The 57,671-nt window shown below is 61.9% G+C and carries 51 protein-coding genes and 1 tRNA gene (2 of these 52 cut by a window edge); 29 read left to right on the forward strand and 23 right to left on the reverse strand.

Annotated elements, in window-relative coordinates; genetic code table 11:
* Positions 1-839: the 3' portion of a S8 family peptidase gene (locus AC1Q67_RS12975; RefSeq protein WP_492235827.1), read on the forward strand. Its footprint begins 1,405 nt before the window's first position; 839 of the gene's 2,244 nt are visible here — the last part of the coding sequence; its start codon lies off the left edge, out of view; it ends in the stop codon at positions 837-839.
* A 1,184-nt stretch (positions 840-2,023) separates the two neighbouring features.
* Here the strand turns inward: AC1Q67_RS12975 and AC1Q67_RS12980 are convergent.
* The gene (locus AC1Q67_RS12980; RefSeq protein ID WP_492235828.1) at positions 2,024-2,674 is read right to left on the reverse strand and encodes a TetR/AcrR family transcriptional regulator; all 651 of its coding nucleotides are present in this window, start codon (positions 2,672-2,674) and stop codon (positions 2,024-2,026) included.
* A gap of 276 nt (positions 2,675-2,950) precedes the next feature.
* On the opposite strand from AC1Q67_RS12980, the gene AC1Q67_RS12985 reads away from it, so the two are divergent.
* The 6 genes from AC1Q67_RS12985 (at position 2,951) to AC1Q67_RS13010 (ending at position 7,490) form a co-directional block, all read left to right on the forward strand.
* Positions 2,951-3,841, forward strand: coding sequence for an NAD(P)/FAD-dependent oxidoreductase (locus AC1Q67_RS12985; protein WP_492236450.1), 891 nt, complete (start codon positions 2,951-2,953; stop codon positions 3,839-3,841).
* A gap of 22 nt (positions 3,842-3,863) precedes the next feature.
* Positions 3,864-4,337, forward strand: a complete 474-nt coding sequence (locus AC1Q67_RS12990; RefSeq protein WP_492235829.1) for a methyltransferase family protein — start codon at positions 3,864-3,866, stop codon at positions 4,335-4,337.
* A gap of 244 nt (positions 4,338-4,581) precedes the next feature.
* On the forward strand, positions 4,582-5,784 hold the full coding sequence (locus AC1Q67_RS12995; RefSeq protein WP_492235830.1) for a multidrug effflux MFS transporter: 1,203 nt from the start codon (positions 4,582-4,584) through the stop codon (positions 5,782-5,784).
* A gap of 139 nt (positions 5,785-5,923) precedes the next feature.
* On the forward strand, positions 5,924-6,157 hold the full coding sequence (locus AC1Q67_RS13000; RefSeq protein ID WP_492235831.1) for a hypothetical protein: 234 nt from the start codon (positions 5,924-5,926) through the stop codon (positions 6,155-6,157).
* A gap of 5 nt (positions 6,158-6,162) precedes the next feature.
* Positions 6,163-6,459 carry a DUF302 domain-containing protein gene (locus AC1Q67_RS13005; RefSeq protein WP_492235832.1) on the forward strand — a complete coding sequence of 99 codons (297 nt, stop codon included), beginning with the start codon at positions 6,163-6,165 and terminating at the stop codon, positions 6,457-6,459.
* Positions 6,460-6,626: 167 nt separating this feature from the next.
* Positions 6,627-7,490, forward strand: coding sequence for a class I SAM-dependent methyltransferase (locus AC1Q67_RS13010; RefSeq protein WP_492236451.1), 864 nt, complete (start codon positions 6,627-6,629; stop codon positions 7,488-7,490).
* A gap of 647 nt (positions 7,491-8,137) precedes the next feature.
* Here the strand turns inward: AC1Q67_RS13010 and AC1Q67_RS13015 are convergent.
* Positions 8,138-8,212: transfer RNA gene (locus AC1Q67_RS13015), tRNA-Gln, on the reverse strand.
* Positions 8,213-8,708: 496 nt separating this feature from the next.
* Between AC1Q67_RS13015 and AC1Q67_RS13020 the strand changes: the two genes are divergently transcribed.
* Both AC1Q67_RS13020 and AC1Q67_RS13025 read left to right on the forward strand, forming a co-directional pair.
* A complete protein-coding gene (locus AC1Q67_RS13020; RefSeq protein ID WP_024576135.1) occupies positions 8,709-10,493 on the forward strand; it encodes an acyl-CoA dehydrogenase family protein in 1,785 nt (594 codons plus the stop codon).
* Between the two features lie 136 nt (positions 10,494-10,629).
* Complete coding sequence (locus AC1Q67_RS13025) at positions 10,630-10,926, forward strand: YciI family protein (RefSeq protein WP_492235833.1); 297 nt, start codon at positions 10,630-10,632, stop codon at positions 10,924-10,926.
* Positions 10,927-10,941: 15 nt separating this feature from the next.
* Here AC1Q67_RS13025 and AC1Q67_RS13030 read toward each other — a convergent pair whose 3' ends face one another.
* On the reverse strand, positions 10,942-11,886 hold the full coding sequence (locus AC1Q67_RS13030; RefSeq protein WP_024576133.1) for a ring-cleaving dioxygenase: 945 nt from the start codon (positions 11,884-11,886) through the stop codon (positions 10,942-10,944).
* Positions 11,887-12,035: 149 nt separating this feature from the next.
* On the opposite strand from AC1Q67_RS13030, the gene AC1Q67_RS13035 reads away from it, so the two are divergent.
* From AC1Q67_RS13035 to AC1Q67_RS13060, 6 genes are all read left to right on the forward strand, one after another.
* Positions 12,036-12,800 carry a crotonase/enoyl-CoA hydratase family protein gene (locus AC1Q67_RS13035; protein WP_492235834.1) on the forward strand — a complete coding sequence of 255 codons (765 nt, stop codon included), beginning with the start codon at positions 12,036-12,038 and terminating at the stop codon, positions 12,798-12,800.
* 127 nt (positions 12,801-12,927) lie between these two features.
* Positions 12,928-13,857, forward strand: a complete 930-nt coding sequence (locus tag AC1Q67_RS13040; protein WP_492235835.1) for a histone deacetylase family protein — start codon at positions 12,928-12,930, stop codon at positions 13,855-13,857.
* Positions 13,858-14,037: 180 nt separating this feature from the next.
* Complete coding sequence (locus AC1Q67_RS13045; RefSeq protein WP_024576130.1) at positions 14,038-14,289, forward strand: exodeoxyribonuclease VII small subunit; 252 nt, start codon at positions 14,038-14,040, stop codon at positions 14,287-14,289.
* Positions 14,290-14,545: 256 nt separating this feature from the next.
* On the forward strand, positions 14,546-16,480 hold the full coding sequence (gene dxs / locus AC1Q67_RS13050; protein ID WP_492235836.1) for a 1-deoxy-D-xylulose-5-phosphate synthase: 1,935 nt from the start codon (positions 14,546-14,548) through the stop codon (positions 16,478-16,480).
* 64 nt (positions 16,481-16,544) lie between these two features.
* On the forward strand, positions 16,545-17,276 hold the full coding sequence (locus tag AC1Q67_RS13055; RefSeq protein WP_492235837.1) for a TlyA family RNA methyltransferase: 732 nt from the start codon (positions 16,545-16,547) through the stop codon (positions 17,274-17,276).
* A gap of 162 nt (positions 17,277-17,438) precedes the next feature.
* Positions 17,439-18,677: a class I SAM-dependent RNA methyltransferase gene (locus AC1Q67_RS13060; RefSeq protein WP_492235838.1), complete on the forward strand. Its 1,239-nt coding sequence runs from the start codon at positions 17,439-17,441 to the stop codon at positions 18,675-18,677.
* 150 nt (positions 18,678-18,827) lie between these two features.
* Here AC1Q67_RS13060 and AC1Q67_RS13065 read toward each other — a convergent pair whose 3' ends face one another.
* Positions 18,828-19,661 carry a DUF1194 domain-containing protein gene (locus AC1Q67_RS13065; RefSeq protein ID WP_492235839.1) on the reverse strand — a complete coding sequence of 278 codons (834 nt, stop codon included), beginning with the start codon at positions 19,659-19,661 and terminating at the stop codon, positions 18,828-18,830.
* Positions 19,662-19,997: 336 nt separating this feature from the next.
* Here AC1Q67_RS13065 and AC1Q67_RS13070 point away from each other — a divergent pair, with 336 nt between their 5' ends.
* From AC1Q67_RS13070 to AC1Q67_RS13080, 3 genes are all read left to right on the forward strand, one after another.
* Positions 19,998-21,680, forward strand: coding sequence for a methyl-accepting chemotaxis protein (locus tag AC1Q67_RS13070; RefSeq protein WP_492235840.1), 1,683 nt, complete (start codon positions 19,998-20,000; stop codon positions 21,678-21,680).
* 302 nt (positions 21,681-21,982) lie between these two features.
* Positions 21,983-23,674, forward strand: coding sequence for a methyl-accepting chemotaxis protein (locus tag AC1Q67_RS13075; protein WP_024576124.1), 1,692 nt, complete (start codon positions 21,983-21,985; stop codon positions 23,672-23,674).
* A 266-nt stretch (positions 23,675-23,940) separates the two neighbouring features.
* Positions 23,941-25,623 carry a methyl-accepting chemotaxis protein gene (locus AC1Q67_RS13080; protein ID WP_492235841.1) on the forward strand — a complete coding sequence of 561 codons (1,683 nt, stop codon included), beginning with the start codon at positions 23,941-23,943 and terminating at the stop codon, positions 25,621-25,623.
* A 61-nt stretch (positions 25,624-25,684) separates the two neighbouring features.
* On the opposite strand, the gene AC1Q67_RS13085 is transcribed toward AC1Q67_RS13080, so the two are convergent.
* From AC1Q67_RS13085 to AC1Q67_RS13095, 3 genes are all read right to left on the reverse strand, one after another.
* Positions 25,685-26,221 (reverse strand): hypothetical protein, encoded by a 537-nt coding sequence (locus tag AC1Q67_RS13085; RefSeq protein WP_492235842.1) that lies wholly within the window; start codon positions 26,219-26,221, stop codon positions 25,685-25,687.
* 79 nt (positions 26,222-26,300) lie between these two features.
* Entirely contained in the window at positions 26,301-27,536 is a 1,236-nt protein-coding gene (locus tag AC1Q67_RS13090; protein ID WP_492236452.1) for an adenylate/guanylate cyclase domain-containing protein, read from the reverse strand.
* Between the two features lie 51 nt (positions 27,537-27,587).
* A complete protein-coding gene (locus tag AC1Q67_RS13095; protein ID WP_492235843.1) occupies positions 27,588-28,754 on the reverse strand; it encodes a GNAT family N-acetyltransferase in 1,167 nt (388 codons plus the stop codon).
* A 248-nt stretch (positions 28,755-29,002) separates the two neighbouring features.
* Between AC1Q67_RS13095 and AC1Q67_RS13100 the strand changes: the two genes are divergently transcribed.
* Positions 29,003-29,755: a hypothetical protein gene (locus AC1Q67_RS13100; RefSeq protein WP_492235844.1), complete on the forward strand. Its 753-nt coding sequence runs from the start codon at positions 29,003-29,005 to the stop codon at positions 29,753-29,755.
* A 10-nt stretch (positions 29,756-29,765) separates the two neighbouring features.
* On the opposite strand, the gene AC1Q67_RS13105 is transcribed toward AC1Q67_RS13100, so the two are convergent.
* Positions 29,766-30,962 (reverse strand): FAD-dependent monooxygenase, encoded by a 1,197-nt coding sequence (locus AC1Q67_RS13105; RefSeq protein ID WP_492235845.1) that lies wholly within the window; start codon positions 30,960-30,962, stop codon positions 29,766-29,768.
* Positions 30,963-31,056: 94 nt separating this feature from the next.
* On the opposite strand from AC1Q67_RS13105, the gene AC1Q67_RS13110 reads away from it, so the two are divergent.
* Positions 31,057-31,557 carry a MarR family winged helix-turn-helix transcriptional regulator gene (locus AC1Q67_RS13110; RefSeq protein ID WP_492235846.1) on the forward strand — a complete coding sequence of 167 codons (501 nt, stop codon included), beginning with the start codon at positions 31,057-31,059 and terminating at the stop codon, positions 31,555-31,557.
* Between the two features lie 11 nt (positions 31,558-31,568).
* On the opposite strand, the gene aroC is transcribed toward AC1Q67_RS13110, so the two are convergent.
* Both aroC and AC1Q67_RS13120 read right to left on the reverse strand, forming a co-directional pair.
* Positions 31,569-32,651 carry a chorismate synthase gene (gene aroC, locus AC1Q67_RS13115; RefSeq protein WP_492235847.1) on the reverse strand — a complete coding sequence of 361 codons (1,083 nt, stop codon included), beginning with the start codon at positions 32,649-32,651 and terminating at the stop codon, positions 31,569-31,571.
* A 116-nt stretch (positions 32,652-32,767) separates the two neighbouring features.
* Complete coding sequence (locus tag AC1Q67_RS13120) at positions 32,768-33,367, reverse strand: histidine phosphatase family protein (RefSeq protein ID WP_492235848.1); 600 nt, start codon at positions 33,365-33,367, stop codon at positions 32,768-32,770.
* Between the two features lie 305 nt (positions 33,368-33,672).
* Between AC1Q67_RS13120 and AC1Q67_RS13125 the strand changes: the two genes are divergently transcribed.
* The gene (locus AC1Q67_RS13125; protein ID WP_024576114.1) at positions 33,673-34,164 is read left to right on the forward strand and encodes a sigma-70 family RNA polymerase sigma factor; all 492 of its coding nucleotides are present in this window, start codon (positions 33,673-33,675) and stop codon (positions 34,162-34,164) included.
* 214 nt (positions 34,165-34,378) lie between these two features.
* The gene (locus AC1Q67_RS13130) at positions 34,379-35,152 is read left to right on the forward strand and encodes an anti-sigma factor family protein (protein ID WP_492236453.1); all 774 of its coding nucleotides are present in this window, start codon (positions 34,379-34,381) and stop codon (positions 35,150-35,152) included.
* A gap of 138 nt (positions 35,153-35,290) precedes the next feature.
* Here AC1Q67_RS13130 and AC1Q67_RS13135 read toward each other — a convergent pair whose 3' ends face one another.
* The 5 genes from AC1Q67_RS13135 to AC1Q67_RS13155 form a co-directional block, all read right to left on the reverse strand.
* Positions 35,291-36,562, reverse strand: a complete 1,272-nt coding sequence (locus AC1Q67_RS13135) for a hemolysin family protein (protein ID WP_492235849.1) — start codon at positions 36,560-36,562, stop codon at positions 35,291-35,293.
* 108 nt (positions 36,563-36,670) lie between these two features.
* Positions 36,671-37,555 (reverse strand): DMT family transporter, encoded by an 885-nt coding sequence (locus AC1Q67_RS13140; RefSeq protein WP_492235850.1) that lies wholly within the window; start codon positions 37,553-37,555, stop codon positions 36,671-36,673.
* 36 nt (positions 37,556-37,591) lie between these two features.
* The gene (locus AC1Q67_RS13145; RefSeq protein WP_492235851.1) at positions 37,592-37,876 is read right to left on the reverse strand and encodes a hypothetical protein; all 285 of its coding nucleotides are present in this window, start codon (positions 37,874-37,876) and stop codon (positions 37,592-37,594) included.
* 823 nt (positions 37,877-38,699) lie between these two features.
* Positions 38,700-39,710 (reverse strand): DnaJ C-terminal domain-containing protein, encoded by a 1,011-nt coding sequence (locus AC1Q67_RS13150; protein ID WP_492235852.1) that lies wholly within the window; start codon positions 39,708-39,710, stop codon positions 38,700-38,702.
* Between the two features lie 150 nt (positions 39,711-39,860).
* Positions 39,861-40,376, reverse strand: a complete 516-nt coding sequence (locus tag AC1Q67_RS13155) for an RT0821/Lpp0805 family surface protein (RefSeq protein ID WP_492235853.1) — start codon at positions 40,374-40,376, stop codon at positions 39,861-39,863.
* 15 nt (positions 40,377-40,391) lie between these two features.
* Here AC1Q67_RS13155 and pdxH point away from each other — a divergent pair, with 15 nt between their 5' ends.
* Together pdxH and AC1Q67_RS13165 are read left to right on the forward strand one after the other, a co-directional pair.
* Positions 40,392-41,033 (forward strand): pyridoxamine 5'-phosphate oxidase, encoded by a 642-nt coding sequence (pdxH, locus tag AC1Q67_RS13160; protein WP_024576107.1) that lies wholly within the window; start codon positions 40,392-40,394, stop codon positions 41,031-41,033.
* A 43-nt stretch (positions 41,034-41,076) separates the two neighbouring features.
* A complete protein-coding gene (locus tag AC1Q67_RS13165; protein WP_492235854.1) occupies positions 41,077-41,841 on the forward strand; it encodes an SDR family NAD(P)-dependent oxidoreductase in 765 nt (254 codons plus the stop codon).
* A gap of 58 nt (positions 41,842-41,899) precedes the next feature.
* Here AC1Q67_RS13165 and AC1Q67_RS13170 read toward each other — a convergent pair whose 3' ends face one another.
* Entirely contained in the window at positions 41,900-42,325 is a 426-nt protein-coding gene (locus AC1Q67_RS13170) for an organic hydroperoxide resistance protein (RefSeq protein ID WP_492235855.1), read from the reverse strand.
* A 211-nt stretch (positions 42,326-42,536) separates the two neighbouring features.
* Between AC1Q67_RS13170 and AC1Q67_RS13175 the strand changes: the two genes are divergently transcribed.
* Positions 42,537-42,995, forward strand: a complete 459-nt coding sequence (locus AC1Q67_RS13175) for a MarR family winged helix-turn-helix transcriptional regulator (RefSeq protein ID WP_492235856.1) — start codon at positions 42,537-42,539, stop codon at positions 42,993-42,995.
* A 2-nt stretch (positions 42,996-42,997) separates the two neighbouring features.
* Here the strand turns inward: AC1Q67_RS13175 and ku are convergent, their stop codons facing one another.
* Complete coding sequence (gene ku / locus AC1Q67_RS13180) at positions 42,998-43,870, reverse strand: non-homologous end joining protein Ku (RefSeq protein WP_492235857.1); 873 nt, start codon at positions 43,868-43,870, stop codon at positions 42,998-43,000.
* Between the two features lie 133 nt (positions 43,871-44,003).
* Between ku and ligD the strand changes: the two genes are divergently transcribed.
* A complete protein-coding gene (gene ligD, locus AC1Q67_RS13185) occupies positions 44,004-46,661 on the forward strand; it encodes a DNA ligase D (RefSeq protein WP_492235858.1) in 2,658 nt (885 codons plus the stop codon).
* On the opposite strand, the gene AC1Q67_RS13190 is transcribed toward ligD, so the two are convergent.
* On the reverse strand, positions 46,662-47,636 hold the full coding sequence (locus AC1Q67_RS13190; RefSeq protein ID WP_492235859.1) for a magnesium transporter CorA family protein: 975 nt from the start codon (positions 47,634-47,636) through the stop codon (positions 46,662-46,664).
* Between the two features lie 524 nt (positions 47,637-48,160).
* On the opposite strand from AC1Q67_RS13190, the gene AC1Q67_RS13195 reads away from it, so the two are divergent.
* Positions 48,161-48,853, forward strand: coding sequence for a L,D-transpeptidase (locus AC1Q67_RS13195; protein ID WP_024576100.1), 693 nt, complete (start codon positions 48,161-48,163; stop codon positions 48,851-48,853).
* A gap of 49 nt (positions 48,854-48,902) precedes the next feature.
* Here AC1Q67_RS13195 and AC1Q67_RS13200 read toward each other — a convergent pair whose 3' ends face one another.
* Entirely contained in the window at positions 48,903-49,904 is a 1,002-nt protein-coding gene (locus AC1Q67_RS13200; RefSeq protein WP_492235860.1) for an extensin family protein, read from the reverse strand.
* A 62-nt stretch (positions 49,905-49,966) separates the two neighbouring features.
* Here AC1Q67_RS13200 and AC1Q67_RS13205 point away from each other — a divergent pair, with 62 nt between their 5' ends.
* Both AC1Q67_RS13205 and AC1Q67_RS13210 read left to right on the forward strand, forming a co-directional pair.
* Entirely contained in the window at positions 49,967-51,595 is a 1,629-nt protein-coding gene (locus AC1Q67_RS13205; RefSeq protein ID WP_024576098.1) for a fatty-acid--CoA ligase, read from the forward strand.
* 146 nt (positions 51,596-51,741) lie between these two features.
* Positions 51,742-52,590 carry a DUF1499 domain-containing protein gene (locus AC1Q67_RS13210; protein WP_024576097.1) on the forward strand — a complete coding sequence of 283 codons (849 nt, stop codon included), beginning with the start codon at positions 51,742-51,744 and terminating at the stop codon, positions 52,588-52,590.
* Here AC1Q67_RS13210 and AC1Q67_RS13215 read toward each other — a convergent pair.
* From AC1Q67_RS13215 to AC1Q67_RS13230, 4 genes are all read right to left on the reverse strand, one after another.
* Positions 52,563-53,492 carry an MBL fold metallo-hydrolase gene (locus AC1Q67_RS13215; RefSeq protein ID WP_492235861.1) on the reverse strand — a complete coding sequence of 310 codons (930 nt, stop codon included), beginning with the start codon at positions 53,490-53,492 and terminating at the stop codon, positions 52,563-52,565. The two genes, AC1Q67_RS13210 and AC1Q67_RS13215, sit on opposite strands and share 28 nt — an antisense overlap.
* A gap of 27 nt (positions 53,493-53,519) precedes the next feature.
* The gene (locus tag AC1Q67_RS13220; RefSeq protein WP_492235862.1) at positions 53,520-54,734 is read right to left on the reverse strand and encodes an acyl-CoA dehydrogenase; all 1,215 of its coding nucleotides are present in this window, start codon (positions 54,732-54,734) and stop codon (positions 53,520-53,522) included.
* Positions 54,735-54,833: 99 nt separating this feature from the next.
* The gene (gene ribB / locus AC1Q67_RS13225; RefSeq protein WP_492235863.1) at positions 54,834-55,910 is read right to left on the reverse strand and encodes a 3,4-dihydroxy-2-butanone-4-phosphate synthase; all 1,077 of its coding nucleotides are present in this window, start codon (positions 55,908-55,910) and stop codon (positions 54,834-54,836) included.
* A gap of 229 nt (positions 55,911-56,139) precedes the next feature.
* On the reverse strand, positions 56,140-57,671 hold the 3' portion of the coding sequence (locus AC1Q67_RS13230) for a cation:proton antiporter (RefSeq protein WP_492235864.1). Its footprint extends 196 nt past the window's final position; 1,532 of the gene's 1,728 nt are visible here — the last part of the coding sequence; the start codon falls outside the window, past its right edge — the gene reads right to left on this strand; it ends in the stop codon at positions 56,140-56,142.

Consider the following 57,671-nt stretch of genomic DNA (forward strand, 5'->3'; position numbering starts at 1 on the left):
ACGGCCCAGGCCCAGACGGCATGCTAAAACCAGACGTTTCATGGTTTTCTGAATTGCGCATGATAGGTGGCATTTCTGCTGTTGGAAGCAGCTACCCCACAGCTCTGGTGTCTTCCTTGGCTGCGCACACTTTCGCAAATCTCAAGACCCCAACTCCTGACCTTGTGAAAGCCTTATTGATCAACGCGGCCGAGCGACCCGAGCACCATCCGACGTTGGGTTGGGGAAGCCCCTACAATGGTGCTCTGCCTTGGTCGTGCCAGAACGGTACTGTGACACTGGCTTGGACCGCTTTTCTCCAACCGGGCTCACCTTATTATTGGTCCGATATTCCGATCCCACCCGAATTGATTGAGGCTGGTCGCCTACGTGGAAAAGCGAAGCTCACCGCGGTCCTCAAGCCGCTTCTTTCACCATTGGGCGGAGCCAACTACTTTGCCACTCGCCTTGAGACCTCTCTGACCTACCAAAATCAGACAGGCAAATGGACCTCACTCCTAGGCACCATGTTGGAATCGACGCTCCCTGAGACAGACGCGCGAAATGACCTCAAAAAGTGGCAACCCATTCGGCGTCATGCGGCCGATTTCTCGCGTGGAGCCGGCCACAGGTTCACAGGTAATCATTTTCGTCTGTATGCGCGGGTCTACAGTCGCGATCTCTATCAGTTCAGTCTTTCCAACAATGACCAGCTTGGGCCTCAAGAAGTCGCCTTTGTTCTCACCCTAGAGGGCATGGACGAGGACAGTGCGATCTATCAATCGATGGCTAATCTGCTCGGCAATTTCGTCGAAAGTGCTGTGCTTAACCAAGAGATCGAAATCGATAACAACCGTTAGATTTTCGTTCCAAGGCTTTGCGTGCTGTATCCTGTCATTCGCAATTTCCGCAAAATCGGAAATGCTAAAATTCGCCTCGACTGATTCCCCGCCACTCAGTGGTTTTTTATTCTCGGGTCTCTGGGACGAGTCTCCAGAAAACGGGAATTTTTCAATGATTGGTCAGAGAATGTCGGCCAATTTCGGAAGGTGACGGCTCGACTTCGGTCTCTTCAGAGACTCCACGTGTTGAAAAAGCCCGCTATTGGCGGGCCTTTCTTACACCAAAGAAAGAAATTCTCCGATATCCGGACTGGCTGGCTGTCGTGGGAGGATTCGAACTGCCACATTCCCAACTGCAAAAACCCATTTGATTTCTCAAGAGAATTTCGAATTTTTTCGCGCATTTCAGGACCAGAGACTTTTGCACCCAACGGATGCTGAATCGGGAGTATGCACCTCGGTGACGACAGCTAGGAAACGGGGCAGACATACCCGCCCCCATCTATTCTTAGGCGGCCGCCCGGCTGTTTGGTGCTCCGAGTTTTCTCGACAAAAATTTTTGGATCTTGTCCGCCATCACCTTGTTAGCGGTGCCTGGAAATATTTTGTCTCGGCCGTGCTCAACGGCGGTCGGCAGCACTCGATGCAAATGGCAGTAACGATACCAGCAAACCCACTGTCCGCTGCCTGCTCAGTGCGGCCATAGCGGTGGACCTACCACCAGAAACTACCGTCCCGGCTTTACGCATTGCGCTGCGCGCCCTGTTCGAGCCCGCACAGCCTAGCGCCATAGTTATTCGCTTTGCAGAAGGCGACCATCAGCCTCGCGGTCCTTCTCCCCACTTGATCTAGCGAAAGCGCCCGCGCGCAAACTTACAGTTATTCATCCCGTCATCCGCGTCCGTGCGGTAAGGCGGCCTTCGTCGGCTTCAATCGTTTCGCTCTTCTCGGTTTCGGAGATTTTTGCCCAGGCAACATCGGAAATTCTTCCGACGGTAAACATTCAAGCTCAAAAGAAGAAGCGCATTTCCAGAAATGCGCGGTGCTCCAATGACGCCTGGCACCCAGCACACGATGTCGCGATTGGGCGGACTGATTGGCATTGGGCACTTGGTCAGATCCGCGCATCTAAGGAATGGATCATGACGATTCGCAATGAAATCGACACATTACGCACTTTCACAAAGCGCCTGGTGCGTAGGCTATCCGCCCGCGTGGTCATTGCCACCGTGCGCGGCGATGAACATGGCTACGGCCGACTGGCAGTAGGATTCGATTTCGTTGTCGTCCTCTGCTCTCTTCTCATCGAAGCGTGCGATCATCAGGAGATCGGATCCTTTGAAAAGCGCGGAAAACAAGCGGGCGGACCGGAGAGGATCTGGTACGTTCAGAAGCGACCTCGCGTGCAACCGACGCAACAGGGCTTCGATTTCGGCGATGACATGGGCGGGGCCGCCTTCGTAATGGAGCTTGCTTAACGAGTTTTGACTTGTCTTGTCGGCCATGACCATGGCTTCGACACTGCGGACGTCCGATCTCAACAGCGTGCGAAGCAGTGATGATCCCACCGCTATGAGCTGGTCTTCGGCCGAACCGTCGACGCCTTCCACAAGGGTCTGTGGTGCAAACAGTTGATGGCAGCCGGCCGCGATGGCCGCGCCAAACAGCGCTTCCTTGCTCTCGAAGTGCCGATAGATGCTGAGCTTGGATATCTTGGCCCGCTGGGCGACCTTGTCCAAGGTCGTCGCTTGAAAACCCAATTCCACAAAGAGTTCGCGCGCGGCGTCGACGATCGTTTGGCCAAGCGCTTCGTTTACGGGTCGGCCACGCCGGGCCTGGCTATTTTCGGTCACGAGAATTCCAGTACTTGACAGTATTATAATTCTTGCATTACGATACCATGAAGTATCTGAAATGTGCAAGCAAATGGGCAGGCAACCTGTCCTCCAAATCAAATTCCCCTTGGCCGCCCGCGATGTCGAATGCGCAGCATTGTCCGGCCGGCCAAAACAGTGATGGGCGACATGCAACGACGAGCCCTGCTGAAGTTGGCCGCGCTTTCCACCATCGGCCTCGCCCGCGCCCAGGCCAACCCGTCTCCCTCGATCCGCAACACGGAGCCCATCACCATGAATGACGTTATCATCGTTGGCGGCAGCTTTGCCGGACTCGCCGGCGCCCTGCAGCTCGGCCGTGCCCGCCGCAAGGTCACCGTTCTCGATACCGGCCTGCCGCGCAACCGCTTCGCTGAACACTCGCATGGTCTGCTCGGCCACGATCACAAGCCACCGTTGGACATTCTGGCCGAGGCGCGGCAGCAACTGGCGCGTTATCCCACGATCAGGCTGGTCAATGCCCGGGCCGACAGCATCTCTGGCAACATCGACAAATTCTCCGTCCTCACTGGCGATGGCGAAAGCTTTGGGGCGCGCCGCTTGATCCTGAGCTATGGCATCGTCGACCAGATGCCTGACGTTCCGGGTTTTGCCGAAGGCTGGGGCGGGTCTATCGTGCCTTGCCCCTATTGCGACGGCTTTGAAGTCGCCGGCCAGCATTGGGGCCTCATCTGGTCCGGCCCCCAGTCGCAAAACCAGGTCAGGCTGTTCCACGATTGGACCGACAGGTTAACGCTCTTCGCCGATGGTCACGACATTCCGCCCGATATCCGGGCCGATATGGCTCGCCGCAACGTACCCGTCGTCGATGGCCGGATCACTAAGATCGCCCATCATGGCCATAACGCCACCGTCAATCTCGAAACCGGCCCCAATGTCGCGGTCGATATCTTGTTCGCGCATCCGCGCAACAAGCCGTCCGCAAGCCTGCATGAAGCACTGGGCCTCGCCACGGTCAATACGCCCAACGGCATCGCCCTCAAGGTCGATGAGCGCCGCGAAACCAGCGTGCCCGGCATCTACGCCGCCGGCGATCTCGCCAACCCCGGAATGCCCTCGGTCACCACGGCATCATGGCAGGGCGCGATGGCGGGTATTTTCGCCCAGCAATCGATGCTGGTTTGAGAGCACAGATTGGAGGATGAGCATGGCCGTCGAACCAGACAGCGCGGGTGTGCGCTTCCCTCCGCCCTTCCTCTATCTGGGAGCGCTGCTGTTGGGGCAGGCGGCGGAGCGGTTCGTCACCCTACGCTCTTTCGGCATCGACTGGCGGTTGCTGGCCGCGACAGGGGCGCTGCTGTTCGTTGCCGGCGCGGCGATGATGCTTGCGGCGGCGGGGCTGTTCCGCCGGCTTGGCACCAACGCTCCACCGTCGCGGCCAACGACCCTCATCGCAACGACCGGTCCCTATCGGTGGACCCGCAATCCCATGTATCTCGCCATGGCGCTTATCTATGCCGGCCTTGCGATCGGCTTCGACGGGCCGATCGCCTTCGCCTTGCTCCCGTTGGTGCTGATCGCGATCCAGACGCAGGTGATCGCCCGCGAGGAGCGCTATCTCGAAGCGAAGTTCGGCGACGACTACCGCCGCTACAAGGCCGAGGTTCGCCGATGGCTCTGACTATTGCGCCTTGCCGTCTGCGTGGCCGTCCGTCAGCCAGCTTTCCCAACAGATCGCCGTCGTTAGCCAGAGCAGCTTTCAGTATCTGGAAAATATCCACCGTCCTGCAGACAGTGCACTCAATCGCTACGCCACCCTCTTCACGGACCGAACGATAGTCACAACGACAGTTAAGTGCACTGTCACCGTAATCCTGTGACTCGTCGCCTTAATCTACCTATCAACCTAACAAGCGAAGGATCCCATGGCTGACCTGATCAACACCGCGCCGCGGGACATTCCCACCTCCAGCGCCCTGCCCATCGCCGTCCTTTCCGTCCTAACCGCGATGGGAACGCTGGCGACCAACATCTTGCTGCCGTCTCTGCCTCACATTGCGATCTCATTGAATGTCACGAGTGCGGCGGTCACGTCCGCCATCACCGTCTTTCTTGCGGTGTTCGGATTGGGCCAGCTCCTGGTCGGACCGCTTTCGGATCGCTACGGAAGACGTTGGCCGGTCCTGATCGGATTTGCCGTGTTCTTCGCGGGCAGCGTCTGGTGCGGTCTGGCAACCGACCTGCCTAATCTCCTTGTCGGCCGCGTTGTTCAGGCAACAGGTGCTTGCGCGACGGCAGTGCTGTCTCGCGCCATCGCCCGCGACATGTTTAGCGGCGCAGCGCTGGCACGCGCGATGGCGCTCATCATGATCGCGATGTCCGCTGCTGCCGGGTTCTCGCCACTGCTTGGCGGCGTACTCGACCAGAGTCTGGGCTGGCGCGCCGAATTCGCGCTGGTCGCGGCCTTTGCCGCCGTCAGCGCGGTTGCCTACGGCATCGTTCTCGGCGAAACCCACAATTCGATCCGCACGCCGCTCAACCCAGTTGCCATCGGCAGGACCTATGCCGGCTTGATTGGCGACCGTCGCTTCGCTATCCCCGCGACCACCTCGAGCCTCATCATAGGTTGCATGTTCTCAATGTTTTCCGCTGCACCGCGCCTATTCATCGAAGCGCTGCACTTCACGCCGATCCAGCTAGGCCTCTTTTTCGTCGGCACCGTCTTCATCGTATCCGCCGGGGGTATGCTTGCAACAAGATTGGCACGACGCTACGGGCTCGATGGCCCAATCCGAGCCGGTTTGTGCGCGACCGCCGCCAGCAACCTTGCGATCCTGCTCATCTCGATAATCAGCCCGACTTTCCTGCCTTTTCTGGGCGCGATGTGCGTTTTGCTTCTCGGCGTGGGTGTTGTCATTCCAATGGCCACTGCGCGGGCGCTTTCTCCATTCGGGGAGAAGGCCGGCGCCGCTTCGGCGCTGCTGGGTTTCTTGCAGATGATGATCGCCGCGATCGGCGTATGGCTTGCTGCCACAGTATCACATGAAGCAATGTTGGCGCTGGGCGTCGTGATGAGCGCGTTTTCCCTGCTGGCTCTTGGCCTGTACGCACGGGGCCCAGGATCCTGATTGGCGCACGACTCCGCGCGCGTTTCTTTTCAGTCGCTCGTCAGCTTTGCGAAGTCCGGCTCACGCCGTCGGGCAAACGCGGCAAGGATTCGCCAGTCGGATCACATGCGCCGATCGGACCGGCAAGGAGAATGCAGCAATGGCAGCAACAACGGAATCCGTCGACGCGCGCAAGGAAGATCGGCTCACGACACAACTGTTCATGGTGGAGCATATCCGCATCGTATCCAGGCGCTCGTTCGGCGATGTGAGAGCAGCGCTCGAATCGCGGGTGCAGGCCCTGGCTCTCGACCGCGTGGTTCCGCTCATGAAAAAAAGGGACATGGCCGGGCACGGGCCGAATGGGAAAGGCAGGCATGGCCTGCGGGCCTGACGATCATGTATACGCTTGAACATGGGGTGGGACTCTCCGTGGAACTAGGCAGTCCTCGGCCGGCGGTCACCTATGGGATCGGCAATTTCCTGGTGGCCAGATCCATAACGAAGCACAACTTGGCTGCGGGCCTCTACGCGCCAATACGCGTGGTCTTGTATGGCGCGGACGACGGTACCGCCATCATCGAATACGACCGCCCCTCTTCGACATTCGCATTGTTCGGAGACGCCCGCATCGACATCGTGGCCAAGCAACTCGACACGACATTCCAAAATATTTTGACGGAGATTGGCAACTGATGGGTCCCTCTACGCCGCTCACGATGAATTCGACGGAGCGTGACGCAAGGGCGACGAACGACGCGGCGCAAGAGGCGGCCAATACCGATGAAATATTACCTGCGCAAATTCCGGTTGCCTCGACCAAAGGATACCTAGTCAAGAACAAATCAGAACAAGGATATGGCATGGCAGAGCGAAATGCGGATCAGGTCGCCAACTGGAATGGCCAAAGCGGGAAGCGCTGGCTGGCCCACCAGGCCCGGCTCGACGCTAGGATGGCAGTCTTCGGCCAGGCGGCGATCAAAGCCGCCGCGCCCGCGACGGGCGAACGCGTGCTGGACGTCGGCTGCGGCGCGGGCGCGTCGAGTCTGGCTCTGGCCGCCTGCGTCGGCGCGGAGGGCCAGGTGCTGGGCTTGGACATATCCGAACCGCTGATCGACCGAGCGCGCGCGCTTGCGCCAAACGAAGCGCCGGTCCTGTTCCGGGTGGCCGATGCCAGCAGCGCCGAGCTGCCCGAAAGCGCGTTTGACCTCCTGTTCTCGCGTTTCGGGGTGATGTTCTTCGACGATCCGACCGGGGCGTTCGCCCATATGCGCCGCGCGCTCAAGCCGAGCGGGCGGGTCGCTTTCGTCTGCTGGCGTAGCGCGGCCGAGAACGATTGGGTGCGGCTTCCAATGGCTGCGATCAAAGGCATCATCCCACCGATGGGGCCGCCCGATCCCGAAGCGCCCGGTCCATTCTCGTTCGGCGACCGGGGGCGGATCGCGCACATCCTGACTGCGGCCGGTTTCACCAATATCGCAATCACGCCCTTCGACGCTTCCCTCCCGTTTGGCGAGGGCGCGACGCGGGACGCGGCGATCGACGACGCAGTCAAGATGACGTTGGATGTTGGTCCGCTGTCGCGCGTGCTCGCTGATCAGCCAGACGACATCCGCGCTCGCGCCTCGGTCGCTGTTCGCGCCGCCTTCGCGGGCCGCCCTGGCGATCAATCGGTGATGATCGACAGCGCGACGTGGATTGTCACCGCGCGCAACTCGGCAAGCTGATAACGATTAACAAGAGGGACGCCCCCGCTCTGTCGTGCGGATAGGCTTCAACATGAGTCTATGCATCTGCCTGCTGGGCTTTGTTAGGAATCACCGCCATCAATACCCGTGAGCTTGTCTTCAAGCTCTCCCTCATCTGGTGCACTTTCAATGCCGGGCTCACACTGAACCGTCCCCTGTGGTCCGATTTTAGCTCGCCGTCGACCTCATCAACGGTTGCGAGATCACGGGCGGAAGAGGGGTACGCGCGAGAGCATGTCCAGCTTGAATTTTATTCCAATAGCCGCCCTCCGTAGTCGGGATGCTCGCCTTGCGGCTTCGGGATGGCGACGTCCGAATTGTAATTCTCGTACCCAGATGTCTTAGCCGTCAGAAGCGCGGCAGCCTCTCGCCCATTCAATCTGACCTACAGCGCTGCTGTTTACAGTCACGGTTGCTGTTCGGTCGGCCACGCAGTGGGGATCGAACCGGTCTCCAAATATGTCTTTCGAAAACGGGAATGTTTCAAAGTATGCGCAGAGATTTCTGCCGACTTGCCCGGAGAAAAAGCAAGTTGACCACACAGAGACAAAACACGGCGTCAGAAAGCCCGCCATTTGCGGGCTTTTCGCGAAATTCTCTCAAGTCTCTGAAATTACTCGACTTTTTGGCTGGGGCGGGAGGATTCGAACCTCCGCATGGGGGAATCAAAATCCCCTGCCTTACCACTTGGCGACGCCCCAATAGCGTTGAACGGTTCGCGGCAAGATCAGGTCTTGCCGTCTCGCGCCGCTCGTTGTCGGAAGGTGGCTGGCCGGTTTCCTGCCGGAAGTCCTGAGCCGCACCGATTCACCGTGGCTGCGGAGGTCTTAGAGCATTTTCCGCCAAAGTGGAAACCCGCTTTTGGGCCGGAAAATGCTGCCAGAAATGGAAAAATCGGGCCGATTCAGGTGTCCGGACCTGCATTCGCTACACGCCGCAGATTTGGAAGCGGGGGTGGCTCAGGGTTGGCACTCTGCATCGGCCGGAAACCGGCCCCGTGGCATACCTGAGATACGCCTGCACCGCAGTTGAGGACCGGCCTTTTTCGTGGGAAGACAAAGGGCGCAAGGCGGCCCCGCACAAGAAACCGCAAGCGAGGAAAGACACCGCCGAACAACGATTTATGAGAGCAAAACTTGCGTGCCTGTCCCGCGCCGGGAAGAGGCACCGAGGCCAGCCGAACAGCGAGAGCATGCCATGACTTACCGTGCGCCGATCAACGACATCCTGCTTTCCCTCAACCACGGTGCCGGCCTTTTGGCCGCCGTGGAGGCGGGACATTATAATGGCTACGATCCGGAGTTCTCCGCTGCGGTGATCGAGGAGGCGGGCAAGTTCGCCACCGACGTGCTCGAGCCGCTCAATCAGACCGGTGATCGCGAGGGCATCAAGCTCACCGACAAGGGCGTCGTTACGGCGACGGGATGGCCCGATGCCTACAAGCGCTGGTGCGAAGGCGGATGGAATGCGGTATCGGGTTCGGAGGAATTCGGCGGACAGGGTCTGCCGCTGGCGGTGCATTCCGCCGTCAACGAAATCTGGAGCGCATCGAATCTTGCTTTCGGTCTTTGCCCGCTGCTGACGCTCAGCGCGATCGACGCGCTTGATGCGCACGGCAGCAAGGAACTGAAAGACATTTATCTCGGCAAACTTATCTCCGGCGAATGGCCCGGCACCATGCAACTCACCGAGCCGCAGGCGGGCACCGACGTCGGCGCACTGCGCACGCGTGCTGAAAAGCAGCCCGACGGGACCTATCGCCTGTTCGGCTCGAAAATCTTCATCACCTACGGCGACCACGACATGAGCGACAACATCGTTCATTTCATTCTGGCGCGCCTGCCCGGCTCGCCTGCCGGATCGAAGGGCATCACGCTGTTCCTGGCGCCGAAATATCTGGTCAATGCCGACGGCTCGCTCGGCGCGCGCAACGACATCTACGCCAGCGGCGTCGAACACAAGCTCGGCATTCATGCTTCGCCGACCTGCACCATGACCATGGGCGACAAGGGCGGAGCGATCGCGTACCTCGTCGGCAAGGAAAACGGCGGCATGGCCGCAATGTTCACCATGATGAATCAGGCGCGCCTTGGCGTCGGCCTGCAGGGCGTCGGCATCGCGGACCGCGCCTATCAGCGCGCGCTGGCCTATGCGCAGGAGCGCAAGCAGGGCAAGGCGCTCGGCAGCCAGAACACCGGCTCCGATCCGATCATCATGTATCCCGACGTCAAGCGTAACCTGATGCTGATGCGCGGCATGACGGCGGCGGCGCGCACCATCTGTTACGCGACTGCGGTCGCCATCGACGTATCGCATCGCGCCACAGATCCGGCGGCAAAGGCGAAGGCCGCAGCACGCGGCGCATTGCTGACGCCGATGGCAAAGGCCTTCTCCACCGACATCGGCAACGAAGTGGCGGCCATCGGCGTGCAGGTACACGGCGGCATGGGCTTCATGGAAGAAACCGGCGCGGCGCAGTACGTCCGTGATGCGCGCATCCTCACCATCTATGAAGGCACCAACGGCGTGCAGGCCAACGACCTGTTGATGCGCAAGCTGCAGATGTCCGGCGGCGAAGCCGTTTGGGAATTGCTGGGTGAACTGAAAGCCATCGTATCGAAGGTGGAAGCCTCGAACGATCCGGCCTTCGGCACCACCGGCGCCAAGCTGCGCGATGCGGTTGACTCGGTTGAGCGCAGCAGCAAGTGGCTGCTCGAGAAGATTGCGACCTCGCCTGCGGAAGCATTGGCCGGCGCGACGCCGTATCTGCGGCTGTTCTCGACCACCCTAGGCGGCTGTTCGCTCGCGAACGAAGCGCTGGCCGCGCGCACCGACGAGACGCATCAGAACGACGTACAACGATACGTCGCATTGGCGCGCTTCTTCGCGGAGAACGTCACGGTGCAGTCTGGCGCTCTCGAACGCACGATCATGGACGCTGCCACGGCGACCACCGGCGCGGACGCCGTGCTGGTCGCGTAAACACCGCAGCCGGCACTATTCAAAGCCGGAGCAAGGCTATTCAGCTTTGCTATGGAACCGCGCGGCCAGAGCACTAAGGTCTCGCCGCGCGGCCTTTCCTTGTGGGAGCGATCGCGCACTCAGCAAGGGCCAGGGCATGAAGTTCGTCAATTACATCACCTACGTGCCGGATGCGGAGAAGGTTGAATCCGTGCGACCGGCGCATCGGGAGTACGCGCACAGGCTTCGCGCGGATGGCAAGATCGTGATCGCCGGACCGTTCGAGGACGGCGCGGGAGCATTGATCGTTTATGAGGCGGAAGACCGCAACGCGGCCGAGGCGCTTGCGGCGAACGATCCTTATGCCAAGGGCGGCGTCTGGATCAAATACGAGATCCATCCGTGGACAATTCTGGGCGGAAACCGTTCGCTTCTGCCGCCGCAAGTGTCCTGACCAAACCCAAGCGCATTAGAGCGGCTTCAATCCCGCTTCGATTTCCCTGCGGCGCGATTCCAGAAACGGCGGCAGCGCCAGTTTCTCCCCGAGTGTTTCCATCGGCTCGTCGGTGGCAAAGCCCGGCCCGTCGGTCGCGATCTCGAACAGGATGCCGTTCGGCTCACGGAAATAAAGACTGCGGAAATAGAAGCGATCGATCTCGCCGCTGGAATGAACGCCGAACTCCGCAAGCCGCGCCGTCCAGGCATGATACTGCTCTTCATCTGGGGTGCGGAATGCGACGTGATGCACACCGCCGGCGCCCTGACGTGCGGCGGGCAAATCCTTCTGTTCAAGCACATGCAGTTCCGCCGCCGGGCCGCCCTCTCCCATCCTGTAAACATTGATGCGATGCTCGCCGTCGGGCGAGGCGTAGTCGCGCACCCGCGTCATGTTCATCACATCCACAAGCACGCGCTCGGTCCGCGTTAGATCCGGCACGTTCAGCACGATCGGGCCGAGGCCACGGATCTGGTGTTCGGCCGGCACCGGACTCTTCTCCCACGGATGCGCTTCGCCCCGGCCGCCGTCGTCGACCAGCACCAACCGCTGGCCTTCGGGGTCCTCGAACGGCAGCGTCAGGCGGCCATCGACCTCGGTCACCTTGCCGACATGGGCGCCGAGCTTGATCAGCCGGTCCTGCCAGAAGGCCAGCGCCTTCTCGCCATTGACCCGCAGACCGGTGCGCGACACGCTGCGGGTGCCGCGATGTTCCCGCGCCGCAGGCCAGTCGAAGAAGGTCAGGTCGGTGCCCGGGTTGGCCTTCCCGTCCGCATAAAACAGATGGTAGGCGCTGACATCGTCCTGGTTGACGGTCTTTTTGACCAGCCGCATGCCCAGCACACCAGTATAAAACGCCAGGTTTCCCTTGGCATTCGCGGAAATCGCTGTCAGGTGATGGATGCCGGTGAGTTGCATGGCAGTGTCCCTTTATACCGGAGGGGCGGAAATCGAATGGCCATTATTCCGTTTCTGGCCAATGATGTAGGATGAACCAACCGACAGCGCCAGCCGCCTCCATGCTGCAGCGCCATCCGCCATTTCAGGGAACGCCCAGGAAAACATCCATGACCGACCACGTAATTGTCACCGATGAAGACAGCGCGCGCATCATCACCATGCGCCGCCCGGACAAGAAGAACGCACTGACGCAAGGCATGTACATTGCGATGGCTGATGCGATCAAATCCGCGCAGAACGATCCGGACATTCGCAGCATCGTGATTTCCGGCGGCTCGGGCGTGTTCACAGCCGGCAATGACCTCGAGGATTTCGCCAAGGCCAACACCGCGAACGACGACAGTTCGCGGCCGATGGCTGCGACCCAGTTTCTCAAGGCGCTCGCCTATAACGAGAAGCCGCTGATCGGCGCGGTCGACGGCATTGCGGTCGGTGTCGGCACCACCATGCTGTTTCACTGCGACTACGTTCTCGCCTCAACCACCGCAACGTTCTCGACGCCGTTCATTCACCTCGGGCTCGTTCCCGAGGCGGCCTCCAGCCTGCTCGCGCCGCGCGTGATGGGGCATCAGCGCGCATTCTCGATGCTGGTAATGGGCCGGACCGTGACGGCGGAGGAAGCCCGCGAAGCGGGTTTCGTCAATGTCATCGTTGCGCCCGGACACACCGAAGTCGAGGCGCGCAAGATCGCGCGCGAAATCGGCTCCCTGCCTAAGGACGCCGTGGCGCTTACCCGCAAGTTGCTGAAGCCGGCGCGGGAAGATGTGCTGCGCAGGATGGACGAGGAATCGCATCATTTCGGCGAGCGCCTGAAATCGGACGAGGCACGGAACGCTTTCAGCGCATTTTTCTCCCGCAAGAAAAAGGCCTGAGCGCTGTTTCCGGCCTTCACCTAATCTCGAAGTCAAGCGCAGATGCCCGGGACAAACCCGGGCATCACGCGTTATTATGGGTCACTTGCGAGGAATTGCTTCGGCGCCAGAAGAAAGACAACAGTCCATGCCGACACTTTATTACCACACCGCCGCCGGCCTGAATCATCAGACCGCTCCCGGCCATCCCGAACGGCCGGATCGTCTGCGCGCGATTGAGCAGGGACTGTCGGCAGAGCCCTTCACATCGCTGGTGCGTGTCGAGGCGCCGGAAGCCGATCTCGACGTGATCGCGCTGTGCCACAGCAACGAGTACATCGACGAGTTGCGCCACATCGCGCCGAAGGACGGCATCGTCTATCTCGACGGCGACACGTCGATGTCGCCGGGCACATGGGAGGCGGCGTTACGCGCCACCGGCGGTGCGGTCGCGGCCGTCGATGCGGTGATGAAGAACAAACGGACCAACGCCTTTGTCGGAACCCGTCCGCCCGGACATCACGCCGAGACCTCGCGGCCGATGGGCTTCTGCTTCTTCGACAGCGCTGCCATCGCCGCGCGCTACGCGCAGCGCAAGTACGGCATCGAGCGCGCCTGCCTGGTCGATTTCGACGTGCATCACGGCAACGGCAGCCAGGAAATTTTCTGGTCAGATCCGAGTGTGATGTATGCCTCGACTCACCAGATGCCCTTGTTTCCCGGCACCGGCAGCACACAGGAGCGCGGGGATCAGGACACCGTGGTCAACGCGCCGCTGCGCGCCGGCAATGGCAGCCGCGAATTCCGCGAAGCTTTTGATCTCGCGATCCTGCCGCGGCTGGAGGCGTTCGCACCCGAGCTGATCGTGATTTCGGCGGGCTTCGATGCGCACTGGCGGGATCCGCTCGGCAGTCTCGAACTGCGCGAGGAGGATTTCGCCTGGGTCACGCGCAAGCTGATGGAGATCGCCGACAAGTCGGCCGAAGGGCGGATCGTCTCCGTGCTCGAAGGGGGCTACGATCTGCAGGGCTTGCGCGATTCGGTGGCCGTGCACGTCGCCGCGCTGATGAACAACTAGCGCGACCCGTCGTCCTCAGGTGCGCGTTCTTGCGCGCTCCGCACCTCAGGATGACGCCAAGCGAAGCACTTCCCTCACCGCTGCAAATCGCGCTACATTGCCGCCATATTGCGCCCGCAAATCGTTCCTAGATTCCGCGGCGCTGTCATCGATCCACGAATCGCAACTCGGAAAACGACCATGGCCGACACTCCCCATGCGGACGTCAAGAAGCTCAGCTTCGAACGCGCGATCGAGGAACTGGAGTCCATCGTCAAGCGTCTCGAGGACGGCAAGGTCCCGCTCGAGGAATCGGTCGCGATCTATGAGCGCGGCGAGAGCCTGAAGCGCCGCTGCGAAGAGCTGCTGCGCCAGGCAGAGGCGCGCGTCGACAAGATCACCACCGATGCGTCGGGACAGGCTGCCGGCACCGAACCGCTCGACGTTCAGTAAATCCGCGCAACAAACGTCGCCGTTTCGCACAAGCTTATTCTGGCTCTCCCCGGCGAAGGCGGGAACCAGCGGAGGCTCGAGTTTCGAGCCTTAACAGCTATTCCCGGCGCCAAATGCCCCGAAAGTGAGGCCTTTCACGCCTGCCTAACGGATTGGCATCGTTTTGGAATTGGTATAAGCCACGGGACCGTTTCGGACCTTTCTGAGCAGCTTTCCATGCCGGGCCGGGCGCCCCCAAATTATTGCGGATATTCAAGTGTCAAATTCGAGCAAGACTCCCCTCCTCGACGCCGCACCGACGCCGGACCTGCTGCGCAAGCTCAAGCCCGAGCAGTTGCGCCAGTTCGCCGATGAGCTGCGGCTGGAGACCATCGACACCGTATCGGTGACAGGCGGCCATTTCGGCGCAGGCCTCGGCGTGGTCGAACTGACCACCGCGCTTCACTACGTCTTCAATACACCGGATGACCGCATCATCTGGGACGTCGGCCATCAGGCCTACCCGCACAAGATTCTCACCGGCCGCCGCGACCGCATCCGCACGCTGCGCATGGGCAACGGCCTGTCAGGGTTCACGAAGCGCGCCGAGAGCGAATACGATCCGTTCGGCGCGGCGCACTCCTCGACCTCGATTTCCGCAGGCCTCGGCATGGCGGTGGCGCGCGATCTTACCGGCGGCAAGAACAATGTCATCGCGGTGATCGGCGACGGCTCGATGTCCGCCGGCATGGCCTATGAAGCGATGAACAATGCCGGCGCGATGCACTCGCGCCTGATCGTAATTCTCAACGACAACGACATGTCGATCGCTCCGCCGGTCGGCGCGATGTCGGCCTATCTCGCGCGGCTGCTGTCCGGAAAGACCTATGCGTCGGCGCGCGAAGCGCTGAAAAATCTCGCGCACAAACTTCCGAAATTCTTCGAGGACCGCGCGCTGCGCGCCGAGGAATATGCGCGCGGCATGGTCACCGGCGGCACGCTGTTCGAAGAACTCGGCTTCTTCTATGTCGGGCCGATCGACGGCCACAACCTCGACCACCTGCTGCCGGTGCTGACCAACGTGCGCGATGCGCCGACCGGACCTATCCTGGTTCATGTTGTCACGCAGAAGGGCAAGGGCTACGCGCCCGCCGAAGCGTCCGACGACAAGTATCACGCCGTCGCCAAGTTCGACGTCGCCACCGGAGCGCAGGCCAAGGCAAAATCCAACGCGCCGTCCTATACGTCGGTGTTCGGCCAAAGCCTGGTCAAGGAAGCGCGCAAGGACGACAAGATCGTCGCCATCACGGCGGCGATGCCGGGCGGTACCGGCGTCGATATCTTCGGCAAGGCGTTCCCCGACCGCACCTTCGATGTCGGCATTGCCGAACAGCATGCCGTGACCTTCGCCGCAGGCCTCGCGACAGAAGGTTTCAAGCCGTTCTGCGCGATCTACTCGACCTTCCTGCAGCGCGGCTACGATCAGGTCGTGCACGACGTGGCGATCCAGCGTCTTCCGGTACGCTTCGCCATCGACCGCGCCGGTCTTGTCGGCCAGGACGGCCCGACCCACGCCGGTTCGTTCGACAACGTCTATCTCGGCTGCCTCCCCGGCTTCGTCATCATGGCGGCTGCGGATGAAGCCGATCTCGTTCACATGGTGGCAACGCAGGTCGCGATCGACGATGCGCCGAGCGCGCTGCGTTATCCGCGCGGCGAAGGCCGCGGGGTCGAGATGCCGGAAGCCGGCGTGCCGCTCCCGATCGGTAAAGGCCGCATCATGCGCCAGGCCGATAAAAATGGATCGAAGGTCGCGCTGCTGTCGTTCGGCGCACGGCTTGGCGAATGTCTCAAGGCCGCCGACGAACTCGATACGCTGGGCCTGTCCACCACCGTCGCCGACGCGCGCTTCATGAAGCCGCTCGATCTCGACATGATCCTGAGGCTCGCGCGCGAGCACGAGGCGCTGATCACCATCGAGGAAGGCTCCATCGGCGGCTTCGGCACCCATGTGCTGCAGGCCTTGGCCGATCACGGCGCTCTCGATCGCGGCCTTCGCGTGCGAACGCTGGTGCTGCCGGACACTTTCATCGATCACGATTCCCCAGCCAAGATGTACGAACAGGCTGGCCTCGATGCCAAGGGCATCGTTGCGAAAGTGTTCGAGGCACTCGGCAAGGACATGAAGGCCGAAACGGTGAAGCTGGCCTGATCGCCGCCGCCGCGCTTCGCGCGCCGACCTCTCCCCCACGGGGAGAGGTGAAAGGATGTGGCACATGACCTCACGCAAGCGCGCAGACCTTCTGCTTGTTGAGCGCGGCCTGTTCGAGAGCCGCGCCCGGGCGCAGGCCGCCATTGAAGCCGGTGGTGTGACCGCAAACGGCAAGCCGGTGCTGAAGCCGTCGGAGACGATTCCGGCGGATGCCGACATCTCGGCCGAGCCCGCGCATCCCTGGGTATCGCGCGGCGGCGTCAAACTCAGCGGCGCGCTGGAGCAATATCCCATCGACATCGAGGATCATGTTTGTATCGATGTCGGCGCGTCGACCGGCGGCTTTACGGAAGTGCTGCTGGCAAATGGCGCCAGCCTCGTCTACGCCATCGATGTCGGACGCGGACAGTTGCATCCGAGCCTGCACGGCAATCCGAAAATCGTCTCGATGGAAGAAACCGACATCCGTTCGCTCGCGGGCAAGCGGCTCGAAATCCGTCCCGATATCGTGGTGATCGATGTCAGCTTCATTTCGTTGAAGCTGGTGCTGCCCGCGGTGCTGCCGATTGCCGCCGCTCCGACGCACCTCCTGGCGCTGATCAAGCCGCAGTTCGAGGCTGAGCGGAAGCATTCCAAGAAGGGCATCATTCGCGACGAGGCCGTGCACAAGGCGGTGTGCGACGACATAGCCGCCTTCGCGGAGTCCCTGGGCTGCACCGATATCAAGGTGTTCCCTTCGTCCATCGCCGGCGGCGACGGCAACACCGAATTCTTCATCGGTGCGCGGCGCGGCTAGTGTCCCGTATCCGACGTTCGCTTCACTCGCAGCGTCTTCTGAGCGAACGTCGGATACGAAAGGACACTAGCAAATCATGATTCTAGTGATCCTTTGGTTCTGACATTCGTAAAGTGCCCGCGAAAGATATAATACGAATGTCAGAACCGGATCACTAGTACGATGACCGAGCGCCTCATCATCGATCATGTCGGCCATTTCGGCGATGGCGTTGCTGTGTCCGGCGGCGAGACGCTCTACGTGCCGTATGCACTGGGCGGCGAGACCGTCGACGTGTTGCCCTCGTCCGGCCACCCGGACCGCCGCGCGCTTGCCCATGTCGTCACGCCAAGCCCGCAGCGCATCGATCCATTCTGCCCGCATTTCGGGACCTGCGGCGGCTGCGCCATCCAGCACTGGCAGGACGATGCTTACCGGAACTGGAAGCGGCAGCTCGTGATCGACACGCTCGCTCACGCGGGTATCGATTGTGAGGTTGATGAACTGATCGATGCCCATGGCACCGGCCGCCGCCGCATGACGCTGCATGCGCGGCAGAGCCAGCAGGACATTCTGCGTGTCGGCTTCGCCGCCGCCGGCCGTCATGAGATCATCGCCATCGATCACTGTCCGATCCTCGATCCGGCCATGCACGGCGCCATCGAAGCAGCCAACGAAATCGCCGAACTGCTGAGGCCGGTGAGCAAGCCGCTCGATATCCAGATCACCGCAGCCGATAACGGCCTCGACGTCGATGTGCGCGGCTCCGGTCCGCTCGGCACGGCGCTGCTGATGTCCCTGTCGAAGCTGGCCGAAAAACACAATCTCGCGCGGCTGACGCGTCATGGTGAACTGGTCATCATGCGCAAGCCACCGGTGGTGCGGGTCGGCAAGGCGCAGGTGACGCTGCCGGCGGGATCATTCATGCAGCCGACGGCATTGGGTGAAGAGACGCTGGCGGAACTGGCGTTCGCGCGGGCCAAAGGTGCCAAGCATATCGCCGATCTGTTTTGCGGGTTTGGTCCGTTCGCGTTTCGCCTCGCGGAAAAATTCAAGGTGTCGGCCTTCGACAGCGACGCGGCTGCGGTGACGGCGCTGCAGAATGCAGTGAAGCTCACGCAGGGTCTGAAGCCCATCAAAGCCGAGACCCGCGACCTGTTCCGGCGTCCGCTGATGCCGCAGGAACTGCGCGACTACGATTGCGTGGTGTTCGATCCGCCGCGCCAGGGCGCGCAGGCACAATCTCAGCAACTCGCCGCAAGCAAGATCGCGCTGGCGGTCGCGGTGTCATGCAATCCGGCGACTTTCGCGCGCGACGCCCGCATTCTGATCGACGCTGGATTCAAGATCGACCGCGTGACGCCCGTCGATCAGTTCCGCCATACGCCGCATGTGGAGCTTGTCGCGCGGTTTAGAAGGTAAAGAGCAGAAGCCCCTCACCCGCTCGCTTTGCTCGCGACCTCTCCCCGTAAAAACGGGGAGAGGTAGAAAAATTTGTTAGCTCCCTCTCCCCGCGCGCGGGGAGAGGGTTGGGGTGTGGGGCTGATTGCCTGTGCGAAACACAGAAAGGACTCACCGACCCCACCGCTCCTGCCAGATCTTCTCGCCGATGGTGCATGACACCCGCGGCTCGCGCGTGGCCGCCGGCACGACCCGCATTTCCGGCACACGGTGTGCGACTTCGAGGATCAGCTTGGTGCGGATCGCTTCCTTGAATTTCTCTTTGGTCTTGATCGGCACCACGAACGATCCGGCGCCGCCGATCACGCAGTCCTCGTAGTACCAGTCGAGATTCTCGATATCCATGGTCGCGTAGTTGGTCTCCTTCGACATGATCGGAAGGCCGTTGATGGTAATGCCTTTGGCCAGCGCGGCATCGCGCGCGATCGTGACGAGTTCGCCGTTATTGTTCGGCCCGTCGCCGGAGATGTCGATCACGCGGCGCAGGCCCTGATACTCGTTGGCCTCGAACAGCGGCATCGCGAAATTGATCGCGCCCGAGATCGAGGTGCGCGAGGCGCGGCGCAGCGGCGCTTTCAGGATTTCCTCGGCCAGCGCGCCCGCCGATTCAGGGCCATCGATCACCCGCCACGGCACGATGATCTTCTGGTCGGTTGAGGCGGCCCATTCGAAATACGTCACCGCGACCTTGCCGGTCGGGCCGGTCTTGAGCGCCTGCAAGAACTCCTTGGAGGTGACGGCGAGCGCATAGCCTTCGCGCTGCAGCGCCAGTTCGTCCATGTCCATGGAATAGGAGACATCGACCGCGAGGACCAGTTCGACGTCGACCTTGGCCTCAGCGGCGGCCGGCGCAGGCGCGGTGGCCGGTGCAGCCAGCCCGGGAATATCGCCGCCGGCGACCACGCCCGCGACAAGCACCGCTCCGATCGAGACACACCAGCGCATTGGCGGACCTCCCGTCGTTCACGTCAGGATGGTGACACGGCGCGCCGAGCCCGGGAAGCAGGAACCGGAGCCGCACCCTTTCCTGTACACAGCAACCAGATTCGGGCCCTTTTTCGGGCCGGTTGCCTGCACGGCAGGCATTTACCAACATTTCACGGAATTTCTTTACGATTTGGATCGCGGCTGACCCTTCATTGATGACGGTCTCCGACTGGAAATTGCCAACACCACCCACGCCCATTCAGGCGTCGAAATCATTTCGGCGGCCAAGCCACTGCGTTTGGTTTCGCCCCGCGTTTCTTGAAAGGGGTCAGAAAGACCTCAAAGGACTGTTTCATGCTCTCCAGGCTCTCCATTCGCACCAAACTCGTCGCTCTCGTCGCCCTCCTGCTGATTGCCCTCTCCGCCATGGGCGCCTTCGCCGTGGTGGAAATGCGCGCCATCAATGCCGCGGCGCAGGACATCAAGACAAGCTGGCTGCCCAGCGTCCGCCTGATCGGTGAATTGCGCACCCAGTCGGCGCGCTACCGGGCGGTGCTGCGCGACTATCTGACGGAGCCGGACGACAAGTTCATGGCCGACATCCAGCGCAATCTCGATGCCCGGGCCAGGGATTACGACACCGCGAACAAGGCCTATGAGCCGCTGATCTCCTCCCCTGAAGAAGCCGCTCTCTATAAGGAGTTGGCGGCAACCTGGAAAATCTTCCGCGAGGCCGCCGACGAAGTCATCGTCCATGCCCGCAAGCGCGAGGTCGCGCAGGCGCGCGCCGTCAACGCTCAGCGTGCGACGCCGGCGGGACGAAGCATGGATGCGGTGCTGGCCAAGCTTGTCGAGTTGAACGACAAGGGCGCCGCCGCCGCCGGACAGCATGCCGAAAACACCTATGAACTCGCATTCCGCATCGTTCTGGCCGCGCTGGCTGCCATGGTTCTGGCCGGGCTCTGCGCCGCGGTCCTGATCGTGCGCGATGTCGCCCGCGGCATCGGTTCGGTCCTGACTCCGATGCGGGCGCTGGCCACCGGCGATCTCGCCGCCAACGTCCCCCATCAGGGCGAAAACACCGAGGTCGGCCAGATCGCCGACGCCGTGCAGGTGTTCAAGGACGCCATGATCGCCAAGAAGACCGCCGACGAAGTTGCCGCAGCCGAAGCCAGCGCCAAGATGCGCCGCGCCGAAACGCTGGACCGGGCCACCAGCAGCTTCGAGGGCATGATCGGCGAACTGATCGGCTCGCTGTCATCGGCCTCCACCGAAATGGAAGCCACCGCCAGCACCCTGACCAACGCCGCCGATGTCACCCGGCAGCTGTCGAACTCCGCCGCGAACACCTCACGCGAGGTCTCCGAAAGCATCCAGTCGACCGCCAGCGCCACCGAGGAAATCACCTCCTCGGTCAACGAAATCGGACGTCAGGTGCTGGAATCGAGCCGGGTCGCCCAGCTCGCTGTCCAGCAGGCCGAGAAGACCGATTCCTGCATCAGCGAACTATCGCAGGCCGCCGCCCGCATCGGCGACGTGGTCAAGCTGATCACTGCCATCGCCGAACAGACCAACCTGCTCGCGCTCAATGCCACCATCGAGGCCGCCCGCGCCGGCGAAGCCGGCCGCGGCTTTGCCGTGGTCGCTTCCGAGGTCAAGGCGCTCGCCTCTCAGACCGCCAAGGCCACCGACGAGATCACCACCCAGATTTCCGGCATGCAGGCGGCCACCGGCGCCTCCGTCACGACCATCAAGGAGATCAGCAGCACCATCAACCTGATCTCCGAAATCTCATCGACAATCGCCGCCGCGGTTGAAGAACAGGGCGCCGCCACTCAGGAAATCGCCCGCAATGTTCAGCAGGCGGCCGAACTGAGCGCGCGCGTCGCGGCCAATATCACCGATGTCGACCGTGGCAACAGTGAAACCGGCGCCGCATCAGCCCAGGTCTTCACGGCGGCGCAGTCGCTTTCAAAGGAAAGCACGCACCTTCAGACCGAGGTGCATAACTTCCTTGCGACGATCCGCGCCGCCTGACGAGATTCGCCCAGCGAACATTTTAAAACCGGCGGCGCCAAAGCTCCGCCGGTTTTTTCTTGTCTGCAACTGCGCGAAGCGACACATGCATCCAATGCAGCAGGTATCGGCATAAACGCCGTACATGAAATGCACTTTTCTGAGTCGGCCGCTGAATACCTTTACGAACATTTCACTTCACATAGTGAAATTGGAAACCACGAATCCGAAACGCTGGAAGGCGGATCGGGCTTCCCGATTTCTCATCGTCCTCGTCGCTACCCAGCCCATCAGCCACCGGTCAGAAAGACTCAAGGTCCGCCATGCTCTCCAGGCTTTCCATTCGCTCCAAGATCACTGCCGTTCTCGTCATCCTGCTGGTCGCGATGGCCGGCATGGGCCTCTTCGCCATCCGCCAGATGCAGGCCATCAACGCCAATGCCGTCGACATCCAGACCAACTGGATGCCCAGCGTGCGGGTCCTGGGCGATCTGCGCGCCGGTGTGATCACCTATCGCAACGTGATCCGCGAACACATGCTGTCGGAATTGATCGAGGAAAAGCTGGCGCAGGAAAAAACGCTGGAAACGGTTGTCGAAGCCAACATGAAGGCCCGGCAGGCTTATGAAAAGATGATTACGTCGCCGGAAGAACGCGCGCTGTACAACGAATGGGTCGAGACGTGGGAGAGCTACAAGAAGGGCACCCAGGAAGTCATGGCACTGTCGCGCAAGGCCGCGGGCTCCTATCCGCGCGAGGCGCATGATCTGAACACGATGACCGTCAACCTCATCGGCATCAAATCCGACAACATCCTGAAGAAAGACATCGACCTCAATAACAAGGGCGCCGATCTTGCCGGACAGGAGGCAACAAACAGCTACAACACTGCATTCATGCTAGTGGCGATCATGCTCGGCGCGGCTGTCCTGATCGGCTGTGTTGTCGGCTTCTATCTGGTGCGCGACGTGTCGCGCGGCATCACGTCGATCGTGACCCCGATGAAGGCACTCGGCGAAGGCGACCTCACCGCCGTCGTGCCGCATCAGGGCGAGAAGACCGAAATCGGCACCATGGCCGACACCCTCCAGGTGTTCAAGGAAGCCCTGATCGCCAAGAAGGCGGCGGACGAAGCTGCCGCTGCCGATGCCGACGCCAAGATCGCCCGCGGCCAGCGCGTCGATGCCATCACCCGCGACTTCGAAAAGCTGATCGGCGAGCTGGTCGGCTCGCTGTCCTCCTCCTCCACCGAACTGGAAGCCGCCGCCAACACCCTGACCTCCACCGCGGAAGTCACCGGCAAGACCTCGGGCGAAGCCGCCGCGGCCTCGCAGGAAGTCTCCAGCAACGTGCAGTCGGTCGCGGTCGCGACCGAAGAGATCACTTCATCTGTCGGCGAGATCGGCCGTCAGGTGCAGGAATCCAGCCGCGTCGCCAATGAGGCCGTGCGTCAGGCCCAGAAGACCGACACCAGCATCACCGAACTGTCGCAGGCCGCTGCCCGCATCGGCGACGTGGTGAAGCTGATCACGGCCGTCGCCGAACAGACCAATCTGCTCGCGCTCAACGCCACCATCGAGGCCGCCCGCGCCGGCGACGCTGGCCGCGGCTTCGCAGTGGTTGCCTCCGAAGTAAAGGCTCTGGCCGCGCAAACCGCCAAGGCCACCGACGAGATCAGCGCGCAGGTCGCGGGCATGCAGACCGCGACCCAGGAATCGGTCGCGACCATCAAGGAAATCGGCAAGACCATCACGCTGATTTCGGAAATCTCCTCGACCATCGCCGCGGCGGTGGAGGAACAGGGTGCGGCGACGCAGGAAATCGCCCGCAATGTGCAGCAGGCCGCCGCACTCAGCGGCGAAGTCGCCACCAGCATCACTGATGTCAGCCGCGGCGCCGGAGAAACCGGGGCTGCCTCGGGTCAGGTCCTCTCCGCCGCGCAGATGCTGTCAACCGACAGCAACCGCCTCAAGATCGAAGTCGAGAAATTCCTCACCAACGTCCGCGCGGCATAAGCGCGGATCAACATCACCATCGGCAAAAAGGGCGGCTGAGCATCAGCCGCCCTTTTTGTTTCAGCGCGTGCCGCGTCAGAGCGACGCGGCGGATGTCCCATTTACTAACATTTCACTGGAATCCCTGATGATTCCGCCCGCGAACGCGGCGTCAGAACGGCGCTGCGTTCGACTGGAAATTGCCACCCGCCCTCTCGCCCGATCCTCGTCCTGATCTGGCTCCTTCGGCATCCGGTTAGAAAAATCGATAACCAGGGATCACGACGATGCTGTCCAAGCTCTCCATCCGCGCCAAACTGATCGGAATCGTATCATTCTTTCTGCTGACTCTGGCCGCGACGAATCTTTTCGGCATGTTTCAGATGCGGTCGATCAATGCCTCGGCGCAACAGATTCAGACCGTCTGGCTTCCCAGCGTTCGCTGGCTCGGAGACATGCAGACGCAGGCCGCACGCTACCGCGCCATTCTCCGTGACCATTTCCTGACCTTCGACGACAACGCCAAGGCCAAGATCGACAAGAATCTCGCAGCCCGCCTGCAGGCCTACGATCAGGCGAACCAGACATATCAGGCCCTGATCTCCTCGCCCGAGGAACGCGCCGTCTATGGCGAACTGGTCAAGGTCTGGAAGGAGTATCTCGCCGCCGCCAATGAGGTTCTGGAGACGTCCCGCAAAGGCGAAAGCTCCATGGCGCAAGATTTGAATTTCGAGAAGGCATCCCCGATTGGCATCAAGGTGGACGAGACGCTGACGAAGCTGGTCGAAATGAACAGCAAGGGCGCCGCCATCGAGGGCCAGCGCGCAAACGACAGCTATTCCACCGCCGTCCAGCTCGGACTCGTGATCCTCGGCCTTGCACTGGTGGCCGGCCTCGCCTTCAGCTTCTATCTCGTCCGTGGTGTCACAACGGGTATCGCTTCGATCGTGACGCCGATGAAGGCGCTCGGCGAAGGCGATCTCACCGCCGTCGTGCCGCATCAGGGCGAGAAGACCGAAATCGGCACCATGGCCGACACCCTCCAGGTGTTCAAGGATGCCCTGATCGCCAAGAAGGCCGCCGATGAAGCCGCGGCCCGCGACGCCGACGCCAAAATCCAGCGCGGCCAGCGTGTCGATGCCATCACCCGCGACTTCGAAAAGCTGATCGGCGAACTGGTCGGCTCACTGTCGTCGTCGTCGACCGAACTGGAAGCCGCCGCCAATACGCTGACCACGACGGCCGACTCCACCGGCAAGATCTCGGACTCGGCGGCCAGCGCCTCGCAGGAAGTGTCCAGCAACGTGCAATCGGTCGCGGTCGCCACCGAGGAAATCACCTCGTCGGTCGCCGAGATCGGCCGGCAGGTGCAGGAATCCAGCCGCATTGCCGCCGACGCCGTGCGTCAGGCGCAGAAGACCGACGCCAGCATCACCGAACTGTCGCAGGCCGCTGCCCGCATCGGCGACGTGGTGAAGCTGATCACGGCGGTCGCCGAACAGACCAACCTGCTGGCGCTCAACGCCACCATCGAGGCCGCCCGCGCCGGCGACGCCGGCCGCGGCTTCGCGGTGGTCGCCTCCGAAGTAAAGGCCCTCGCCGCCCAGACCGCAAAAGCCACCGACGAGATCAGCGCCCAGATCGCCAGCATGCAGTCTGCGACACGGGAGTCCGTTGCCACGATCAAGGAGATCGGCTCGACCATCAACCTGATCTCGGAAATCTCCTCAAGCATCGCAGCCGCGGTCGAGGAACAGGGCGCGGCGACGCAGGAGATCGCCCGCAATGTGCAGTACGCCGCCCAGCGCAGCGGCGAGGTCGCCGGGAGCATCACCGAGGTCAGCCGCGGCGCCGGTGAAACAGGAGCCGCCTCCGGTCAGGTGCTGTCGTCGGCGCAGGTTCTGTCCAGTGACAGCAGCCGCCTCAAGATCGAAGTAGAGAAGTTCCTGACGACCGTCCGCGCGGCGTAGGCTCGTCCGCATCACGTTCCAAAACGGCGGCTGACCTCAGCCGCCGTTTTCATTTGCGGCATCAGCCGCAGACATAGACCCGGCGCCAGCGCCAGCCATACGGTGTCGGTACTTGCGTCAGCTCGTAACAACCCTCGTCATACGGATAACCGGCGTAATAATCGTCGTAATAGTAGTTGTTGTAGTAGTACGGCACGCCGAACCCGACCGCGAACGGCACGAAATGCCGGAAGCGATGATGACGGCCAAACCCGCCATGGCGGAAGCCGGCATTGGCGAAGCGGGCACCTCCGCCCGGCATCGCGGCAAACCGGGGAACTCCCGGTGCAGCGGCGAACCGCGGTCCGCCGAATCCGCCGCCATGCATGGCGGCGAAACTGCCGCCCCTGAATCCGCCGCCTGAGAAAGCAGCTCCGCGAAAACCACCACCGCCTGAGAAAGCCGCGCCGCGGAAACCACCGCCGCCGCCAAATCCGCCGCCGCCGTGGAAGCCGCCGCCTCCGCCGCCATGACCACCACCGCGCGCGACGGCATCAAGCGGCGCGAACGCAGCAATCGCCGCAAGGGCGGCAACACCGATCATGAATTTTCTGAACATGGCTCACTCCTACCCGAGCGTGCCCCTGACTCATAACGCTCGGGCGAGAAGGTTATTTCCGTGAGCGACGATAAAATTTCTACGGAGACGGGACGCGGTCCGCGCCGACCGACGATGCGGGCGAGCCGTTCATCAATGCGGCATCGTCCGGCAGGCCGTAGACGCGCTCGGGCGCGGCAAAGCCCGCCACCGAGAACAGGCCGAGATCGGTCCAGTTCGCATCGACATGGCTGGCGAATGCGGTGGAGGCCAGCACGGTGCGGTTGAGGCGGCTGGTCATCTTCTCGATGCGCGCGGCGAGATTCACCGCAGGCCCGATGCAGGTGAAATCGAGCCGGTCACCGCCGCCGATATTGCCGTACAGCACCTTGCCGATATGCAGCGCCAGACCGAACCGGAAATTGCGCAGCGTTTCGGACTCGTAGGCGTAGGTCATCGCCGCCACGCTGGCGCTGCACTCCCGCGCCGCTTCGAGCACGCGCTTGCAAACCGTTTCCGTGTCCGCCTCCTTGCCGGTGATGGGAAACACCGCGAGCAGGCCATCGCCCATGAACTTCAGAACTTCACCGCCGTGGTTCAGGATCGCGGGCACCTGACAGTCGAAGTAAGTGTTGAGAACATCGACCACCGCTTCGGACGACAGCCGGTCCGACAGCGGCGTGAAGCCGCGCAGATCCGACAGCCAGATCGCGGCATGCATGGTCTCGGTATGGCCGCGGCGGATTTGTCCCGCAAGAATCCGCGCGCCGGCCCGTGCGCCGACATAATTGTTCAGCAATCCCGCCGCGGTCCGCCGCAGCAGCCAGACTTCGATCATGCGGGTCAAGGATGGCATCATCAGGCGCAGCTCGGCGAGTTGAGCCTCTGTGAAGCCATCTGGATGCTGCGTGATCCAGCTCACCGCATGGATTGTCCCATCGGACATCAGAAGCGGAAGTGCGATGTAGTCGGTCGCGCCCTCGCCGCGGATCTCGGCGAAAAACGGCACATTGCCAGCACCGTCATCCAGCAGCCGCTTGCGCACGTCCTGCCCCTGTTCGAATACGATGGCCAGAGGACTTGAGAGAAAATAATCCGCCTCCTGCTCGCCGTGAGCCATGGCGCCCATGGCAACACCTTCGCCCTTGCGCCAGACGAAGTTGCGGCCGAGCATGTTGGGATGAAGCGTGCGGACGAAGACACCGACGCGCCAGAGCGGCATTCCGCACTCAACCAGCCGTTCGCAGGTCTGGGTCACGAACTGATCGACCCGTGTCGCCGACCGCGCCCCGTTGATCAACCAGTCGATGACGCTCTGAACGCTGTTGGCCTGCATAAGGGTGGTTTTGCGACGGCGAGCGGGTCCGGTCAAGCTCGTCAGCCACGCTCACCACATCTCCCGATAATTCGGGAACTTCTTCAGCGTCGCGTCGTAGCGCACCGGCGACAGCCACGGCAGCACGCGCTTCAGCACCTGGTTTGCAACCGGCGAAACATGCTGGACATACAGATCGACCGGATCGAGCTGGTGCCGCAGGTGAAGTTTCGGGTCGTAGTTCAGGCCGCTGCTGCGAAACCATTTGTAGCCGCCCGCAATGGCCCAGTTGATCGTGTCACGAACCACGCAGAAATAGAGATGCAGATTGAGCGCCACGGAATAATCGAAGCCGACATACTCCGAGAAGAAATGTTCGCCCTGAACCATGCAGATGTTGAAGGCCACCAGCGTATTGCCGCGGTGCCATGTGAAGACACGGACCTTGTCCTTCATCCGTGTGCCGAGATCGCGGAAATAGTCCTCCGTCAGCTTCTCGAAGCGGAATTTGGATCGCTCATAGACCTGAAGATAAAGCGGATAGATTTCTTTGGCCAGATTTTCAGTACCGTCGGTTACGGTCATGCGGATATCTTCGCCGGCTGATGCCTGAAGATTCCGGCGCACATTCTTCCGCGCCTTGCCGCTGAGCGCTTTCTCGATGAAACGATCGAAGTTCTCATACTCGATATTCAGTTTTGTCATCGGCATGCTCGGAGCGCGGCCAAAGCCGCGCCGCACGAAGCATTCAAACGTCTCGCGATATCTGGCGGGAAATTCCTTGAGCACAATGAGCTGCGCGCCGAGGGTTTTCGCCAGCTTGCGGATATGCTGCGAAAGCACGTCCGCAACCGTTGCAGCGGACAGGCCCTCACCGTCAGCGAGATGCCCCTCGCCTGCGGAACAGCCGACCATGAGTGTTCGCATCTTGAGGAAGCGCGGGTAGCGGCGCCGGATGGTTGAGATCAGCCGCCACTCCGACCCGACGCCTTCAAGAACGTCCTGATCGAGCAGAAAGAACGGCTGTATCGCCCGGATGCGCCCGGATGCATCGCGGATGGCAAAATACCTGTAGTCGAAGCCCTCGCGCAGGGTGTCTTCGATGATCTCGTAATAGCGATAATCCTTGCGCTCATCGGCGAATGCCGAACGCCAGACCGTGCTGGACTCAAGTTCAGCACGGTCAATCACCGTCACCGAAAACGACTCACGCACCGCATCGGACACATCCGTCGCCATAGGCGCCCGCCAGAATATCGATTCACGTCACAATGAAATCCGGGCCCGCAAAAAACGCGCGCCCGCGCCCGCTCAAAAAGCTGACGCTTCAAAGGTATCATGCTCCGGATTGGCCGGAAATATGAAAACAGCGCCGGCGGCATCATCCGGGTGCAGCGCGGATCCGGCGGCTCACCGCCTCACATATCGGTTCAATTTTAGCTTAGGCTTCCACCGGCTGTTTATCCGTATCTGGCCTAACTGCCGGGATGCTCCTCGCGCTGCACCAGCAACGGATAACCCGCCCGCATACATCGTTCGGCCCGTTTCGTTTTCTCGAAGCATTGCCGTGGCTGGTGCTGGCCGCCACCATGCGGGTCATCACCTATGGCGGCGGACCGTTTGCCCTGCCTGCAATCATCATTGCCAGCATCGCCGTGCTGCTCGCGTTCGTGCTGGTCACGCAGCGTTCGATCGAGCTTGCGGACGGCCAGACGGGTCTTGGCTCACTGACACTGGCTGAGCAGGTCAAGCTCGCACTCGGCATTCTCAAGCAGGTGACGCTGCTGATGGTCGCGGCGGCGATACTCTTCGCCCTCACCGGATTTACAACCCTGGCGCCGAACCTGATGCTGGGTCTCGACGGGATGGCGTTCGATCAACCCACCATCGCGGGGAAATTCTGGAGCGCCACGGTGGCTTCGCTGGTGCTGCTGATGATCGTCGGCGCAGAGGCGAACAAGGGCGCGGTCGATTTCCTTTCGGCGGCCAGGGAATTCGGACGCCGCTTCGCCTGGATGGGCGCGGCGATCGCGGTTCTCGGCGCTATCTGCATCGGGCTCGGATTCGTTCAGGGCGCGGTCCGGCACGCGATCTGGCTTTACGGACAGACCGCGCCGCACGGCCATTTCGTCAAGAATCTGATCTTCTTCGTTTTCATTTTCAGTTTCGCGATGCTGCGCCTGTGGATCACCCTGCTCGTCCTGACCTACGGACTGAAGCAATCCTATCGTTACGGCTAGGATCGCAACGCTAGCGGACGCGCGGGTTGTACTGATACATCCAGTCCTGTCCGCGCGCGAACACCGGCAGCAGCAGTTTGATGGCGATGTCACGCATGAGTGCACCAGCGCGGCTCATGTCGCCCTTGCTGCCGCCGTTACGCCGTGCCGCAGCAACGATCCGCTCCGCCCGTGGCCGCCGCTCGGCCTCGAATTTTGCGAAAGTGACGCCGAACTCCTCGCCCCGGCGCAGCAGGCGTGACAGCCGCAGCGCATCTTCAAGCGCGATTGACGCGCCCTGCCCGGCATGCGGCGTTGTCGCGTGTGCGGCGTCGCCGATCAGCACCACTCGTCCGCGCGACCATTGCGGCAGTGTTGCGATGTCGAGCGTATCGGTGACAATGATATCCTGCGCGTGATCGATGATCTGCGGAATCGGATCGTGCCATCCGGCATGAAACGCGCGGATATGCTGCTTGAGCTGCTCCTGGCTTATCGCGCGGAAGGCCGAAGCGTCCATGCCGCCCGAGGACTGAGTGTCCCACCACATCGCGCCGTTGTCTTCAATACTGCTGCAATAGCCGTAACCGAACGAACCACGTTGCCCGAGGGTCATCATCACATGCGGCCCGACACCGGCCTTCTCAAGTACCGATCTCGGAATGAAGCCGCCGAATCCCACGAGGCCGGTATCGAACGGCACCGGGCCACCGGGATTCACATGTGCGCGCACCGAGGAGTGAACGCCATCCGCGCCGATCAGCAGATCGCCTTCCGCCATGGTGCCGTCCTCGAAATGCGCCGCGATCGGCCGGTCAGGCAGATCCTCGATCCTGACCAGCCGCTTGCCGAAACTGACCTCGATTCCAGCCCAGCGCACCTGCGCCAGGATCGCGTCGCTCAACGCCGCCCGCGCGACGTTCACCGCCGGCTGTCCAAAGCGCTCGCGCATGTCCCGGTTGATGCTGCCGAGAAACCGACCGCTCTGATTGGTGAAGAGCATCGATTCCGCGACGGAGCCGATGCGAACCATTTCGTCGGCAAGGCCGAGTTCGTCCAGCACATGCATGCCGTTAGGCGCGATCTGCAAGCCGCCGCCAATTCCGACGGCGCGAGGCCGCGCCTCGAAAATCTGGGACTCGAAGCCGGCAGACCGCAGAAACATCGCAGTGGCCGGGCCGGCGATTCCGCCTCCGATGATGATGGCCTTGCGTGAGCGTCTGATCATGCCTTGCTCCGCCGATTGTCACAGTGCTAAAAAGGTACGGAGACTAATTATCTTAGTCTCTGAGATATTATTTTGCTAAGATAAAGGATCTGCCTTGTCAAGGTCGAAGGCGCGCGCCGCCCTGATACAGGAACTGGAACACGCCGCCCGGCGGTCCTCCGCCCAGGGCGTGATTTTCAGCCAGACTGTCGCCAGCCGCATCGGAATCAGCAGCTCCGATCTGGAATGCATGGATTTCCTGAATCTGGAGGGCCGCGTCACCGCGGGACGGCTGGCCGAGGTGACCGGCCTGACCACGGGAGCAATCACCGGCGTCGTCGATCGCCTCGAGAAGGCCGGTCTGGTGCGCCGCGAGCGCGACGACAGCGATCGGCGCAAGGTCTTCATCGCCGTCGTTCCGGGGAGCGAGGCGAAGATCGGAAAGTTCTATGAATCCCTGCAGCAGTCGATCCACAAGGCGTGGTCGAAATACTCCGACGATGAACTGCAGTTTCTGATCCGCTTCACGATGCTGGGCTACGAGACGATGCTCGCGGCGACCGAAGGCCTGAAGCAGGCCGATACGCCGAAGCCGAAGAAAAAGCCGCCTGCATAACCGGGAAGGCGTCAGCCGCCGACCTGACCGCGATGGCGCAAAAGATGATCGGCGATCACACAAGCCATCATCGCCTCGCCCACCGGCACCGCGCGAATGCCGACGCAGGGATCGTGACGACCCTTGGTCATGATGTCGGTATCCGCGCCGGCTTTGTCGATGGTGCGGCGTGGCGTCAGGATCGATGACGTCGGCTTCACCGCGAAACGCGCCACCACCGGCTGTCCGGTGGAGATGCCGCCGAGAATGCCGCCGGCATGGTTCGACAGAAACACCGGACCGTTGTTGCCCATGCGCATCTCGTCTGCGTTCTCCTCGCCGTGCAGTTCGGCGGCGCCGAAGCCTGCGCCGATCTCGACGCCCTTCACCGCGTTGATGCTCATCAGCGCCAGCGCTAGATCGCTGTCGAGTTTGCCATAGATCGGGGCACCCAATCCGGCCGGTACACCTTCAGCGACCACCTCGATCACCGCGCCGATCGACGATCCCCTCTTGCGGATGTCGTCGAGATACTCGGCGAAAAATTCGGCCTTCGCCTTGTCGGGACAGAAGAAAGGATTGCGGCCGACCTCATCCCAGTCCCAGGCCGCGCGATCGATCTTGTGCGGGCCCATCTGCACCAGCGCGCCGCGCACCTTCACGTCTGGAATGATCTTGCGCGCGACGGCACCGGCCGCGACACGCGCCGCGGTCTCGCGCGCCGACGAGCGCCCGCCGCCGCGATAATCGCGCAGGCCGTACTTCGCTTCATAGGTGAAGTCGGCGTGACCCGGACGAAACTTGTCTTTGATCTCCGAATAGTCCTTCGAGCGCTGGTCAGTGTTCTCGATCATCAGCGCGATTGGCGTGCCGGTGGTCACCTGGCCCTTGTCGGTGTCCATCACGCCGGACAGGATCTTAACCTGATCGGCCTCCTGCCGCTGGGTGGTGAACCGCGACTGGCCGGGGCGGCGGCGATCAAGATCCAGTTGAATCTCTTCAACCGTCAGCGGGATTTGCGGCGGGCAACCGTCGACCACGCAGCCCAGCGCGACCCCGTGGCTTTCGCCGAAGGTCGTGACGCGAAACATGTGGCCGAACGTGTTGAAGGACATCAGAAATTACCCGACGGGCCAAAGGGCCCCTATTCGCGAAAATTGACGTAAAGTCGTAACGCGCAGGCCTCTTAGGGTCAAATCTGAGGCGCTTAAAGTGCCGCGTTAACGAAGCATTAACTATGTTTCGTCACCCGCCCGTCGGCAAAAACGTAGACCACGCCCTGCTCCACCGTCAGCTCTGCCGCGCCGACCGGGGTCTCGACATCGAGCGCCACCAGCAGCGCCCGCATCGAGCCGCCGTGCGACACCGCCACCGTGTCCTGAAGCAGGGAGTCGTACCAGTCACGCATGCGGATGGTCACCGAGGCGTAGCTCTCGCCGCCCGGCGGCGGCACGCCCCATTTGTCGACCTGACGCTCGGCGAAAATCTCCGGATGCGACTGCTCCATCTGCGGCAGGGTCGAGCCTTCCCAGTGGCCGTAACCGATCTCGCGCAGGCGGTCGTCGAGTTCGTAGCCGTGCGGCGGCACGCCGAGCACGCCACGCAGCAACTCCATCGTGGAGCGTGCACGGCCGAGCGGCGACGACACGAACGGGATCTTGGCGGGATCATGGGAGTCGCGCGCGAGAATGTCGGTCAGCAGTTCACCGGAGCGGACCGCCTGCTCCTTGCCGAGATCATTCAGCGGAATGTCTTGCGTGCCCTGAAAGCGGCCCGCGGCATTCCATTCGGTCTGGCCGTGACGAACGAAGTAAACGGTGGGCGATGACATGAGATACCGACTCTGAGCTCAAACCGTCATTGCGAGGAGCGTAGCGAAGCAATCCAGTTTTCTGTGCCGCAATGGTTTGCTTCGCTTCGCTCGCAAATGACGATGTCTTTTGTTCATTCCAGCCGAACACGATGTTCGGGACATCGGGGCTAAAGAGGACGCCCCTCATGACATAGGCATCCCTGCCATTCAACCCGGACGCGCGGCAAACCCTCATCTTATCGGGCGAAACCGCCGGAATACTCCCGCGTTTTCGGTGTTTTTCAGGATAGAACGGCTGTGAGCCGCCGGACCGGACAGACCCGATGAGTAACGATTTCCGCCACAGCGTCGAGACCATGATTCCGGCCCTGCGGCGCTATGCGCGGGCGCTGGCGCGGGACACCGACATCGCGGACGATCTGGTGCAGGACACCCTGGTGCGGGCGCTGCGTTCGGAGAAGCTGTTCCTCGGCGGCGACCTGCGCGCCTGGCTCTACACGATCCTGACCAACCTGAACCGCAACCGCCGCCGCTCGCTGGCGCGGCAGCCGGCGATGATGGAACTGCACGACACCACCGCCGACGCCTCCGGCACCGAGGCGGAGGGCCGCGACATTTCCCGCGCGCTCGCAACGCTCGCGGAAGACCAGCGCGCGGTGCTGCTGCTGGTGGTGCTGGAAGGCCTGAGCTACCGCGACGTCGCCGACATTCAGGGCGTGCCGATCGGCACCGTGATGTCGCGGCTCGCCCGCGCACGGGCGCATGTGAAAGCCGCGCTTGAAGGCGAACGGCCTGCGCTGCGGCGGGTGAAATGAAACGGCGGGGGACGATGCGAGATGGAAGCGACGCGCGACAAATGGGGAAACCTGGTTCTTCTCCCTCTTCCTTGTGGAGAGGGTGGCGCGCTGAACGCCATGCGATTGGCGCGCGGGGTGGAGGCAGACTTTGTACCATGCGTAGCCTTCACCCCACTTTTTGCACGAACGTGATGCCGCTGCTGCCGCAAGATTTCGAATTTGAGAGACAACGCTGATGACCGACCACAACATTCCGGTGACCGAGGACGAACTCCACGCCTACGTGGACAACGAACTCCCCGTGGAGCGCCGCGCGGCGGTCGAAGCCTGGCTCGCGGCACATCCCGACGACGCCGAACGGGTGACGTCATGGCGCACGATGAGCGACGCGCTGCATGCGAAGTACGACTCCGTCGCGGACGAGCCGGTGCCACCGCGTCTCTCTGTCGATCTGCTGTCACGGACGCCGCGCCGCTGGATGATGGGCGCGATCGCCGCGTCGCTGCTGGCGTTCGCGGTCGGCGGCGGCATCGGCTGGGCCGCGCGCGGCGCGAATGCAACGCCCTCGATGTTCGCCAGCTTCACCGGCGATGCACTCGGCGCGCACAAGCTCTATGTGGTCGAGGTGCGCCATCCTGTCGAAGTGGCGGGCAGCGACAAGGCGCATCTGCAGCAGTGGCTGAGCAAGCGCTGCGGCTGGGAAGTCCGCGCGCCCGAGCTCGACGCCACCGGGCTGAAGCTCGTCGGCGGACGGCTGCTGCCCGGCCCCACCGGCCCCGCATCGTTCCTGATGTACGAGACGGCGTCAGGCGAACGCTTCACGATCTTCGCCGCGCGCGCGGAAACCGAGGCGACGCAGATGCGCTACGCCACCCATGACGGCACCGGTGCGCTGTTCTGGGCCGATCGCGGCGTGGGTTACGTCGTCAGCGGCGGCGCCGACCGCGACCGCCTCGAACGCGTCGCGCGGCTGGTCTATGACCAGAACGAGAAGGCGGGACTGTAATCAGCCTTTGGAGAACACGTCATTGCGAGGAGCGCTTGCGACGAAGCAATCCATTTTCTGTTTTAAAAGATGGATTGCTTCGTGGAGCCTGTGCTCGGACAGCGCAGAGCGCCGATCCGAGTGCTCGCAATGACGAGCCTACTCCCTGCTGGCCAGCACCTTGTCGATGCGCCGCCCGTCGAGATCGACAATCTCGAACCGCCAGCCGTCGGCGCTGATGCTTTGCCCCACCGACGGAATCGCGCCGAATTTCTCCAGCAGATAACCGGCGCAGGTCTGGTAGGGCCGTGACGCCGGCAACGCGATGTCGAGCAGCCGCGCGAATTCCAGCGCGGGCATCCAGCCGGAAATCAGATACGAGCCGTCGTCGCGTTTGACGAAGGCGGGTTCGGCCGGTCCTTCCTCGGTGTGAAAACTCCCGACGATCGATTCGAGAATATCTGCGGTGGTCACCACCCCCTGAAACGTGCCGTACTCGTCATGCACCAGACCCATGTGCACCGGTGAATCGCGCAGGATGGCGACCACATCCCGCGCATCGAGCGTTTCGGGAATGATCGGCGCCTCGCGGATCAGCTTGCGGATGTCCGGTGTCTCGCCCGCAAGATACGCATCCAGCATGTCCTTGGATTGCAGGATACCGAGCGTCTCCTCGCCGTCGAACACCGGCAGGCGCGAATGCGTGCTGGTCCTGAAGGCCAGACGGATCGCCTCGTCCGGCTCCGACAGGTTGATGGTGGTGACCTCATGACGCGGCGTCATCACCGCACCGACCGGAAGATCGCCGAGGCGCATCACGCCCGCGATCATTTCCTTCTCGCCCGGCTCCAGCACGCCTGCATTCTCCGCTTCCACGACCAGCGTGTGGATTTCCTCCTCGCTCACTTTCTCTTCGGCCTCGCCGCGCTGGCCGAGCACCCACAGCAGCGCCTTGCCGGAACGGTCCAGGATCCACACCAGCGGCAGCGAAATTTTCGCGAGCACGACCATGGCCGGCGCAACCTTCACCGCCACCGCTTCAGGATCGCGCAGCGCGATCTGTTTCGGGACAAGTTCGCCGACAATGAGCGAGGCGTAGGTAATCAGCGTCACCACCGCGCCGACGCCAACGGCATCCGCTGCGCCCGGCGACAGTCCCATGCTCGCCAGCCATGCCGAGAGACGCGCGCCGAGCGTCGCGCCTGAAAACGCGCCGGACAGGACACCGACCAGCGTGATTCCGATTTGAACCGTGGAGAGAAATTTTCCGGGGTCGGACGCCAGGGCGAGCGCACGGCGCGAACCGCTGACGCCCTTCTCAACCAGACCGGACAATCGCGCGGGACGGGATGAGACGATGGCAAGCTCCGACATCGCAAGCAGGCCATTGATCACGATGAGAACCGTGACGATTCCAAGTTCGAGTAACAATTTGTTCCTTTGAGGTAAAATCTGGTTGCGATGGATAGCATGCCGGGGTTCCGCGCGCAGCATCGGCATTGCCGCAGGACTATGCGCAATCCGCACGTCCGTCAGGCGTCATGTCCGTTGTAACGCCAGTGTCACACCGCCCAGCGTGAAGACCATCGCAAGAATCTCACGCAGACCAAGCGGTTCCCCAACCATCAGCGCGGCGGAGATCACGCCCACGATGGGAACCAGCAACATTCCGGTCGATGCGGTGGCGGGCGGCAGGCGGCGCAAGGTCTCGAACCAGGTGAGATAGCAGACGCCCATCGGAATGATCGTCATGTAGGCCATCAGCGCCCAGCCCTTCAGAGAGACGGCGGGAAAGTCCGGCTTCTCGAACAACAGGCCGAAGACAAGCATCGCCAGACAGCCAAGCCCGACCTGCCATGCCACCATTGCAACCGGCGGCACCGGGATCGGCGCGCGATTGAGAATGTTGCCGAGCGCAAAGAGGATAGCCGCAGACAGCGCGAGCGATGCGCCCGCCAGCTTTTCCGGCGTGAATGAAAATCCGTTTCCTCCGAACAGGATCACGATTCCGACAATGCCGAGACACAGAGCGATGATGTTGCGCACGGTCGGACGCATGCCCAGAAGCGGCCACGCAAACAGCGTCGCCCAGATCGGCATCGTGTAGGCGAGCAGCGCGCCCTCACCGACGGTGACCCACTTCATCGCGACGGTGCCAAATCCCATCCACGCGATGACATTGGTAAATGTCGCGAACAGCAGAGGCAGTATGGCCGCGCGCGGCACGCCCAATCGTTCACGGCGGCCCACGGCGACAACGGTCAGAATGAGAGAAGCAGTCACACCTGCGAGACCGCGCGCGGACATCGGCGGCAATTCGCGCAACAGCAGTTTCATGAAGGGCCAGTTCAGGCCCCAGCCGAACGCGGTGATACCGAGACAGATAACGCCGATCCATCGGGAATGGCCATGAGAATTGCCCATGGATGCGATGGTACAACCAGTGGCCGCGATTCGCCTTTACTCGCAGCCGACGGCTTCCGCCTCGCTCGCTCTGACAACGGCAAGCTTCTTCGGCGGAGCCCTTTTCTTTTTCGGCTCGACCGGTGGCGGATTGGCAGCCTCTTCGGCTTCCTTCGCCAGCCGAAGCGCTTTCAGGCGCTCCATGTTCTTGCGGACGTCGACATATTGCTTGTCGACCTCGGCGAGTGCGATTTCGCCCTCAATCCTGGCCAGACGCTGCTTCTCAAGGCGGGCCAATTGTTCGGGGGTTTGCGGCTTGGTCTGCGGTTTGCTGCTCATCATCAAGATATGGGGATTCCGACGCTCGATTGCCACCGGTTGTAAAATATCGTTCGGACAGCGGAACTTTTCCGCTGCGCCGTGAAAGCAAGCTTGGCCCGGCAGCAATCGCCCCATCCGTCATTCCGGGATGCGCCGCTTGGCGCAGGCCCGGAATCCATGATTGCGAAAATCTCCAGGGAGTCCGTGGATTCCGGGTTCGCGCGACGCCGCGCGCCCCGGAATGACAACGGATAGTATCGCGCACATGTAGGCTGCAACATTTCGTGATGGGGATACGTATCCCCGCGCTCCGTACCGCGCTTAAGTTCGCTGCGTCCTGGTCGTGAGGGGCGCTTCTCGAGGGCGCTTTGAAGCGGAGCAGGATGCGGCGCCTGCGCGTGTGTCTCGCAAACACACATCCGGGAGGCTGGGGTCACCGTCCGGGCCAACTATGTGGCTCTGCCGTTCGCCGGCTGGACGCGGAGCGGACGAAGGCGGCGAAAGCCGTCCGGATCAGGGGTCGAGTACCTCCCCCGTCCGCCCCCGGAAGTACGGTCCCCTCGCCCAAAGTCCCGCAATGGAGCGCCGCAAGGCGATGCGCTTCCGGAATCCCATCGCCTCGCACGCGATGCCGGGAGCGAAACGAACACAAGGTGCGCCTCGCGGCGCTCCATGCCCCTCGTTTTGAGGGCGCGAACGAGGCAGGCCTCGCGCGCGCTGAGGGAGCAGAACTACACGCTCAACTCGCGCGATGCGCGAGAACGAATTCGCGTGGCTGTTTGAAAATTGAATCGGAATGCGATGTGACAAACGCTGTCACATCACACTCAATCGCCGTCCGCCCTCACTCAAAATCCTTGCGCGGATTCGTCGGATGCTGGTCGCGCCATTTCTCCATCAGCGCTTCGAGCTCCGCATCGTTGGCGTCAGGCAGCACGATCCGGGTTGTGACGTACAGATCGCCGAACCCGTCGGCACCCGATGCACCCTTGATCGGCATCCCCTTGCCCTTGAGGCGAAACGTCCGGCCCGATGAGGTATTCTTCGGAATCGAAAGCTGCACCGCGCCGTCGAGCGTCGGCACGCGCACCTTCGCGCCGAGGACGGCTTCGTACAGCGTGACCGGCAGATCGAGACGCAGATCGTTGCCGTCAATCTTGAAGTAAGGATGCGGCGCGATGTTCACCGTGATCAGCACATCGCCGGGACGATGACCGGGCGCGGTTTCGCCCTGTCCCTTAAGGCGGATCTGCTGACCGGCGGCGACACCTGCCGGAATCTTGACATTGAGTTCCTTGCCGGTCGGCAGACGGACACGCCGCGTCGCGCCGTTGATGGCCTCTTCAAGAGCGACCGTCATCGTAACGGCGACATCGAGATCGGTGGCGAACGGCGTGTCGTACTCGAACGTGCTCGCGCCGCCGCGCGGACCGCCACCCATCCCGGCAGCGCCGGCCTGACCGCCGAACATGCTCTTGAGAATGTCCTCAAACGCGCCGCCGCTGGCGAAACCGCCGGCGCCGGGTCCACCCGGATGTCCGCCAGTGCGGAAGGAATATTCGAAGCCGCCCGGCCCCGCGCGGCGTCCGCCGCCGCCCCCGGGGAAGCCGCCCTCGAAACCCTGAAACTTCGGTTTGCCCTCGGCATCGATCTCGCCGCGATCGAACTGCTTGCGTTTGTCCTCGTCGCCGAGGATTTCGTTCGCCATGTTGAGTTCGGAAAAGCGTTCAGCCGCTTTGGGGTCGCCCTTGTTGGCATCAGGGTGGTGCTTCTTGGCGAGCTTGCGATAGGCGCTCTTGATCGCCGCAGCAGTGGCACCCCGCTGCACCCCCAGGACCTCATAGGGGTCGCGCATTCTTTCGGTCTCCTTGCAGGAATTCAGGTTCGGGCCGACTGGCCCTTTGCCCTGATGTGGTGTTTTCGTGACAATCCCGCAACGGGTTTCATCCGGAACGGTGTCGAAACTACAAACGTTGTGGCGGTTCTGGCCGGACGATCAAGCGGCCTAGCTGCGCTTCCAGGGCTTCATGTTGCGGATTTCCCAGGGTCCCTTGCCCTGCTGGCAGGCCTCGCCCTGCAGCCAGCCTTCATTGGCACCGCGCACATAGCTGGCAAGGAAGTCCCGGCAAGTGCGCCCTTCGGACGTATATGTCGAGGCCAGCGGCGTGACCGACCCCCGCGCGCCGGTTTCGGGATTTTCCCAAGGCTGGCTGACGTCCTTCTGGCCGCGGGTCAGCACATCGGACGCGGCGTTGCGCGCCAGCGCGAGGTCGGCATCGGTGAGGTTGGTGTCGTCGTGAGAGCGGATAATCGGGCCGATCGAGCCGGTGACGTCCGAAACATCGTCCTTTTTGGCGTCCTTGCCAAAGGGGCCCATGCTGCATCCCCCGGCCGAGCAGCCGAGAGCCACCAGCACAGCAGCGGTGACAAGCCCGATCGGCGATAGGCCGCGGCTCTCGCGTACCCTATATAGGGAACGCTCGATAACACGCTTGGCACGAAGAGGCGCCAGGGTACGCAACCGGATACTCCAGACATGAACGGTCCGAACACCATCAAAACCCCAGGTGAGTTAATTTCCGGTGATTTCACCGCGGCCGACGAGCCTTTTGGGCTGTTTGCGGTGTGGTTTGCCGAGGCGGTGAAGTCCGAACCGAACGATCCCAATGCCATGGCGCTGGCCACCGTGGACGGCGACGGGCTCCCGGACGTCCGGATGGTCCTGCTGAAGGGCTTTGATACCGCCGGTTTCGTGTTTTACAGCCATATCGACAGCGCCAAGGGCCGGGAGCTTGCCACTACCCCCAAGGCCGCGCTGCTGTTCCACTGGAAATCGCTGCGGCGGCAGGTCCGCATCCGCGGCGCCGTCAGCCGGGTCACCGACGCCGAGGCCGATGCCTATTTCGCGACCCGGCCGAAGCAGGCGCAGATCGGTGCCTGGGCCAGCAAACAGTCGCAGCCGCTGGAAAGCCGGATGGCGTTCGAGAAAGCCATCGCGATCAATACCGCGAAGTACGCCATCGGCGAGGTCCCCCGCCCCCCCGGCTGGAGCGGATGGCGCATCACGCCGCAAGCGATCGAATTCTGGCACGACCGCCCCTTCCGCCTGCACGACCGCATCGAATTCCGCCGCGCGGCACCCGATGCCGAATGGAGCAAGACGCGGCTCTATCCGTAACTGATGTCCTGAACGCTAACGCCCGAAGGCGAGACCCTCATTCATGCCGACTTCAACTCCCGCCGACTCCAACGCGCCCAAGCGCACCTTGCTGCTGACCGGCGCCAGCCGCGGCATCGGCCACGCCACCGTGATCCGCTTTTCCAGCGCAGGCTGGCGCGTCATCACCTGTTCGCGTCATCCGTTTCCCGAGCAATGCCCCTGGGACGCCGGCCCCGAAGATCATATCCAGGTCGACCTTTCCGATCACAAGGACACGGCACGCGCCATCGATGAAATCCGCGAGCGGCTCGAGGGCGGCGTACTGCATGCGCTGGTCAACAACGCAGCAATCTCGCCCAAGGATGAAGGCGGCGCGCGGATGGGATCGATCGATACCGATGTCGATGTCTGGAGCCACGTGTTCCGCGTCAACTTCTTTGCACCGGTGATGCTGGCACGCGGTCTGATTGAAGAGCTGAAAGCCGCGAAGGGATCGGTGGTGAACGTCACATCGATCGCAGGCTCGCGCGTGCATCCGTTCGCGGGCGCAGCCTATGCGACATCGAAAGCGGCGCTCGCTGCGCTGACACGGGAGATGGCGTCGGACTTCGGCCGCGTCGGGGTGCGCGTCAACGCCATCGCACCGGGCGAGATCGACACGTCGATCCTGTCGCCGGGCACCGACAAGATCGTTCACGAACAGATCCCGATGCAACGGCTCGGCACGCCGGATGAAGTGGCGAAGATCATTTACGTGCTGTGCACGGAAACCAGTTCGTACGTGAACGGCGCCGAGATTCACATCAACGGCGGTCAGCACGTGTAGCCGTCAAACAAAAAGAGCGGAGTCAACGCCCCGCTCTTTTGTTTGTCTCGCCGCAAAATCAGACGACGTTGATCTTGACGTCGAGATTGTTGCGGGTTGCGTTGGAGTACGGGCAAACCTGATGCGCGGTGGCAACCAGCTTCTCCGCGTCGGCACGAGCAACGCCCGGCAGCGACACCGTCAGCGCGACATCAAGGCCGAAGCCGCCTTCCGAACGCGGGCCGATGCCCACATCAGCCGTGACCGTCGTGTCCGCCGGCACCTTGACGCCGACCGTTCCCGAAACCGCCTTCATCGCGCCGATGAAACAGGCCGAATAGCCGGCCGCGAAAAGCTGCTCGGGATTGTTGCCCGGTCCGCCGCCGCCACCGAGTTCCTTCGGGGTCGCAAGATTGACCTGAAACGTGCCGTCCGTGGTCGAGGCTTTGCCATCGCGGCCGCCGGTTGCTGTGGCCTGGGTGCGATAAAGAACTTTGGTAGGCATTGTATTTTCTCCTTGGATTTCACTCGAAAAGCGGACCAACAACTCTGCGCTGCCTCCCGCCGGGGAACTGAACAGGGTCATTTATATCGTGTGCGATATAATCGCGCAACATATATTTTGAATGGCAGCCTTGCAAAAATGCGTTGCGCGATTCAATCGCGCACGCCTTAAATAGATGTAATCCCTTGCTGAAACACTTTGAGGACAGGCCATGGCCGCCCGACCAACTGCGGACGATCTGCTGAAGATCGATAATTTCGTCTGCTTCGCCCTGTATTCGGCAGGGCATGCCTTCACACGGCTATACAAGCCCCTGCTCGACCCGCTGGGGCTGACCTATCCGCAGTATCTGGTGATGGCGGTGCTCTGGGAAAAAGACGGCAGAACGGTCGGCGAGATCGGCGAGAAGCTCCTGCTGGAATCGAGCACGCTCACCCCGCTGCTCAAGCGTCTTGAAACCGCAGGCATGGTGCACCGGACCCGCGATCAGGACGACGAACGGGTTGTAAGAATTCAACTCACGCCTCAGGGCGCAGAGCTGAAGCAGAAGGCAATCGAGATTCCGCAAGCGATCGGCTGCTCTACCAACCTCACGATTCCCGAAGTGATGAAGCTGACCGCCGATATCAAGGCGCTGCGCGAAAAGCTGCTCGCCGCGCAGGCGGCGTAAGCTCAGCCCGCCTTGCGCTGACGCGCGGTCGAACGACCGGCCTTCTTCGTAGCCCGTGGCGCCGGACGCGACGCGCGTGCCGGACGCTGCGCGGGCGCCTTGCCCTTCAGGCTCTGCTTCAGTGCATCCATCAGGCTGATGACGTTGTCAGGCTTCGCAGGCTTCTCGGCGGTCTTGATGGTCTTGCCCGAAGCCTTCTGTTTGACCAAGGCCTTCAGCGCATTTTCGTATTCGTCCTCGAACTTTGAGGCGTCGAAATTCGCCGCTTTGCTATCAAGAATATGCGAAGCGAGTTCGACCATGTCCTTCGAGATTTTCGGTGTCTTGATGTCGGCGAAGAAATCTTCCTCGTTTCGCACTTCGTACGCATATCGCAGCGTGGTGGCGAGCAGACCCTTGCCGAGGGGCTCGATCGCCACGATACGTTCGCGATTTGACAGAACGACGCGCGCGAGCGCCACGCGATCCTGATCCTTCATCGCATCGCGGATCACCGCAAAGGCGTCGAGGCCGCCATTGCCATCCGGAACCATGTAATAGGGACTGTCCAGATATCTGCGGTCGATCTCGTCGCGCGGAACGAAGTTGTCGATGTCGATGGTGTGGTTGCTCTCGAGCTGAACAGCTTCCAGCTCTTCCTTCTCGATCTGGACGTACTCGCCCTTGCTGACTTCGTAGCCGCGGCCCTTCTGTTCCTTCTCGACCACTTCACCGGTCTCGGAATCGACCATCTGCTGCTTCAGCCGGTTTCCTGTCTCGGTATTGATCATGTGAAAGCGGGTTCGTTCGACCGTGGTCGAGGCGGGATAGAGCGCCACCGGGCAAGTGACCAGCGACAGCTTCAGCGAACCCTTCCAGTACGCACGCGGCAACATCGGCGACCTCCAACTCAAACGCATACCCGGGACGGAACCCCAACAGGAGCCGCAGGTTTTGGTTCCTGAACTCCCGCCTGATGACGCATGATACAATTGTTCCGCGTTCATTGCACCGTTGGGAATGCTCGCCGTGGCCCAAAAGAAACTTAAGGTTTACCGAACAAAACGTGATTTCACCAAGACGGCCGAGCCGAGTGGCCGTACCCCTGTGGCGCCGGCCAAGGCGCGACGTTTTGTCATTCAGAAGCACGACGCGACGCGGCTGCATTACGATCTGCGGCTGGAGTTCGGCGGCGTCTTCAAATCATGGGCGGTGACGCGCGGCCCGTCGCTCGACCCGAAAGACAAGCGCCTGGCCGTCGAAGTGGAAGATCATCCGCTCGACTACGGCGATTTTGAAGGCACCATTCCCAAGGGCCAGTATGGCGGCGGCACCGTGATGATCTGGGATCGCGGCTACTGGCTGTCGGACGATCCCGACCGCGGCTTCAAGAAAGGCGATCTCAAATTTGCGCTGGAAGGCGGCAAGCTCCACGGCGAATGGGTGCTGGTGCGGATGAAGCACGACCGCAACGGCGGCAAGCGGACCAACTGGCTGCTGATCAAGGACCGCGACGAATACGCCCGCGAAGGCAAGGCAAACAACATTCTCGACGACGACACGTCCGTCGCATCAAGCCGCACCATTGCCGAGATCGCGGCCGGCAAGGGCCGGGGTCCTACACCGTTCATGACACGTAAATCCAGGCGAGCGGATGCTGTGTGGGATTCGAACAAAGGTCTCGCGGCTGACGAACGCAGCAAGAAGAACCCAACCAGGACGCCCGCTACAAAGCAGAAGCCTGCAGCCAAGAACGCAAAGGCAAATGCCGTTGCAAAGCTCCCTGATTTTATCGAACCGCAATTGTGCGCTTCGGTCGACAATCCTCCCTCCGGCGGCAACTGGGTGCACGAGATCAAGTTTGACGGCTACCGGGTCCAGATGCGGATCGAGAACGGCGACGTAACGCTGAGCACGCGCAAAGGTCTCGACTGGACCGGAAAATTCTCGGCGATCGCCAAACAGGCAGCGAAGCTTCCCGACGCCATCATCGACGGCGAGGTCGTTGCGCTGGATCACGAAGGCCGTCCGAGTTTTGCCTCGTTACAGGCTGCGCTGTCCGACGAGAAGACAGACAATCTGATCTTTTTCGCGTTCGACCTCCTGTTCGCGGACGGCGCGGACTTGCGGCCGCTTCCATTGTCGGAGCGCAAGAAACAACTGCGGTTCTTGCTTGACGGCAAGCGCAAGCGCGATGAAGGAACCATCCGTTACGTCGAGCATTTCGAGTCCAACGGCAACGCCATCATGGAATCCGCGCGCGCGCTGTCGCTCGAGGGCATCGTGTCGAAGAAAGCCACAGCACCCTATCGCTCAGGACGCTCCGATAGCTGGACCAAGGCGAAGGTCCGCGCCGGACATGAGGTCGTGATCGGCGGCTGGAAAAGCAACGGCGGTAAATTCCGCTCGCTGATGGTCGGCGTACCGCGAAACGGTCACCTCGCCTATGTCGGCGTCGTCGGAACAGGCTACGGACAGGCGACAGTCAAGCAGATCATGCCTGAACTGAAGGCCCACGCAGCGGCGAAGAGTCCCTTCGGCGGCGAAGGCGCGCCAAAGAAGACATCTGACATGCATTGGCTGAAACCGGAGCTGGTGGCCGAGATCGAGTTCGCCGGCTGGACCGGGGACAACATGGTCCGGCAGGCTGCGTTCAAGGGATTACGCAAGGACAAATCGGCAAACGAGGTAACCGCAGACAAGCCCGCCAGGACTCATGTCGCGACACTGTCCGCGAAGACGACCGGCAAGACTCCTGCGGCACGCGGCAGCGCCTCGCGCGGTGGCGACAATATCGTCATGGGCGTAACGATCTCCAATCCCGACAAGGCGATGTGGCCCGACGGCGGCGATGGCGAGCCCGTCACCAAACTCGATCTCGCTCAATACATGGAGCAGGTCGGCGACTGGCTGATCGCGCATATCAAGGGCCGGCCCTGCTCGATCATTCGCGCGCCCGATGGAATCGGCGGCGAGACCTTCTTTCAACGCCACGCCATGACCGGCATGTCGAAGCTGCTCGATCTGGTGAAGGTCAGCGGCGACAAGAAGCCGTATGTGCAGATCGATCGCGTCGAGGGCCTTGTCGCGGTGGCGCAGATCGGCGGGCTCGAACTGCACCCATGGAATTGCGCGCCAAACGAGCCCGATGTTCCCGGACGGCTTGTCTTTGACCTCGACCCCTCGCCCGACGTCGCGTTTTCTGCTGTCGTAGATGCAGCTCGCGAAATGCGCGAACGACTGACGGATCTCGGTCTGGAAAGCTTCTGCAAGACCACCGGCGGCAAGGGACTGCATGTCGTCACCCCGCTCAAGGACGCGAAGAAGGACAAGATCGACTGGAAAACCGCGAAGGCCTTCGCACAGGCCGTGTGCCAGCAAATGGCGGCGGACAGCCCGGAGCACTACCTGCTCAACATGTCGAAGAAGCAGCGCGAGGGAAAGATCTTTCTCGACTACCTGCGCAACGACCGCACATCGACGGCAGTGGCGCCGCTGTCGCCCCGTGCACGCGACGGTGCGCCGGTCTCGATGCCAATGACATGGGCGCAGGTGCGCAGCGATCTCGATCCGATGAAGTATACGCTGCGCACGGTGCCTTCGCTGCTCACAAGGACGAAGGCATGGGCCGATTACGACAGGGCGGCGCGATCGATCAAGGCTGCGATTGCAAAGCTCGCAAAGTAACTACAGCCACCGCTTCCATTTGAAAAACAGATACGGCCCGATCGCCGCAAGGAGCATCGCAATCAGCGCCATCGGATAACCCCAGGGATGCTCCAGTTCCGGCATCATCTTGAAGTTCATGCCGTAGATCGACGCGATCAGCGTCGGCGGCATCAGCACCACCGCCATCACCGAGAACAGCTTGATGATGTTGTTCTGTTCGAGATTGACAACGCCGAGCATGGCATCGAGCACAAAGGTGATCTTGTTCGACAGGTAAGAGGCGTGGTCCGTCAGCGATGACACGTCGCGCTGAAGCGTCTTAAACTGCGCCTTCTGTTCCTTGCTCCAGCGCCCGGCATCGGTCTCGACCGTGACGAAGGAAATCAGCCGCCCGATCGAAACAAGGCTTTCACGGACCTTCGAGGTGAGATCGCCCTTCTTGCCGATGGTCAGCAGAATTTGTGAATAGGTGCGCGCATGGCCGCGCTCGGCGGAAGGCTCGAAAATCTGCGACGAAACCGCATCTACATCTGCGCCGGCGCGCTCGAGAATATCGGCACAGCGATCAATCACGCCGTCGAGCAGTTCAAGCAGGACACCGTCGCCAGTAATATTCGGCGAGCAGTTTCGCGCGAGTTTCGCCGCGATCAGCGCGAAGGGTTTCGGCTCGTCATACCGCACCGTGACAAGGCGATGATCGGTCAGGATGAACGTCACCGGCGTGGTGCGCGGGTTGCCTGAATCGGTTGCGCACATCAGGGTCGCCGTCATGTAGCGCGCGTTGTTTTCGATATAGAGGCGGCTGGAAATCTCGATTTCCTGCATGTCTTCACGGGTTGGAATTTCGATTCCGACCAGCTTCTCGACCGCCTTGTCCTCGCCGGGCGAAGGCGTCTTGAGATCGATCCAGATCGCATCCGGCGGCAGCGCTTCGGCCTCAACCTTGTCGAACTTCTTCAGGGAAGTTGAGGTAGGAACGAAGACCGACAACATAGGCGACTCCCGGAATCTCTTTCGCAACCACGTGTCGTCTATCTGCTCTCAAAGCGCAATCTCTCCGATTCCTGTGCGTCCGGCGACAAGACATACAACTGTCATACGGGACCAGCGCAACTCGCCCCCGGCAATTCTCCCGGTGGCATGGCACGAACGGCCGTGGCTCGTTATCGGTCTCACAGACCGCATAACGAGGATGTGATCGATTTCCTAACGGACACCCGCCTCATGGGAGCATCGATTCGCCGGACCCCTGGGAAATGACATTCCCCAAAAGGCCATTCGGGACGGGTCGGGAGGCCGGAATCCACACCTTGCCAAGCCTTTGGGCAGCTCGCGGCCTAATTGCCCCTTCGCCTGAGGCGCAAATGCCACAGGTAGCGTGCTGCATGGCAAAACCGGTATGGAACGGCTGGAAAAACGACACGTTTCAGCGCAAATAAGGGGTAACGAAATCGGAAGCATCTTCCGGCTAGATTTGGTGTGAAGACACACCCCCGCGCCCATTTTGGAACTTCGGAATGTCCTCGCTCGGCTCAAAAATTATCGTTCTCCTCGCGGGTCTTTCGCTCGCCGGCTGCATGCAGGCGACATCGGCCACTTACGAGAAGTCTCCGGAGGCGAGCCTGAAGCCTCGCGACAAGGAGCTTCTGGCCAAGGCGCGATATGAGAAGGTGCCGGTTGCGGAGCCGTTCCGGCGTGCGATCGTCAACTATCATCGCAAGGAATCGCCGGGCTCCATCGTCGTGGATTCCGACAATCATTACCTCTATTACGTCCTCGATGGCGGCAAGGCGATCCGCTACGGCATCACCGTTGGCGAAGAAGCGCTCGCGTTCTCCGGCATCGCCCGCGTCGGCAACATGCAGGAATGGCCGAAGTGGACCCCGACCGCGGACATCCACAAGCGCATCGAGGGCTTGCCGCAGTCGGTGCCCGGCGGCCCGGACAATCCGCTCGGCGCCCGTGCGCTCTATCTCTATCAGGGTAACCGCGACACGCTGTTCCGCATTCACGGCACCAACCAGCCGGAATATATCGGCGCATCGATTTCGTCGGGCTGCATCCGCATGACCAACGAGGACGTGATCGACCTCTACAGCCGCGCCAAGCAGGGCACGGTGGTGGTGGTGCTCGATCCGAAGCAGGGTGACTCGCCCTACAATTCGAAGATGGCGCTGCAAGGCGCCGGCGGCGGAGCGGGTTCGTTCTAAGCCTCCCTGAATTAACCAGATCAAAAGCGCCGGTCAGTCCGGCGCTTTTTTATTGAGCGCCGCTCCGCCGGGACAACTTGCCACGCGGCTTCGCAGGCGCCGCCGGCTTGCCGTCATCGTCCTCTGAAGCGGCCTCCGGTGCGGCCTCGGATGGCATTCCAGATGCGGCCTTCTCTTCCGCAGTCGGACGCGGCGGAGCTTCCTCGGGCCGCTCAGCCGGCATCAATGGCGCGATGGCCGGCAGCGGATCATAGACGCCCCACTGGCACAGTTTGTAGTTGCCGCGCCGTTGGGCCAGATCGAGATGGATGTGGTCCTCGTGATACCAGTCCGAACCCGGCCCAAGCACTGTGGTAAAACGTGTGCAGACCGAGGCCAGCACCTTCTCACGAATGTCGCGTGACTCGGTGCGATCGGTCAGCGACAGCTTCCCGCCGTTTGCGAATGTCACGCCTCTGACGTCCAGCGCGTTGGCGAGTCCATGCTCCGAGAGCTTCGCGCCCCGGACACGGTTGCGGCCACGGCATTCGAAGGAATCGAAGTTGTCCAGCTCGCTGATGGTCGTACCCAGCTTCGCCGCCAACGGCACCATGTCGGTGCGAATCCAGTCCGCAACCGCGGCAGCCATCGTACAGCGCAGGATTGCCGCCGGCTTCAGCGCCACCCGCTGGGTCGGAGACACCACAATCGCCTCAAGGCGCACAAGATCTTCACCGCCGCATCCACCGGGGCCTTTGATGGCCGGAATCGAAGGCGCAATCGCGATATCTTCGGTCAGCGCCTTCCTGCAAGCCGACGGTTCAGGCGCCTTGGCCTCCGCGGGCTCTTGCGATGGCATCGTCTGACCGGCCGCGCCTCCCTCCGGCTCAACCGCGGAGGGCGCATCGGCAGGCCGCGGCCGCGGCAACGGCACATTGGCTCTTGCCTCCAGCGAAGCTGCGCAGGTAAGGACCACCGCCGACGCCAAAATAACGAGCAACGGCAGTAACCCGCCGGTGGCATGCCAGTCAGAAGGCCATTTGCGGGCCGCATGGTCCGCGCTAATGTTCATTCCAATCCCTTCGGGGAGCACAGATCACCGACAAAAAGAACGTCTTGAGGAGGGAATACCGAATGCTTGGATTGATGCAAAATTGGCCCCTGTTGTGTCATCGGATTATCGACCACGCAGCGGCGATTCACGGCAAGCAGGAAGTCGTGACGCGATCGGTCGAAGGGCCCATTCATCGCACCAATTATGCTGAAATTCGCGCGCGCGCCCTGAAAGTCGGCCAGCAGCTCGACAAGCACGGCATCAAGATCGGCGACCGCGTCGCCACCATCGCATGGAACACCTGGCGTCATCTCGAAGCATGGTACGGCATCATGGGCATCGGCGCCATTTGCCATACCGTCAATCCGCGGCTGTTCCCGGATCAGATCGTCTGGATCGTCAATCATGCGCAGGACCGCATCATGATGACCGATCTCACGTTCGTGCCGCTGCTGGAAAAAATCGCCGACCAGATGCCGTCCGTTGAACGCTACATCGTGTTCACCGACAAGGCTCACATGCCGCAGACCACGCTGAAGAACGTGATCTCCTATGAAGAGTGGATCGCCGAGGTCGATGGCAATTTCCAGTGGAAGGAGTTCGACGAGAACACCGCCGCCGCGATGTGCTACACCTCCGGCACCACCGGCGATCCGAAGGGCGTGCTGTACTCGCATCGCTCGAATGTCCTCCACGCGCTGATGGCCAACAACACCGACGCGCTCGGCACCCGCGCCAGCGACACCATGCTGCCGGTGGTGCCGCTGTTCCACGCCAACAGCTGGGGCATCGCGTTCTCCGCACCCACCATGGGCACCAAGCTGGTGATGCCGGGCGCCAAGCTCGACGGTGCGTCGGTCTATGAGCTGTTGTCCACCGAGAAGGTCACCTATACCGCCGGCGTGCCGACGGTGTGGCTGATGTTGCTGCAATACATGGCCGCCGAGAAGAAGACCCTGCCCGACCTCAAGGTCGTGATCTGCGGCGGATCGGCGATGCCGCGCTCCATGATCAAGGCATTCGTCGATATGGGATGCGAAGTCCGGCACGCCTGGGGCATGACCGAAATGAGCCCGATCGGCACGGTTGGCGCACTCAAGCCGCCGTTCGCGAATCTCACCGGCGAAGCGAGGCTCGATATCCTGCAGACACAGGGCTATCCGCCGTTCGCCGTGCAGATGAAGATCACCGACGATGCCGGCAAGGAACTGCCGTGGGACGGCAAGACTTTCGGCCGTCTCAAGGTGAGCGGACCGGCCGTCTCGAAGGCGTACTACCGCGTGGAGACGAATATTCTCGACGACAAGGGCTTCTTCGACACCGGCGACGTCGCGACCATCGACGCCGATGGCTATATGCGGATCACCGACCGCTCCAAGGATGTCATCAAGTCCGGCGGTGAATGGATCTCATCGATCGACCTCGAAAACCTCGCGGTCGGCCATCCGAAGGTGCTGGAGGCCGCGGTGATCGGCGTCCATCATCCGAAGTGGGACGAGCGTCCGCTCTTGATCGTGCAGCTCAAGCCGGATCAGAAGGCGAACCGCGAAGAGATCCTGCAATACATGGACGGCAAGATCGCCAAGTGGTGGATGCCGGATGACGTGCAGTTCGTGGACGCCATTCCGCATACCGCCACCGGCAAGATCCTGAAAACCGCGCTGCGCGACCAGTTCAAGGACTACTCGTTCCCGACCGCAGCGGCTTAAGGTCGTCGGTCCGGCCCAACAGAATGCCCGGCCTTGCGCCGGGCATTTTCGTGACCGGTTCCCAAACGCGCTTCCCACTACCCCTGAAAATGCGCTAGTTGACCGGCGCGCCCGTTCAGTCCGGCGCCAGAATGGACAATCAAGGCATGGCCCGCCGAATTGCTGCCGCATACCAGATGGAGCCGATCTCCGCCCTTGCGTCGTGGTCGCGACGCCTCGCGGTGTTTTCGCTGATCGCCTCCATCGTTGCGGTCGTTATCGTCAGGTTCGGCGTGCTCGACTTCAAGCCGGCGCTGACAACGCTCTTCGGTGCGCTCGCCTTCGCCGGTCTTTCGATTCTGGTTGGCCTCGCCGCCTTCGCAGCCATCTGGCAGAACGGTTCACGCGGCATGAGCCGCATCCTGCTGGCCTTCCTGATCGATGCGGCAATCCTCGCCTACCCCGCCTATCTCGCTTTCCAGTATCGCGCGCTGCCGGCAATTCACGACATCACCACCGACCCGATCGACCCGCCCCGGTTCGAGGCATTGGCCCGGCTGCGTGCAGGCGACGGGGCGAACCCCGCCGTCTACGCGGGTCTCTATTCAGCCGAACAGCAGCGCACCGCATATCCCGACGTCGAGCCGATCAACATCGATGTGCCGGCGCAGAAGGCCTATGAAATGGCCCTGCGTCTGGTGAACCGGCACAAGTGGCTCGTGATCGATGAACGTCCACCCTTGCCGCCCCAGCGGATCGGCCGCATCGAGGCGGTCGCGCGCACGCCGGTGATGGGTTTCCGCGAGGATGTTGCAATCCGCATCACGCCGGACGGCGACAGCGCCCGCGTCGATATGCGCTCATCGTCGCGCTATTTCGAGCACGACCTCGGCTCCAACGCGGCCCGCATCACCAAGTTCGCAGAGGAACTCAATGATGCGGTGGATAATGCTCAGCCGGTCAAGAAGCTGATCACTCCGGCCAAGCCTCAGGCCAAGGGCGCGACCAAGCGATAGGTGCCCTCGATGGTGGGATCGCCGTCGGTCGCCACTACATTGCGCGCGACCAGATCTTCAAGGTGCGCCAGCACCGAATAGCCCGCCGCACCCATCAGCCGTGGATCGATACCGATATAGCTCGCGCGCACGATGGTCGGAATATCCGCCTCACCCTTGGCCAGCCGATACAAAATCGACTCTTCACGCGCCTTGCGGTGGCGGATGAGGAATTTCACGAACCGCACGGCGTCGGGAATTTCCGGACCGTGCCCGGAAAAATAAAGCTGCTCGTCGCGACGGGTCAGCCGTTCGAGCGAGGCCATATAATCAACCATCGATCCGTCCGGCGGCGCGACGATGGACGTCGACCAGCCCATGACATGATCACCCACGAACATCAGCTTGCGCTCGGTCCATGCGAAAGCCATGTGGTTGGCGGTGTGTCCCGGCGTCGCGAGGGCCTCAAGCTGCCAGCCGTCCCCGGTGACGATCTCACCGTCCTTCAGGATCACGTCCGGACGGAAGCCGTAGTCCGCGCCGGATTCCGTCGGCGCAAGCTCGCTGCCGTGACGCGGACGCGAGGCGCGATGCGGCCCCTCAGCATAAACCGTCGCACCCGTCGCGGCCTTGAGACGCGGCGTGCCCGGCGAATGGTCCTTGTGGGTGTGGGTGAGAAAAATATGGGTCACGGTCTCGCCGCGCACCGCATCAAGCAGCGCCTGTATGTGGGCTTCGTCAGCGGGACCCGGATCGATGATGGCGACGTTGCCCCTGCCGACGATGTAGCTCACCGTTCCGGTGAACGTGAACGGGCTGGGATTGTTGCACAACACCCGCCGCACACCGGGAACGACTTCGTCCACGACGCCGGGCGCGAGAGGAAAATCCCGGTTGAACGGAATATCTTCGTTATCGCTCAAATTCATCCCTCACGCGATCAGGCGTTGTTACGAAAACGCCTGAATGCCGGTGATGGCGCGTCCGAGGATGAGGGCGTGGATGTCGTGGGTGCCCTCGTAGGTGTTGACGGTCTCGAGGTTCTGCGCGTGGCGCATCACGTGATATTCGCTCGAAATGCCGTTGCCGCCGTGCATGTCGCGGGCCACGCGGGCGATGTCGAGCGCCTTGCCGCAGTTGTTGCGCTTCATGATCGAGATCATCTCGGGCGCCATCTTGCCCTCGTCCATCAGGCGGCCGACCCGCAGCGAGCCCTGCAGGCCGAGCGCGATCTCGGTTTCCATGTCGGCGAGCTTCTTCTGCACGAGCTGCGTCGCCGCCAGCGGCCGGCCGAACTGCTTGCGGTCGAGCGTGTACTGCCGCGCACGCTGGAAGCAATCTTCGGCGGCACCCATCGCGCCCCACGAAATGCCGTAACGGGCGCGGTTGAGACAGCCGAACGGGCCTGCGAGGCCTGAGACGTTCGGCAGCAGCGCGCTTTCCGGAACCACGACGCCGTCCATCACGATCTCACCGGTGATCGAGGCGCGCAGCGACAGCTTGCCGCCGACCTTCGGCGCGGACAGGCCCTTCATGCCCTTCTCGAGAATGAAGCCGCGGACCTTGTTGTCATGCGCGGCGGACTTCGCCCAGACCACGAACACATCGGCGATCGGCGCGTTGGAAATCCACATCTTCGAACCGGTGAGGCGATAGCCGTCCGCCACCTTCTCGGCGCGGGTCTTCATGCCGTCGGGATCGGAACCGGCATCGGGCTCGGTGAGGCCGAAGCAGCCGACCCACTCGCCGGTGGCAAGCTTGGGCAGATACTTCTTGCGTTGGGTCTCGTCGCCGTAAGCATAGATAGGATACATCACCAGCGACGACTGCACGCTGTTCATCGACCGATAGCCGGAATCGACGCGCTCGATCTCGCGTGCGATCAAGCCGTAGGCGACGTAGCTGGCGTTGGCGCAGCCATACTCTTCCGGCAGCGTCACGCCGATCAGGCCGAGCTCACCCATCTCGTTGAAGATTTCGCGATCGGTCTTCTCTTCGGCATACGCCTGCGTGACGCGCGGCAGCAGCTTGTCCTGGGCGTAAGCGCGCGCCGTGTCGCGGATCATCCGCTCGTCCTCGGTCAACTGCTCGTCGAGCAGGAACGGATCGTCCCACTGGAATGTCGCCTTGGCTGGCTTGTCCTTGGTCTGCGGGCGGGCACTCATGACAAAATCCTTTCAGCTTCAGTCTGCTGCTGTGAAATCACGATAAATCGTCGGCGTCAGGTTGCAAGCTCAAAACCTGTTCCCAGGCATGATGCGCATCTAGCCTTCAAACGGCTCATTGGCGATGATTTCGATGCCGAAGCCGGAGAGGCCTTTGTAATCGTGAGCCGATGACGTGAGATGCCGGATCGATGTCACGCCGAGATCGCGCAAAATCTGCGCGCCGACACCGACCTCACGCCATTGCCGATGACGGTCTGCTTCCGCCGAACTGTCTTCGGCAATCGGAGCAACGGGCACACCCGCAGCGCCATCGCGCAGATAGACCAGCACGCCGCTGCCGTTCTTCTTGAAGTGCTCGAGCGCGGCGTGAATCCGGCCCGATCCAAAGAATATATCCTTGGTGATGTTCGGCTTGTGAAAGCGCGTCAGCACATTCCGACCGTTGCCAACGCCCTTGTAGACGAAGGCGACATGATGGATCGGATCGAACGGCGAACGATAGGCATAGCCGTCCAACTGCCCGATCGGGCTGTCGACGGTGAAGGTCGAGACCCGCTCGATCAGCTTCTCACGCGCCTGCCGGTACGAGATCATGTCAGCGATGGTGACATGCTTGAGGTTGTGCTTTGCCGCGAACTGCACGACCTGCTCGCCCTTCATCACCGTGCCGTCGTCATTCATCAGCTCGCTGATGACACCGACCGGCGGCAGATCGCACAGCTTGCAAAGATCGACCGCCGCTTCGGTATGACCGGAGCGCAGCAGGACACCGCCATCGCGCGCGATCAGCGGGAAGATGTGGCCAGGGCGCGCGAAGTCGCTGGCGCCCGCATTGGGATTGGCGAGGGCCCGGCAGCACACGGTGCGTTCTTCGGCCGAAATGCCGGTGGTCATGCCGGGCTTGTAGTCGATCGAGACCGTGAAGGCGGTCGTGTGATTGGAGTCGTTATGCGCGACCATCGGATCGAGGCGAAGGCGACGCGCATTGTCAGCGGTGATCGGGGCGCAGACGATGCCCGAGGTGTGGCGGATGATGAAGGCCATCTTCTCCGCCGTGCAAAGCGTGGCGGCGACGATCAGGTCGCCCTCGCCTTCACGGTCATCGTCGTCGGTCACCACGACGATTTCACCGGCGGCGAACGCCTTCAAAACTTCCGGAATAGGATGGGCCATAACGCGCTCTTGCTCTCGAAAAAGGGTGCAGATCGTATGGCGCAGGGCGCGGGCCCGCGCAACAGTCCCGTCCACATAGCCGTCATCCACCGGCCCTTGGCTGCCTGAAACGACAGATATGTCCCTGCCAACTCCGGGCAAGGGCCCCATTTCTCACACAGGGAGCGAATTTCGCAGTTTTAAACGAGGAAAGCTTCCGCATGGCGGAATGCGTCCGTCGAACGGCGCCTCAGGGCAGAACTTCGCGCCGCTCGCTTAAAAGGCCGTCCATCTCGGCGCGCTTCTCTTCGAGGAGGCCTTGATCGGCGGCGTCGATCACCTTGTAGAGTTCCGCGGCATCGGTGATACGGGTCACGGTCACATAGTCCGCACCGGCGGCATAAATATCCGGCACATCGGCCAGCAGGTCGGCGGTCGAGATGATCTTTGCGTCCGGATTCATCGACCGCACATGGCGGACCAGCTTCTCGTTGTTGGCGCCCTTCAGCAGGGAATCCGGCACGCTGAGAATAATGATCTCGGCCTTGCCGACCCCGGCATGCAGCAGGGTGTCGATGTTGCTGATGTCGCCATAAATGACGTGAATGCCGCGCGCAGTCAGCGTGCGAAACACATTCGGATTGAAGTCCACCACACTGATCTGGTCGAGCAGAGACTTGTTCTGGCGCTCGATCTCGCTGACCAGCGCGCTCGCCGCACGAAAGAAGCCAAGAATGACAATGCGCCGCGCCGCGCCGTGGCCTCCTGCGTGTTCGCCGTCGGCGTTCTGGGTCTGATCGAGATCGCGAAATCCGATGCGCTTGAGCGCACCGATGGCCCATCGGGTGATCGGGTCGCTGCGCATGATCACAAAGGTTGAGAGAACCGCAAGGATCACGAATGCGAACGACGCCGCGCTGGATGTCTCTGCTGTGATATGCCCCGCCACGATTCCGGTCTGAATCACCACGAGCGAGAATTCGCTGATCTGCGCAAGGTTAAGCGCGGGCAGCAAGCTGGCGCGCAGTCCCTGCTTCATGAAGTAAAGCGGCAGGAACGTCGTGACGATACGACTCACCACCGTGAATACCGCGATGATCAGCGCCAGCGAGATGGTCGATGAATTCGGAATGGGAATCGTCATCCCGAGCGCCACAAAGAACAGCGTGATGAAGAAGTCCCGCAGCGTGGTAACTTTCGCCGTGACGTCGAGCGCGTAAGGGAAGGTCGAGAGCGACACACCGGCCACCAGCGATCCCATCTCGCGCGACAGATGAAGGCGCTCGGCGACTTCGCCGATCAGAAAACACCATGCCAGCGCGCCAAGCATGACGAGTTCCGGGCTGCGCGCGATCTGGTGAAAAATCTTCGGCAGGACGAACCGGCTGAGAACCATCGCCGTCGCAACCAGCAATCCGACCCGGCCGATCGACATCAGAACGATGCTGATCTGCAGGTCGCCAAGGCTGGGCTGCACTGCGAGAAACAGAATCGCAAAAATGTCCTGTAGGACCAGGACGCCGAGCGTGATCCGCCCCGGCAGCGTATCGAGTTCGCGTTTCTCATAGAGCACCTTGACGATGATGACGGTGCTCGACAGCGCACAGGCCACCGTCAGATAAAGCGCGTCGAACTTGCCGCCCCCCAGCGACATGCCGATGGCGACGAAGAATGCCGCCCCAAGCAGACAGGCGCCGACCAGTTGTCCGCCGGCAGCGAACAGGATGACACGGCCGGCCCGGATGATCTTCTTCAGGTCGATTTCCAGCCCGATCATGAACA

Source organism: Afipia sp. GW823-FHT06G09, from assembly GCF_058794875.1.

Coding starts and splice junctions, on each gene's coding strand:
- AC1Q67_RS13205 (WP_024576098.1), top strand. CDS start 49,967: ATGCTTGGATTGATGCAAAATTGGCCCCTGTTGTGTCATCGGATTATC.
- AC1Q67_RS13165 (WP_492235854.1), top strand. CDS start 41,077: ATGCCGACTTCAACTCCCGCCGACTCCAACGCGCCCAAGCGCACCTTG.
- AC1Q67_RS13025 (WP_492235833.1), top strand. CDS start 10,630: ATGAAGTTCGTCAATTACATCACCTACGTGCCGGATGCGGAGAAGGTT.
- AC1Q67_RS13010 (WP_492236451.1), top strand. CDS start 6,627: ATGGCAGAGCGAAATGCGGATCAGGTCGCCAACTGGAATGGCCAAAGC.
- AC1Q67_RS12990 (WP_492235829.1), top strand. CDS start 3,864: ATGGCCGTCGAACCAGACAGCGCGGGTGTGCGCTTCCCTCCGCCCTTC.
- aroC (WP_492235847.1), bottom strand. CDS start 32,651: ATGTCCTTCAACACGTTCGGCCACATGTTTCGCGTCACGACCTTCGGC.
- AC1Q67_RS13065 (WP_492235839.1), bottom strand. CDS start 19,661: ATGCGCTGGTGTGTCTCGATCGGAGCGGTGCTTGTCGCGGGCGTGGTC.
- AC1Q67_RS13085 (WP_492235842.1), bottom strand. CDS start 26,221: ATGTTCAGAAAATTCATGATCGGTGTTGCCGCCCTTGCGGCGATTGCT.
- AC1Q67_RS13125 (WP_024576114.1), top strand. CDS start 33,673: ATGAGTAACGATTTCCGCCACAGCGTCGAGACCATGATTCCGGCCCTG.
- AC1Q67_RS13100 (WP_492235844.1), top strand. CDS start 29,003: ATGCTCCTCGCGCTGCACCAGCAACGGATAACCCGCCCGCATACATCG.
- AC1Q67_RS13150 (WP_492235852.1), bottom strand. CDS start 39,710: ATGCGCGACCCCTATGAGGTCCTGGGGGTGCAGCGGGGTGCCACTGCT.
- AC1Q67_RS12995 (WP_492235830.1), top strand. CDS start 4,582: ATGGCTGACCTGATCAACACCGCGCCGCGGGACATTCCCACCTCCAGC.
- AC1Q67_RS13140 (WP_492235850.1), bottom strand. CDS start 37,555: ATGGGCAATTCTCATGGCCATTCCCGATGGATCGGCGTTATCTGTCTC.
- AC1Q67_RS12985 (WP_492236450.1), top strand. CDS start 2,951: ATGAATGACGTTATCATCGTTGGCGGCAGCTTTGCCGGACTCGCCGGC.
- pdxH (WP_024576107.1), top strand. CDS start 40,392: ATGAACGGTCCGAACACCATCAAAACCCCAGGTGAGTTAATTTCCGGT.
- AC1Q67_RS13055 (WP_492235837.1), top strand. CDS start 16,545: ATGACCTCACGCAAGCGCGCAGACCTTCTGCTTGTTGAGCGCGGCCTG.
- AC1Q67_RS13200 (WP_492235860.1), bottom strand. CDS start 49,904: ATGAACATTAGCGCGGACCATGCGGCCCGCAAATGGCCTTCTGACTGG.
- AC1Q67_RS13070 (WP_492235840.1), top strand. CDS start 19,998: ATGCTCTCCAGGCTCTCCATTCGCACCAAACTCGTCGCTCTCGTCGCC.
- ku (WP_492235857.1), bottom strand. CDS start 43,870: ATGTTGCCGCGTGCGTACTGGAAGGGTTCGCTGAAGCTGTCGCTGGTC.
- AC1Q67_RS13170 (WP_492235855.1), bottom strand. CDS start 42,325: ATGCCTACCAAAGTTCTTTATCGCACCCAGGCCACAGCAACCGGCGGC.
- AC1Q67_RS13120 (WP_492235848.1), bottom strand. CDS start 33,367: ATGTCATCGCCCACCGTTTACTTCGTTCGTCACGGCCAGACCGAATGG.
- AC1Q67_RS13195 (WP_024576100.1), top strand. CDS start 48,161: ATGTCCTCGCTCGGCTCAAAAATTATCGTTCTCCTCGCGGGTCTTTCG.
- AC1Q67_RS13145 (WP_492235851.1), bottom strand. CDS start 37,876: ATGATGAGCAGCAAACCGCAGACCAAGCCGCAAACCCCCGAACAATTG.
- AC1Q67_RS13005 (WP_492235832.1), top strand. CDS start 6,163: ATGTATACGCTTGAACATGGGGTGGGACTCTCCGTGGAACTAGGCAGT.
- AC1Q67_RS13095 (WP_492235843.1), bottom strand. CDS start 28,754: ATGGCGACGGATGTGTCCGATGCGGTGCGTGAGTCGTTTTCGGTGACG.
- AC1Q67_RS13035 (WP_492235834.1), top strand. CDS start 12,036: ATGACCGACCACGTAATTGTCACCGATGAAGACAGCGCGCGCATCATC.
- AC1Q67_RS13020 (WP_024576135.1), top strand. CDS start 8,709: ATGACTTACCGTGCGCCGATCAACGACATCCTGCTTTCCCTCAACCAC.
- AC1Q67_RS13075 (WP_024576124.1), top strand. CDS start 21,983: ATGCTCTCCAGGCTTTCCATTCGCTCCAAGATCACTGCCGTTCTCGTC.
- AC1Q67_RS13105 (WP_492235845.1), bottom strand. CDS start 30,962: ATGATCAGACGCTCACGCAAGGCCATCATCATCGGAGGCGGAATCGCC.
- AC1Q67_RS13080 (WP_492235841.1), top strand. CDS start 23,941: ATGCTGTCCAAGCTCTCCATCCGCGCCAAACTGATCGGAATCGTATCA.
- AC1Q67_RS13040 (WP_492235835.1), top strand. CDS start 12,928: ATGCCGACACTTTATTACCACACCGCCGCCGGCCTGAATCATCAGACC.
- AC1Q67_RS13175 (WP_492235856.1), top strand. CDS start 42,537: ATGGCCGCCCGACCAACTGCGGACGATCTGCTGAAGATCGATAATTTC.
- AC1Q67_RS13190 (WP_492235859.1), bottom strand. CDS start 47,636: ATGTTGTCGGTCTTCGTTCCTACCTCAACTTCCCTGAAGAAGTTCGAC.
- AC1Q67_RS13090 (WP_492236452.1), bottom strand. CDS start 27,536: ATGCAGGCCAACAGCGTTCAGAGCGTCATCGACTGGTTGATCAACGGG.
- AC1Q67_RS13030 (WP_024576133.1), bottom strand. CDS start 11,886: ATGCAACTCACCGGCATCCATCACCTGACAGCGATTTCCGCGAATGCC.
- AC1Q67_RS13220 (WP_492235862.1), bottom strand. CDS start 54,734: ATGAGTGCCCGCCCGCAGACCAAGGACAAGCCAGCCAAGGCGACATTC.
- AC1Q67_RS13210 (WP_024576097.1), top strand. CDS start 51,742: ATGGCCCGCCGAATTGCTGCCGCATACCAGATGGAGCCGATCTCCGCC.
- AC1Q67_RS13060 (WP_492235838.1), top strand. CDS start 17,439: ATGACCGAGCGCCTCATCATCGATCATGTCGGCCATTTCGGCGATGGC.
- AC1Q67_RS13000 (WP_492235831.1), top strand. CDS start 5,924: ATGGCAGCAACAACGGAATCCGTCGACGCGCGCAAGGAAGATCGGCTC.
- AC1Q67_RS13045 (WP_024576130.1), top strand. CDS start 14,038: ATGGCCGACACTCCCCATGCGGACGTCAAGAAGCTCAGCTTCGAACGC.
- ribB (WP_492235863.1), bottom strand. CDS start 55,910: ATGGCCCATCCTATTCCGGAAGTTTTGAAGGCGTTCGCCGCCGGTGAA.